This is a genomic window from Acinetobacter sp. FDAARGOS_724 (genome assembly GCF_013364475.1).
Lineage (GTDB): Bacteria > Pseudomonadota > Gammaproteobacteria > Pseudomonadales > Moraxellaceae > Acinetobacter > Acinetobacter variabilis.
In genome coordinates this window covers 57,672-115,342 of record NZ_CP054908.1, presented here as the reverse complement: position 1 = coordinate 115,342, position 57,671 = coordinate 57,672, and the positions used below count along the sequence as shown (strand labels likewise).

The window sequence follows — 57,671 nt, the reverse complement described above, 5'->3', positions numbered from 1 at the left end:
CTTTTAAAACTTCATGCATTAAATCACTTTGGAAGAAGGCAATACGGTTTGGCTTAGGCTGGATAATATGCCATTGATCATTTTTATCCTGCAAATGTAGTTCGCCGCCCCAGTTATCTTGCCAATCATCATGTAAATAATAAACCGCAGAAATCATCCGACCATTCTTGCCTTGAGGATTATCGCGATGCAGGGCATAGAACTCACCTGCGTTATAGCAGGCAAAATGGGCTTCCACATCTTTAATGCCGAGGAAGAAAGCGCGGTTCAGCTCATGACCTAAGGCCTGTAAGGTTTGCACATGCTGGTTAGAAATTTCCAGATCTTCATTGAGCCAGAGAATGTGATCACTGCGGATATTGCTAACTACGCCATTCTGAATGGCTGCATCACGAAAGCGTTCCAGATTGCTGGTACATTCAGCAATCAGCTGTTCAACATAGGATGGGGTATAAGCATTGTCGATCATGCTAAAACCATACTGATCTAGATCATCAAGAATCTGATCAACTGGCCAGGTTGCCGGGAGTTGAACTGCTTCCATAGAAACTCACCTAGAAGGGTAAATTGGGGTCGCGCTATTCTATGTAAGAATCGGGTCTGAACGAAACTATTTTTCATGTTAAAATAGCGGTTGATATTAGGAATTAATGAAACATGAATTACCGTCACCATTACCATGCTGGCAACTTTGCCGATGTCATGAAGCATGTATTGCTGCTTCAATTATTGACTCGACTCAATGCAAAAGATAAACCATATCGCTATGTGGATACACATGGTGGTGCAGGTAAATATGATTTATCCACCTCTGAAGCACAAAAGTCAGGGGAATTCCTGAACGGTATTCATCGTCTGATCAAGCTGGATGATTCGGTCAAGCGTAATGCACCAGAAGGCGTACAACAATATTTAAAAATTGTTGAGAAAATGCGTGAAAACTTTGGTAAAGGTGCATATCCGGGTTCACCCTGGTTTGCGCTGGAAGGCATGCGTGAAATTGACAAGGCCACTATTTTTGAAATGCAGCGTGATGTGTTTCAGCAGCTACGTCATAACATTTTCGATAAACGTGCCGGTCTGCATGAGCGTGATGCGTATGAAGGCTTGCTCGCAGTCATTCCACCGAAAGAAAAACGTGGTCTGGTCATGATCGATCCGCCTTATGAGCTGGAGCGTAAAGACTTCCCTCAATTGGTTGAATTACTGGTTGCTGCTTATAAAAAATGGCCGACAGGCGTATTTGCAGTTTGGTACCCAATTAAAGACCGTGCCATGATTGAGCGTTTCGAGAAGAAAATGTTCAAGACCGGGATTCGCCGTCAGTTGGTATGTGAAATCTGTGTATGGCCAGATGATACGCCGGTGGGTTTAAATGGTTGTGGTTTACTGGTGATTAACCCACCTTGGAAGTTCTCTGAAGATGCAGACGAAGCGTTGCAATGGTTATTCCCGCATTTGCGTATGCAGGAAAATGGCGGTCATGCTGCAGTTCGTTGGTTAGTAGGCGAATAATATTTTAAAGATCGGGTCATAGTTAGGATCGACAAGAATGACAAGTACAAATAAGCCGGAACATGAATCTTCTAAAGATTTGCCATTTGATGGCATCACCTTCGAGGTGGAAGAGGTTGAGCATACCCAGGAAGGGCAAAGAGTTAAGCGTCGAGGTATCTATCTGTGGCCTAACCTGATTACAACCGCTGCGTTGTTATCAGGCTTTTACTCGATTATTGCCAGTATGAATGGCGAGTTTCAGCAAGCCATTTATGCGATTTTCCTGGCGGCCTTGTTTGATGGTCTCGATGGCCGTGTGGCACGTGCAATTGGGGCACAAAGTCCATTCGGTGAACAGTTTGACTCACTATCCGATATGCTGGCCTTCGGTGTAGCGCCAGCCATTCTCATGTATAGCTGGGGATTAAGTGGTTTAGGTCGTATCGGGCTGGCGGCATGTTTTGTCTATACCGCTTGTGCGGCTTTCCGTCTGGCACGCTTTAACGTTCAGATTGGCGTAGTGGACAAACGTTATTTTATTGGCGTTGCGAGTCCATTAGCAGCCGTCATTATTATTTCACTGGTTTGGGTGGGATTGGATTTCCCGGCTGTGTTTGATATTCGTGACTTTACTGTACAAATCATTAATGCTGCGATTATCGTAATCGTTGGCTTGTTGATGATTTCTAATATCAAATACTATTCATTTAAAACTGTAGAGCGTAGACGAGTACCGTTTTTCGTGTTGCCAATCGCAGTGTTTATCTTTGCAGCGATGACTTATAATATTCCGGTAGGGATTCTCGTGATCTCCGTCATCTATGCCTTGTCTGGTTTCCTTACAACCTTTATGGCAAAAAGACAGAGTACCTTATAACAATATAAAAATAAGGAGTTTGAGATGCAGTTTCTTCAAGATTTTCTAGATCGTTCGAAACAGCTGAATCAGACTCCTGCTGTTTCCCAGCATAATCTTGCCTATCATGGGCCAAACCAGAAATATAAAATTATTCATCAGGGCCTGACGCTTCCTGATCTGCCTGCACCCCTTCATTATCTTAACTTTTTGAGTATCATCGGTCAGCCTAATGCACCGATGTTGGCAAACCCGAGTGCTATTCAAACCAATGCACTGGATACAGTTACAGTAATCTGTAGTACCAGTCCGCATATGGCAGGACAATTAAATTGCTATTCAATCAAAAAGGATTGCAAGTTTCAGTATGGCCTGTTTCAGTTTCTGGATCGTGAAAAACTGACAGGCGACTTTCCGCATTTTCGTTTACAGCGTTTTGATTCTGAACTGAGCTTTGATCTCAGCATCCATACGACCAATCTGATTTCACACTTCACCCAAATGCGCTTTGCACTGGCTGATCATTGGTCTTTGCTCTGTTATTGTCAGGGTACCTTACATTATAAAGATCAGAAATATATTATTGAGAGCTTAGGTAGTTTTGAATTTGCACGCAGCTTTAATTTTCCCTATTTGCCTTTAGCCTTTCTGACTTATCAGATTATTAACCTGAGTGAAGGACGACAATTATTGCTGGCACAAATTCGGGATAGTCTGAACAGTATTGTGCAGTCACGAATTTATCTGCGTGACCTGAAAAATATGACCAGTCAAATGTTCGATCAAAAAGTCTATTTCAAGGTGCATCGGGTTTATCCGAGTGTGACTACCCCAAATGGGCAAAAGATGTATCTGCCGCGTGAGTTTGAGTGGTGCTATGAAGACGGCAAAGGAATGCAGATCTTGCTGCAGGGGCAAAGTCGGGGAGATTTCAAATTTGGTCTGGCTGCGGGTTATGTTGGAAGCTTTAATTACGAAGTCAGAATTAATGGCGAGACTGAGCATGGGGATGGGGGCTATTGTGAATATATAGATTGCCGCTCCTTGCGCTTTCAGGAACACAATAAAAAAGAGAAATTATTAAGTACATTGGCCAATCCTGTACCTTTAATGCTCAAGAAATAGGGAAAGTCGGCATTTTTGTAGAAATAATAATCAACTGAAGTATTTTCTTAAAAATAGGGGTTGCGCTTGTTTGGGATTGGTCTATAATGCACATCCATCGGCGGTGATGAAGATTAAAACTTCTGATAAAACAGTAACTTAGCATGAAATGGTTAAGTTGGGTTTTAGAAAGGAAGTTTAAAAATAATTTTCATTACTGGTTGACTTTCTAGAGATAGAGAGTAGTATAGCCGACCTAGCTTGCTACTGACGAAGTAGTAAGAAGATCATTAAGAGATTATGAAGAACAACTTGTGTGGATTTTTACTGGTTGATTGATCGAAATTATTTTCATTGATTGATTGGTTTGAATTACTCGAAGTTTATTTGAGCGAAATTTAAGTCAGGAAATTGATGAGCCAAGTTTAAGAGTTTTACTTATAAAACTCGAAATGATTTTAACTGAAGAGTTTGATCATGGCTCAGATTGAACGCTGGCGGCAGGCTTAACACATGCAAGTCGAGCGGGGATAGGGTGCTTGCACCTGATTCCTAGCGGCGGACGGGTGAGTAATGCTTAGGAATCTGCCTATTAGTGGGGGACAACGTTCCGAAAGGGACGCTAATACCGCATACGTCCTACGGGAGAAAGCAGGGGATCTTCGGACCTTGCGCTAATAGATGAGCCTAAGTCGGATTAGCTAGTTGGTGGGGTAAAGGCCTACCAAGGCGACGATCTGTAGCGGGTCTGAGAGGATGATCCGCCACACTGGGACTGAGACACGGCCCAGACTCCTACGGGAGGCAGCAGTGGGGAATATTGGACAATGGGGGGAACCCTGATCCAGCCATGCCGCGTGTGTGAAGAAGGCCTTTTGGTTGTAAAGCACTTTAAGCGAGGAGGAGGCTTACCTGGTTAATACCCGGGATAAGTGGACGTTACTCGCAGAATAAGCACCGGCTAACTCTGTGCCAGCAGCCGCGGTAATACAGAGGGTGCAAGCGTTAATCGGATTTACTGGGCGTAAAGCGCGCGTAGGTGGCTAATTAAGTCAAATGTGAAATCCCCGAGCTTAACTTGGGAATTGCATTCGATACTGGTTAGCTAGAGTATGGGAGAGGATGGTAGAATTCCAGGTGTAGCGGTGAAATGCGTAGAGATCTGGAGGAATACCGATGGCGAAGGCAGCCATCTGGCCTAATACTGACACTGAGGTGCGAAAGCATGGGGAGCAAACAGGATTAGATACCCTGGTAGTCCATGCCGTAAACGATGTCTACTAGCCGTTGGGGCCCTTGAGGCTTTAGTGGCGCAGCTAACGCGATAAGTAGACCGCCTGGGGAGTACGGTCGCAAGACTAAAACTCAAATGAATTGACGGGGGCCCGCACAAGCGGTGGAGCATGTGGTTTAATTCGATGCAACGCGAAGAACCTTACCTGGCCTTGACATACAGAGAACTTTCCAGAGATGGATTGGTGCCTTCGGGAACTCTGATACAGGTGCTGCATGGCTGTCGTCAGCTCGTGTCGTGAGATGTTGGGTTAAGTCCCGCAACGAGCGCAACCCTTTTCCTTATTTGCCAGCACTTTGGGTGGGAACTTTAAGGATACTGCCAGTGACAAACTGGAGGAAGGCGGGGACGACGTCAAGTCATCATGGCCCTTACGGCCAGGGCTACACACGTGCTACAATGGTCGGTACAAAGGGTTGCTACTGCGCGAGCAGATGCTAATCTCAAAAAGCCGATCGTAGTCCGGATCGCAGTCTGCAACTCGACTGCGTGAAGTCGGAATCGCTAGTAATCGCGGATCAGAATGCCGCGGTGAATACGTTCCCGGGCCTTGTACACACCGCCCGTCACACCATGGGAGTTTGTTGCACCAGAAGTAGGTAGTCTAACCGCAAGGAGGACGCTTACCACGGTGTGGCCGATGACTGGGGTGAAGTCGTAACAAGGTAGCCGTAGGGGAACCTGCGGCTGGATCACCTCCTTAACGAAAGATTGACGATTGGTAAGAATCCACAACAAGTTGTTCTTCATGACGATGTATCTGAGGGTCTGTAGCTCAGTTGGTTAGAGCACACGCTTGATAAGCGTGGGGTCACAAGTTCAAGTCTTGTCAGACCCACCACTCCTGACGAAGCAAGTAATTGCAGAGTAAAGCAGAAAATCAGAACATTGAATCCTATATGATAAGCTGGGGACTTAGCTTAGTTGGTAGAGCGCCTGCTTTGCACGCAGGAGGTCAGGAGTTCGACTCTCCTAGTCTCCACCACTCATTGCGATGCAATGAGTTAAACATTAAGCAAACGGTTTGATAGCTTATAGAGCTTAGTAAGAAAGCGGCGTATAATACGCGGCATTGTTATTAATCTCTGTGATTTATCACAGTAATGCAGTCCGACGAGGATGCATTAAATCATTAACAGAATATATTTGAGTTGAAATAATTTGTTCATACTCATACAAGAGCGGAAACAAGAGATCGCAAGATTGATTGTTGAAGTGATTGAATGAGAACTAGCGAAATTAACTGAATCAAGCGTTTTGGTATATGAATCTAATTGAAGCTGTACAGTGATTAAGTTCACAAGATCGCAAACAACTACGTTGCTACACTGACTTGTAGGTGTAACGACTGTTTGGGGTTGTATAGTCAAGTAATTAAGTGCATGTGGTGGATGCCTTGGCAGTCAGAGGCGAAGAAAGACGTGATAGCCTGCGAAAAGCTCCGGGGAGGCGGCAAATATCCTGTGATCCGGAGATGTCTGAATGGGGGAACCCACCGGCTATAAGGTCGGTATCATAAACTGAATACATAGGTTTATGAGGCGAACGCGGAGAAGTGAAACATCTCAGTATCCGTAGGAAAAGAAATCAATTGAGATTCCCTCAGTAGCGGCGAGCGAAAGGGGAACAGCCCATTAAGTCATATCAGTTTTAGTGGAATGCTCTGGGAAGTGCAACCATAGTGGGTGATAGTCCTGTACACGAAAGGGCTGATATGATGATGTCGAGTAGGGCGAGGCACGTGAAACCTTGTCTGAATATAGGGGGACCATCCTCTAAGGCTAAATACTCCTGACTGACCGATAGTGAACCAGTACCGTGAGGGAAAGGCGAAAAGAACCCCTGTGAGGGGAGTGAAATAGATCCTGAAACCGCATGCATACAAGCAGTGGGAGCCACTTCGTGTGGTGACTGCGTACCTTTTGTATAATGGGTCAGCGACTTATATTCAGTAGCGAGGTTAACCGCATAGGGGAGCCGTAGAGAAATCGAGTCTTAATAGGGCGTATAGTTGCTGGGTATAGACCCGAAACCGGGTGATCTATCCATGAGCAGGTTGAAGGTTGGGTAACACTAACTGGAGGACCGAACCCACTGTCGTTGAAAAGCCAGGGGATGACTTGTGGATAGGGGTGAAAGGCTAATCAAACTCGGTGATAGCTGGTTCTCCCCGAAAGCTATTTAGGTAGCGCCTCGGACGAATACCATTGGGGGTAGAGCACTGTTTCGGCTAGGGGGTCATCCCGACTTACCAAACCGATGCAAACTCCGAATACCAATGAGTACTATCCGGGAGACAGACTGCGGGTGCTAACGTCCGTAGTCAAGAGGAAAACAATCCAGACCGCCAGCTAAGGTCCCTAAATCATAGTTAAGTGGGAAACGATGTGGGAAGGCATAGACAGCTAGGAGGTTGGCTTAGAAGCAGCCACCCTTTAAAGAAAGCGTAATAGCTCACTAGTCGAGTCGGCCTGCGCGGAAGATGTAACGGGGCTAAAACTATGTACCGAAGCTGCGGATTTGCAATTTATTGCAAGTGGTAGGGGAGCGTTCTGTAAGCCGATGAAGGTGGATTGAGAAGTCTGCTGGAGGTATCAGAAGTGCGAATGCTGACGTGAGTAACGACAAAACGGGTGAAAAACCCGTTCGCTGAAAGACCAAGGGTTCCAGTCCAACGTTAATCGGGGCTGGGTGAGTCGACCCCTAAGGCGAGGCCGAGAGGCGTAGTCGATGGGAAATTGGTTAATATTCCAATACTTCAGTGTAATGCGATGAGAGGACGGAGAAGGTTAAGTCAGCCTGGCGTTGGTTGTCCAGGTGGAAGACAGTAGGCATGCATCTTAGGCAAATCCGGGGTGCTCTATGCTGAGAGTTGATAGCAAGCCAGTTTACTGGTGAAGTGGCTGATACCATACTTCCAGGAAAAGTCTCTAAGCTTCAGTTACACTGGAATCGTACCCGAAACCGACACAGGTGGTCAGGTCGAGTAGACCAAAGCGCTTGAGAGAACTCTGCTGAAGGAACTAGGCAAAATGGTACCGTAACTTCGGGAGAAGGTACGCTGCCGGCGGTGATAGGACTTGCTCCTTGAGCTGTTGGCAGCCTCAGAAACCAGGCCGCTGCAACTGTTTATTAAAAACATAGCACTCTGCAAACACGAAAGTGGACGTATAGGGTGTGATGCCTGCCCGGTGCTGGAAGGTTAATTGATGGGGTTAGCGTAAGCGAAGCTCTTGATCGAAGCCCCAGTAAACGGCGGCCGTAACTATAACGGTCCTAAGGTAGCGAAATTCCTTGTCGGGTAAGTTCCGACCTGCACGAATGGCATAATGATGGCGGCGCTGTCTCCAGCAGAGGCTCAGTGAAATCGAATTCGCCGTGAAGATGCGGTGTACCCGCGGCTAGACGGAAAGACCCCGTGAACCTTTACTGCAGCTTGACATTGAACTTTGATCTTACTTGTGTAGGATAGGTGGGAGGCTTTGAAGTGGTGACGCTAGTTGCCATGGAGCCGTCCTTGAAATACCACCCTGGTAATATTGAGGTTCTAACTCTGCTCCCTGATCGGGAGCGAGGACCATGTCTGGTGGGTAGTTTGACTGGGGCGGTCTCCTCCTAAAGAGTAACGGAGGAGTACGAAGGTGCGCTCAGCGTGGTCGGAAATCACGCGTAGAGTATAAAGGCAAAAGCGCGCTTAACTGCGAGACCCACAAGTCGAGCAGGTACGAAAGTAGGTCTTAGTGATCCGGTGGTTCTGTATGGAAGGGCCATCGCTCAACGGATAAAAGGTACTCTGGGGATAACAGGCTGATACCGCCCAAGAGTTCATATCGACGGCGGTGTTTGGCACCTCGATGTCGGCTCATCTCATCCTGGGGCTGAAGCAGGTCCCAAGGGTATGGCTGTTCGCCATTTAAAGAGGTACGCGAGCTGGGTTTAGAACGTCGTGAGACAGTTCGGTCCCTATCTACCGTGGGCGCTGGAAATTTGAGAGGATCTGCTCCTAGTACGAGAGGACCAGAGTGGACGAACCTCTGGTGTACCGGTTGTGACGCCAGTCGCATCGCCGGGTAGCTATGTTCGGAAGGGATAACCGCTGAAAGCATCTAAGCGGGAAGCCTACCTCAAGATAAGATTTCCCCGAGACTTTATGTCTCCTAAAGAGCCGTTGAAGACTACGACGTTGATAGGTTGGATGTGGAAGCATAGCGATATGTGAAGCTGACCAATACTAATTGCTCGTGAGGCTTGACTATACAACACCCAAGCAGTTGTATATAAAGCATCAATTGATTTCATATTGATCTAACGATCAGACGAAGCCTTGATTTAGTTAAGCTAATCGAACAAACTACTGCGACTCAGATACATCTGTTAATGCATTCTATTTGAAGAAAGCTAGGCAAACGAAGCGCAAGCAACGTAGATAAGACCATAGCGAGTAATCATACCAGTTGTGCTGGCGACCATAGCAAGAGTGAACCACCTGATCCCTTCCCGAACTCAGAAGTGAAACCTCTTAGCGCTGATGGTAGTGTGGGGTCTCCCATGTGAGAGTAAGTCATCGCCAGCTCATTATTCCAAAAGCCCTCTGCTCACGCAGGGGGCTTTTTTTATGCGTGGGGTTTAAATAGTTACAACTTTTTCTATTGATATTTTCTGATCTAAAAAATGAGTTAAGGAGTAATAAGGAGCAGCCAAAACTTCAGAGCTATTAGCTGCACCATATTGTTTGAAGTAATTAAATTTTATCTATCAATACTTCTTTAATATATTTAAGAATTTTCAATTATTTCCTGTTGATCAAGCTGACGACGAGCATGTTTAAATGCTGTTCTTAGTCCTTCTTCTAAAGTCGGATGATAGTAAGGCTTTGCCAGAATCTGATGAATATCTTGCTCTGCATCAATCATCCAGGCTAGCATGTGTGCTAGATGTTCGGCTTGAGGACAGAATAGTTCGGCGCCTAATAATTTTCCTGACTTTTTATCTATATATACTTCAGCTCCACCTTTATTTTCAGCAAGGATTAATGCGCGTCCCTGTCTTTCATAAGATACAAAGCCTCTAATATATTCTGCATTTTTTTCCTCTAACTGTTTGTAACTTTGTCCAATAATCGCCATTTCTGGTTGGCTAAATACGATTGCCAAAGGAGTTAGGGTAGAAATAGGTTGAACATCTGGAAAATTTAAGCAGTTTTGGACTACTTCTTTACCATTATGGGCAGCTTCATGTTGAATTGGGACATCAGGGGCTGCATCTCCAACAATAAAAATGGGTAAGTTTTCTAATTGTTTGGTTTTTTTATTGATAGGTAGCTTTTTAACATCATGGAATTCAGGATTAATTTTCTCTAAATCTAATCGATCCAAATTAGAGCTACGACCAGTGGCTGAGAGTACATAATCTACTTCAATACTTTGCTTTTGATCATTCTCTATATAGTCAATTTTTACCTGATCATTAAGGAGTTTGACTTGATCAGGTAAAGTTTTAAATTTGATAGTCAGTTCGTTATTTAACTGCTCTCTAACCAAAGCTTGTAGAGTTGGACTAGTGAGTACACCTATTTTCTGACTACGAGCAAACATAGTAGTACGCACTCCTAAACGTTGCATGGCTTGAGCCAATTCAATTGCAATAACGCCACTACCAATCACTGCTAAGGATTTGGGTAAATATGAAAGCTCAAAGATTTCATCAGAAGTCAGGAGTTTATCGCCTAGTTCATTTTTTAAGGTGTCATCAAAATTTGGTCGAGAGCCTACTGCAATAATAAAACTTTTAGCTTTATAAGATTTTCCGTCTACTTGGACTGTTTGAGCATTAGTAAATTTTGCGTGCCCAGATACTTTATGGACTGAATCCCATTGTTCTACTTCTTTTAAAGTGGCCCGAATATAATGATCGCGAAGCTTATGCAGGCGATCCATAACGATGGAGGTATTTATTACTGCATCATGCTCTAATCCGAGATTTTCTGCAGTTTTAATCTCATGCATACGATTAGCAGAAGAAATTAGAAGCTTGCTCGGCATACAGCCTACACGAGCACATGTAGTCTCCCATGAACCAGCATTAATAATTAAAATATTTTGGGTATATTTAATAGCTTCTTTATAAGCACTGATTCCTGCTGTGCCTGCACCGATAATAATAATGTCATACATAAATTGCTTACCAATTCTCAGAACATGAATATTTATATGCATGATTTACAATGTTTCTGATGTAAATTATGTAACTAGATTGCTTATTTTTGATATTTTGAGTAAATTTTGTGTAAAAGCCAGACGATTAACTTTTATGGCAGCTTAACTATTATATGCAGTGGGAAAAAACATGAGTTTGTTTATAAATTTAAAAAAATTAGGGGTTAACACGACTGTTTTAGCAACATCGATTTCTTTAGTTGCATGTGGCGGGGGGGGGAGTGACGGTTACTATAATAATGACAATAATAGTCAACCAAATACAGGAGGAAATAATGGAGGTGGCAATGAATCTACAGATAATACAGCTCAAGTTCCAGAAAGCTTGAATATTAGTTTGCAAGATTCGAGTGGCCAAAATATTGTTCAGGTTGTAGATAATTCAACTGTACAAATTGCTGTTCAGGTCTTAAATGCAGATAAAGGTGGAATTTCTAGCAAAAATGTACGATTAGCGATTAATGATTCAGATAAATTAGGTGTAACAAGCAAAAGTTCCTTAGTTGCTACAGCTGAAGATGGTATTGCTATTTTTGAGCTTAAAATTCCTTCAATTAATATTGAATCTGGTAAAGTACAATTAACTGCAACTGTAGATGGTACACAAGTTAAACAGGTATATACCCTTAATATTAAAAAATCTAGTGTAATTGTTAGTGATTATACTCTAGATGTGCCACAAGGCCTTACGATTGATTTACCAAATGGGGCAGTTGAATTTTTTGTCCAAGTGACTGATCCAAAAGGTGGTTCTAAGTCAGGACAAACCGTTGAATTGTCTTTACCTGCTGAGTTACAAGGATTGTTTGTAATTAGCAATGGATCATCTGTACAGACAGATAGTGAAGGTAAAGCAAATTTTAAACTTGTAGCAAATAAAAATTTAACTCCGGCACAAATTCAACAGCTTGTAGATACATCTAAAACACTAAACTTTAAACTCATTGATGAGCATCGTGCAGAAAAGCAAGCAACTACGTCTCTAACATTTAAAGATATTGCAACAATTGTCGATAAACTTGAAATTATTAAGCCTGATGCACCGATTGCTGCAAAAAATGGCGAAGCACGTATTCGTGTATATGCCAAGAATTCCAATAAACAAGATTTAGCAGGTAAAAAAGTTCGCCTGGAGACCAATCAATCTGGTCGTGGTGTGACCTTGGATAAAACTGAAGCCATTACAAATGCACAAGGTTATGCGGAATTTATCCTAAAAAGTAATTCTGATACACCACTTGCTTTGAAGGATGAAGGGATTGAACTTAAAGCAACTTTCCTAGAGAACCCTGAGAAATTCGCGACCATTACTGTTGATGTCATTACTGCAGATGATAGTGCAACCGATCAAGAAGCTATTCAACGTCTAGAAATCGCTTCATCTTATAAAATCAATGCAATGTCTGACAGTGTTGAAATTAAGGTAAAAGCGATTGCGAACAATGGACATGCTGCGAAAAAAGGTAAAATCAAACTTACCTTGAATAGCGAAGCTGTAGCAAATGCTGTTAAGTTAGAAGGCAGTAGTGATGGTGTTAACTTTGATTTAAATGAAAGTCAGTCTGTCGGCGCAGAGGGTTATGTCACTTTCAGAATTAAAACACCAGCATCGCAAACAGCAGCAGCTGTAGAAGCATTAAAGGCTTCAGGGATCACAGCGACGTTTACAACAGATAACGGTATTAGCAATAATATTAAAATTGTTGTTGAAGATAAGGCTGTTGCAACTGAAGCAGTTAAGTATCTCTTAATTGACCCAATTAATGAAAACTTTGATCCTACCAACAACCAAGACATTACAATTAAAGTAAAAGCAATTGGTGAAAAAGGTGGCCCTCTTAAAAATGAAAAAGTATCAATTAAATCTTTACTTTCAGATGATCAGCTGAATAAGTTGAGTTTAAGTTTAAGTACAGCTGCTGAAGTTTTAACAGATGCAGATGGTTATGCAGAGTTTGTTTATAAGTATCAATATAATAAATCTGCAGAACAGCAAGCGTTGGCTAAGCAAGGGATTACTTTTACATCCACGGCATTATCTAATCAAAAGACTCAAACGATTAAAGTTAACTTCAATACAAAGAGTGTCAGTGACAAAGTCAGCCTTGATTACTTTACTTTAGATACTGATGGTTTAGCTCAAATTGCACTTAATCAACAAACTGAAATTGTAGTACGTACGCAAGCCTTTGGTGTTGATGGTGCAGTTCTTGCAAATCAAGAATTAGCTATTGGTATTGATGAAACTGCGATTTCAAATGGTGTTTCATATGCCACGGCAACTAAGCTTGTATCGGATGCACAAGGTAAAGTTGAATTTAAATTAAAAGTTGCAGCACGTAATTTGACTGAATTAAATACCTTGATTGAAAAAGGCCTAACTGTTGCAGTAGTGTCTTATCGTAATGATGGTTCTAAGCATTCAGTTACTCGTAAAATTGATTTAGTTTCAAACTCGATTATTGACACTGGAACGAGTCAAGTGGATTACCTCATGGTAGATCCAATCTTAACCCGTTTTGACTATACGCAAAATCAAGAAATTACCGTTCGTGTAAAAGCATTAGATGTCAATGGAAGCCCATTAGCAAAAGAAAAAATTCAATTAAAATCTGCCTTAACTAATCAGCAGATGCAGCAGTTAGGCTTAAGTTTTACGACCCAAGCAGAACAAATCACTGATGCATTAGGTTATGCAACGTTTAAACTTAGTTACCAGTATAACGAAACGCCTGAACAAGAAGAACTTGCGAAAAAAGGTCTTACTTTCAATGCTTTGGCAAATGGTAAGGTTAGTAATATTCGCATTAACTTTAAGGCTCCGAGCGATAGTATCGACTTAAGTTTCTTTACTGTCGATACAGATGGACAAGCCTTAATTTCGACCACTACAGATACACCGATCAAGATCCGTGTCAAGGCAATGGGTACAGATGGTAAGGTTTTAGCTAACCAACGTATCAGTATTGGTATTGATAATACTGCAGTTTCAAATGGCGTAACGTATGCGACCTCTAATAACCTAGTTACAGATGTATTAGGTAATGCTGAGTTCGTTTTAAATGCGAAACCAAAGAATAAAGATGAACTGAATGCATTGCTTGCGAGTGGTGTAACAGTCGCTGTTAAAGCAACTGCAAAAGATGGTTCTGAATATACAACGCTAAGAACGATTAAGCTTATTGAGCAAGAGCAAGCATCGCAAGTATCTTCACTACTAATCGATCCGTTACAAGCAGCATATGACTATACAAAAGACCAAACAATTCAAGTACGCGTGAAAGCGATTGGTCAAGCTGGTCAGTCTTTACGTAATGAAAAAGTAAGCTTAACGACAGCCCTTAGTGCACAAGAGTTAGCTGATCTGAATTTAAGTCTTGTTGGCGATGCGACGAAACTGACTGATGATTATGGTTACGTGACATTCACATTTGACTATAAATACAATGCACAGTCTTCTGCACAAAAGAAACTGCTGAATGGTTTTGAAATTAAAGCAACTGCTAATGGAAAGACGAATAATACGATTATTAACTTTAAAGCACCTGCAAATGAACAAGAAATCAATCTTGATTATTTAGTGGTATCTACAGGTGGTCGTGCAGTTATCTCAACCGATAAACCAACAGAAGTGACGATTACAGCAACTGCATTGGCAACAAATGGTCAGGCATTAAAAGACCAGACTGTGAAAATTGAATTGAATGAAACAGAAACCAATAGTGGTATTTCATTTAATTCTGCGACAGAAGTTGTGACCAATGCACAAGGACAAGCCACATTTAAAGTCAACATTGCACCAGAAAATGCATCTGAATTAGAGGCATTGCTTGCATCTGGTTTGAATGTTCGTTTATCTGCACAGCGTGTAGATGGTTCTGCATACAAAGTATCAAGAAAAGTTGAACTTTATAAGTCAGAAGCAGAAGCACCAAGTGAAGTTGATTATCTGATCATTGATCCGATTAGTGTTTATGATTACAGTAAAAATTCTACCATTGCGGTACGAGTGAAGGCGATTGGTGAAGATGGTAGCGCATTACGTAATGAAAAAATTACATTGCGTCCTGAAAACATCTCAAGTGCAGAATTAGCGAAACTCAATTTGAGTTTAAATGGTGCTGCTGAGCAATATACCGATGATCAAGGCTATGCTGTCTTCGAATTTAGCTATAACTACGATGCAAAATCTACAGAGCAAAAAAACCTTGCATTGAAAGGTGTAGCGTTATTGGCGACTGCAAATGGTAAAGAGCAGCGCACAGTTATTAACTTTGCGGAAACTCAAACTAATACGCTTGATTATCTTGTCATTGATATGATTGGTAAAGCTGTCATTGATAAGGATGTAGAAACTAAAGTTGTATTATCAGTGCTTGCAAAAGGTACTGATGGTTCAGTTTTGGCAAATCAAAATGTTCAGATTGAATTGACCAATGAAAATGGTATTAATCTTCTTACAGCTTCATCAGTAGCAACTGATGCAAAAGGTTATGCAAAATTTGAATTCAGTGTGCATCCAAAGAACCAACAGGAATTAGAAGCATTATTGGCAAATGGCGTAACAGTGAAAGTCTTATCTGCAGTTGCTGATGGATCTGTTCGTCAAGCTCAACGTAAAGTTGAATTAGTGCAAGCCGAAGAGCAAGTTGAATCTAAAGTTGAGACTTTAGTTATTGATCCAATCTTAAATTCATTTGACTATACTCAAAATCATACGATTCAAGTACGCGTTAAAGCATTAGATGCTGCTGGCAGTACGCTGAAAAATGAAAAAGTTGCAATCACAACTGATATTCAAGCGAAATTAGCACAACTCAACTTTAGTTTAAATGGAGCAGCTGAACAGTTTACTGGTGATGACGGCTATGCGACATTTGTATTTGAATATAAATATGCAGAATCTACAGTACAGCGTGAGATCTTAAATGGTGTGATTGTTACCGCAACTGCAAATGGAAAAACACAGACAACAAAATTGAACTTTAGAGAGTCTTTAACTTCAGAAGCATTAGATTATATTTCTATTGATACAAATGGTTATGCTGCGATTGAAGAAAACGTACAAACTGATATTACTGTTAAGGTACGTGCAATCAATGTGGGTGGTAAAGCACTTGCTAATCAAGATGTAACGATCAGTTATAATGAACAAGCACATAATAATGGTGTTTATTTACTTGATCCAACAGGTGCGAATGTTGGTGCACAAACCTTTACGCAAAAAACGGATGCTGATGGATATGTAACCTTTACCTTTAAGGCATTGCCACGTAATAAAGCGGAAGTGCAAAAGCTGATTGATGATGTGACTGGTGATTTACAGGTTACATTAACAGCTAAACGTGCTGATGGTTCGAATTATGAAGCTTCTCGCCGTATTGATTTAAGAGCTCCTGATGTTGAGTCTACACCTGCAGAAGTTTTAATTGATCCAATTCTGCAAGCATTTGATTATTCAAAAGATCAAAAAATCATTATTCCAGTAAAAGCGTTATCTGCTGATAAGGGTGCTTTACAGGGTGCAAAAGTTACGATTGATACACCGGATTTAACTCTAGAGCAGTTAAAAACAGCACAATTCACTTTAACAGGTGAAGCAACTAAGTTTACTGATGCCAATGGTTACGCTTATTTTGAGTTTGAATATAAAGCAGCAAGTACTCAAGAGCAGATTAAGTTGGTAAGTCCAGGTGTTCGTATCACGGCGACCACCAGCAATGGTAAAGCTGCTGTTCAAACCTTGAACTTTAAATCACCAAATGCCGGGCAGATTCTAGATTACTTTACCTTAGATGCATCTGATTATGTAGTTGCATTGGATGTGAATACACCTAAGACAATCCAAGTGACGATTAATGCAAAAGATACTGAAGGTAAGGCATTTGCAAACCAAGTTGTTTCACTTGGTCTAAATGAAGCTGCTTTAAGTAATGGTGTAAGTTTCAACACGCCATCTCAAGTCATGACAGATGACAAAGGTCTTGCAACATTTAGAGTGACACTCAATCCTCAAAGTGATACAGAAATTGAAAACTTAGCTGCAAATGATCTTGAATTTACAGCAACTGCACGACGTGCGGATGGTTCTGAATATACGCTGGTTCGTAAAATTGAGTTAGATAAAGCTAAGGTTATTTTACCTGAATTAGCGAATCTTATTTTTACGACAGTAGATGATAAGCCATTAGATACAATTTCTGTTCTTGGTGGTGAAACACGCGTCAAAATTAAAGCAGTTGATAAAGCTGGTAATACAATTCCAAACACGCCTATCGCAGTTGCACTATCTAGTTTAACTTCTAGTCGTGTGACATTAAGCAATGTACCAACTCAAACTAACAGTAAGGGTGAAGCTGAATTTACGGTTACCGTTTCTGAGGGCGCATATGATGCTAGTTTGATCAAAAATGGTATTGTCTTTGCAGTAGTTGGTACGAACTTAAATAATGGCGATCGTTTACAGCAAACAAGTGTAATTGGTATCACCGCTCCAGCAAATGCTTTAAATCCACGTTTAACATCAGATGTAAAAACAGTGATAGCTGGGCAAACAGTTAAAGTGTATGCAGCTGTTAAAGATGAAATGGGGATTAATACTGCTAATGGTACACCAATGCAATTAACTTTGAATCCAGAAGCGATAGCTGCAGGTATTAAGCTGAGTGCTGAAGGAGTAGTGATACAAGGAAACGGTTCAGTTCCTATTGACTTGATTGTGCCAAAAGGTATTACAAAAACAGTATTAAGCTCTATTATGGTTACGGGTACTATTCGTGATCCACGTGGTAATAAACTTCAGACGGATCTAACTTTTACTGTTCAAGATATTAGTAATCCTTATCACTTGACGATAGATAGCAGTCGAGTATCTTTGTCATCATCTGGTGATAGTGCATTTGTAACAGTTAAACTTCTTGATGCGAATCAAGGTGGGGTTGCCAATGAAACTGTAACTTTAGCGATTAATGACCCACGTAATGCTACGAGTATTAATGGTTCTTCACAAATTACAACAAATGAGTTTGGTGAAGCTGTATTTGAAGTATCAATGAAATCATTACAGGGAATATTATCAACTCCTGTTCTACCAATTGAATTAACAGCAACACATACCACTGCAACAGGTGCTATAGTAACTCAACCTGGTAGTATTCAAGTCCATTCACCAACAGTTCTAGCACCAACATTAGATTTAAAAATCAAGTCATCTAAAGATAAATTGAATCTAAGAGGTGATAGTGTTGAAGTGTCTGTATTAGTCGTTGACTTAGAAGGATCAAGTCAAGTTGGTAAAGCTGTAACTTTAACAATCCCGGCATATAGTCAAAATGGTGCTTATATTCGTGGTGCATCAACTGTAGAAAGTGATGAGAATGGTTGGGCAAAATTTACGATTGTTATTGATGAAAGCTTACGTGATCCAGCCTATGACTTCTCTGCTGCAGATTTACGTGTGGAAGCTATAGTTAAAGATGCACAGAATACAGAGCGACGTGTACCACATCATATTGATGTTGTAAATTCAGAAGTGCCAGTAACTGTTGGTTCTATTGCTGTTAACTTTAATCCAACAGAGATTACATCAACAGCTAATGGAATTTATTATCAAAAAGAAGGTTCTGTTCAATTAGTTGATGTTGATGGTAAACCTGTTGCAAATCAGGATGTTGTTCTGGATGTTCGTCCAACTTCTTATGTCATCGGTGAATGGGTGTTTGGTATTCAAAAAGATCCATGGAAAATCGTGACTAAACCTGTTTTAGATGCAAATGGTAATCCTGAAAATAATTCAGATGGAACACCAAAGACAAAAGAGGTGAAAGAATTAGATGCAGTTTATCCATTCATAAGTTTAAAAGAGTGGATTAAACCAAATGACTATTACTATCCACTGTTGAATTTTACACCGTCACAGACATTAATGCAGAATTTGACAACTACATGTCCAATTAATGCAAATACTTCAACTTGGGTAGCTAATGGTCAGGCATTACGCGTGGTTCGCTTCTTAGGTGGGACAGCAAATAATAGTACAACTCATCCATATACTGCGACCTATCGTACAGATAGCACGGGTAGATTTGATTTCATTATTGAATATCCGAAAGCTAATGCACAATGGGTATCTGTAGAAGTTGGTGCGAAAACAACACTTGCACAGACACCAACGAGAGGCTATACAACATTAACATTACCAAGTTTAGCTAGTGATTATGCGACTGATGGAAGTTATGCTCCGAACCGTGTAAGTCCATATACGACTTGTACTAACTAATTTGATAAAAAACAGCGCTTCGGCGCTGTTTTTTTATGGGGATTTCAATTTAAAAATTAAAGTGAAGTTCCCACACTCACACCCACAGTAGGCTTAAAATTCATTGAACTACAACCCATCAATGCAAGACTGCAACATATAACCAGTAAGAATTTATACATACGTCGATCTCTGAAACTAAAAGGAGATGTTGACTAAAAGTACATTTCCCCAAATACCTTAGTCATCCAGCAGATCCATCTGTTTCGCTAACTGATATAAATTATTGGAGCGATTTCCTGTACGGCAGAACATCAAGATTGGCTTTGGTAATTCGTTATAATGGTTAGCAAAAGTACGCACATCAAGCTCGGTAATCTGGCCAGCAACTACTGGCTGGAAGACATAATCCAGACCTGCACTACGAGCAGCCTCCTCAATTTGTACGCTGGTTGGCTGTTCAGGGCCACCTTCCATATCCGGACGGTTATTGATAATTGATTTAAAACCTTTTTCAACTACTTGAGAGATATGTTCAGGACCAATTTGGCCAGCAAAGCCTACATTTTCGCTCATGATGTCACTCCATTATGTCATTTATCTTGATATGCTTTATGATAGCATTAAGCTGAAAACATGATGGCCTAGTTCTGAAAAATTTATAAACGATTACAACTATAAAATAACGCAATGGAGCGCGTATGTACGCCTATACAGTCGAACCACTGTATGTCAAAAGCGGTCAGGAAGTGATTGCTGCGGATTTCTATCGTCCTCAACAGATTGACAAACCAGCTGTGATCCTGATGGCTCATGGCCTAGCGGCTTTACGTCATTTTAAACTGGTGCAATATGCCCAACGTTTTGCCAGTGCAGGTTATGCGGTGGTTCTGTTTGATTATCGCTATTGGGGAGGCAGTACTGGGCGTCCGCGTGAATTGGTGTCGATCGGTGCTCAGCTTGAAGACTGGCGTACCATGATCCAGCATTTGCAGGCACGTAAATCCATTGATGCTAAACGGATTGTGTTATGGGGAACAGCATTGGGTGGCGGGCATGTACTGACATTGGCCGCAGAACTAAAAAATATTCAGGCGGTAATGGTACAGGTACCCTTTGTTGATGGTGCAGAAAGTGCCAAACTTTATCCTTTGCAGCAATTGCCTAAAGCCCTGAAGATTTCCAGTCAGGATTATATGGGGGCAAAGGTAGGAATGGCTCCCAAGACCTTGCCGGTGGTTGATCGTTATGAACTTTGTTTTATGCCGACGCAAGATAGCTACGAAGGATATTTATCCATTGTGAATCCAGATTATTACTGGAGTGGTCATATCCCAGCCCGGGTATTCTTTAAATTAATGCGTTATCGTCCTATTCAGCAAGTCCGCAAAATCACTATTCCTGTCCTGTTTATCGCAGCACAACAAGACAGCTTGATTCCCATTGAAGCTAGCCGGGAAACCGCAACCAATATTGCACCATTTGTACAATATCATGAGTGGAATATGCGGCATTTTGATATTTATCATGGTGAATGGTTTGAAAAAGCAGTCTCGACCCAATTAGAATTCTTACATCAACATATTGGAGTGCGCTAGATGATCATTGTATGCCCGAATTGCCAGGCTAAAAATCGTGTGCCTGAAGAAAAATTAACGGCCGATCCAGCATGTGGTCAGTGTCATCAGGCTTTGGTTCCACTGGCGCCGATTGAGCTAAATGAACAGAACTTTAGTCAGTTTGTCACCCATAGTGATCTTCCCATCCTGATTGATCTATGGGCAGACTGGTGTGGTCCATGTAAAATGATGGCACCGTATTTTGCTGCTGTAGCAAAAGAAAATCCACGGGTGGTATTTGCTAAAATTGATACCGAAGCCAATCCGCGATTAAGCTCAGCATTTAATGTGCGTAGTATTCCGACGCTGGTTTTGATGAATAAAACCAATGAAATTGCTAGAATAAGCGGTGCATTACGTTCAAGCGAACTACAAAAGTGGCTTGATCAGCAGTTAAATAATGCTCAATCCTAATTTAAAAAGCCTGGAGTTCAAGTGACAGATTCTCATATTAAACCAGAGGGAGTACTTTCCCTGCAGACGATTGCAATGCCTGCGGATACCAACTGGAGTGGAGATGTATTTGGTGGCTGGATTGTTTCACAAATGGACTTGGCGGGAGCAATTCATGCAGAGCGCTTTAGTAAAGGACGCTGTGCAACGATTTCGATTAACCAGATGACCTTCCTGGTTCCTGTGAAAGTCGGCGATGTCATTAGCTGCTATACCAAAATTCTAAAAGTCGGAAATACCTCGATCCAGATGCAAATCGAAGTATGGGACAGTCATGATAACTCACGTGCACCTGTACGCGTGACCGAAGGGGTATTTACCTTTGTCGCAGTGGATGTCAAAGGCAATAAACGTCCAATTCCGGATGAAGCAAAACAGAAATTTGCAGAATCTCAGCAGAACTCATAATTCATTAAATAAAAAATCCCAGATCATTGATCTGGGATTTTTTTGTCTGTATTGAAATTAGGCTGGCTTCAACTGATTCTTGGCAATCCAAGCCCAGAGCATCTCGCATTGAATCGGTGCTTCACCAGATTCATCAGTTATGATTACTTGTACCAGTGTTTCACCTTTTTCTGAACTCTGCATGAGTTCTTGCTGTTCAGGAGTTAAGGTAGCTACTGCAGTCATGCCACCTTTGGTTGGGCGCTTAAAGTCCACTTTTAGGCTTTTAATCAAAACCACTGCGCTGTCAGGTACATTCATTGCAGTCACAAAGCCGGTTGCTGTTTCTGCCAATAGTGCCATGGCACAGGCATGAATCTGACCGATATGGTTCTGCATGGCTTTATGATTAACCATACTCACCACAACTTTGGATGCACTGATTTCCTGATAGCGAATCTTGGCAGAGCCAACCATTGGAACCACTCGGCCAAAGGTCTTACTTAATAAAGCAGTACGCATACCTTGCGGTAATCTTGATGTCGCTTTGACCAGTTTGGTCAGTCGGTTGCTCTTTGTCATAATTCTATCTACAGACGTTGAGATATCTTAGTCTTTAAAGTTGTTGAACTGTAAAGGCAGACCGAATTGTTGTTCTTTCAGGAATGCCATCACTTGTTGCAAGGTATCGCGTTTTTTATCAGTCACACGAATCTTGTCGCCCTGAATAGAAGATTGCACTTTAATACCGCTTTCTTTAATGGCCTTATTAATTTTTTTTGCTGTATCTGAGTCAAGGCCATCTTTAAGCTTGATCACTTGAACTACATTTTTGCCTGAAGCGGTCATTTTTTGTGGATCTAGTGCCTGAATATCCACTTTACGCTTGAAGAAATGGTTTTCCAGCATGGTATACACTTGCTCACATTGGAAATCACTTTCTGTGCTAATTTTGATTTCCTTGTTTTTTTCATTCAGTTCAATGGAAACATCCTGTCCACGGAAATCGAAGCGGGTTGCAATCTCTTTTTGGGTATTTTGAACTGCATGATTTACTTCAAAAATTTCTAATTCAGAAACAATATCGAAAGAAGGCATAGTTTAGACCTTTACAAAGGGAAAGAATATCTGAGATGCTAGGGATGTTTTCTTCATTTGCCAAGTGTTGTTTACATCAAAGGAGTGCGCAATGATCCGTAAACAAGAAATTACAACATTTGAGTTCCCAGAAAATGCCGTAATCTGGGATGTACGAGATGCAAGTGCTTATGCTGAAGCACACGTGAAAGGGGCGGTCAATCAGCCCATTAACGATCTTTCAGCAGATAGCCTGACTCAGGTGTCAGCGGATCAACCGATTTACATTTTATGTGGTGGTGGGAGTAAAGCTCCACGTGCAGCTGAAAAATTAGAAGGTTTTGACAGCTCACGTGAATATGTCATCCTGATGGGTGGTACTCGTGCTGCTCGTGATGCAGGTATGCCACTGGAACAAGGCGCATAATTGACCTTGTGAAAAAAAGCGCCTAAGGGCGCTTTTTTGTTGTTTAGATTTCTTCAAAGCCCCTTTTTTTAAAGAGGGGGTTAAACTCTTTCTAAAATCTCTCCCTTGCGGAACAGTGTTCCTCCCCCTTTATTAAAGGGAAGGCTCTTTAATCTTGAGGCTCAAAATAAGGCTTCTTGGCTTTTACCTTCTTTTGAAAGCGTGTCACGTCGAGTTTCTTTACCAAGTTCGAAGGTGCGGGGCAGGCTTCCCCTAAAATTTGGGCTGCCAGAATTTCACTACACAGTGGTGCAAATAGAAAACCTTTGGAGCCGAGACCTGCAAAACTGTAAATTTCTTCATCTGCTTTCATTTTTCCGAGTAAAGGAAAATAATCCTGACTCTGGGCACGTACTGCTGCTCGACCTTGCCAGGTTTCGGTAGGTGGTAATGACTGTGCATATTCAGGAAAGACACTGTGGATAAGTTTATAATTATACACATGATCTTCTATTAAGACTTCTGCATCATCCCGACCCGGATAGAATGAAGCACCCAAAATCAGTTGTTCGGGATTGAGCTGTATACAGTAACCGCCATAACTATAGGCTGTATCTTGATTTAAGGGCTGATCTTGATTATTGACCCAGCTAACCTGTCCACGAATCGGTTTCAGGAGTGGATAATTTTTAAAGAATTGCTGGGTATCACGTGCGGTACATACAATGATGTGATCAAACTTGCCTAAGGATTGTTGATCTGCAAATAACTCAGGTTGAGTAGTAGTTTCAATATGGTTAATTTTAGCCTGTACATATTGAATAAGAGGATGCTGCAAAATTTCATCACGCAGTTGATGAGGTGAAACTGTGCCCGCTGCTAACAACTTTAAAGCTGGAAATTCAGTTTGAATCTCTTGGTCTGTTGCACTTTGAGCAGCAAGAATGTCTGCGGGATATTCATCTACCAATCCTAAAAGCTGTTCAGAATTTTTTAAGGCAAGCTGATTGACCTGAATTGAGCGAAAAGCTTTAAATTTCTGATAATGATTTAAGGCATGCTGCCAGGCCACCGTCATCAGATGTTCAGCACTTTCCTCAACTGAACATAGTTTAGGATTAAGCAGGGCAAGGGGATTGCCGGAACCGCCTGAAAGAGGCGCTGACTGGTCATAAATCGTGATTTGATGACCACGCTGAGCGAATGCCCATGCTGCGCTTAAACCTGCGATTCCAGCGCCAATCACAGCGATTTGACGAGGTTTAGTACCCCTCTCTAGATTTGGTTCAGTTTTTTTCTGAGCACTTTCCTGTTCTAAAACCGTTTCACTGTCTTTATTTTCTTCAACAGGATTCCAGATCGCTTTCAACATCTCACGTTTATGGCCAAATCCACGTGGACGGGAAATGGAGATTCCATGTCGTTTTAAACCACGCTTTAAGACACCCGCAACACTGAAAGAAGCAAAAGTTGTTCCGATCTCGGATAAACGCACAATGTTATTTAAAACATTTTCTTCCCACATGTCTGGATTACATGATGGTGCGAAGCCATCCAGAAACCAGGCATTAACTGGTGCAGTTTTTTCAATAACAGGAAAGACATCATGTGCATCTCCCAGCCACAGATCCAGACTGAAACGCTCTTCAGGAAAGCTGAGACGATGACAACCGGCAATCGGCATTGGATATTGGGAGATGAGTTGATCTGCTAGTGGCTTCAATTCTGGCCAGGCATTTAAGGCGCGAATTAAATCTGCTTTAGAAAGCGGAAATTTTTCTACTGAAATCGCATGCAGATGACTTTGATTATTCGGACGAACCTGTTGCCACAGCTGCCATAACGCCAGAATATTTAAACCCGTACCAAAACCCGTTTCACCGACACAGAAATATGCAAAAGGTTTTAAATCGGCCAGGCGGGTACTAAGGTCATTACCATTTAAAAAGACATGCCGGGTTTCCAGCAATCCATTGTCTTTGGAAAAATACACATCACCAAATTGCTTGGACACAGGCACATCAATGCCATCCACTAATTGCCAATCCAGATCGGCAGTTTGAATTGCATACGACAAAACGGGTACAACCTTAAAGATATTTGGAAAGCTTATAGATTACCACTGACGGCGACGTTTAGTATAAACATAGCTTGCAATCAGAAAGCCAAGTAATACACCGACCGCCAAAGTTGCAGCACCGTAGAGAAACATCTGGGCACTACGTTCACTTTGCAGGACCTGTACCTGCACCCCGAGATTGTCGTTCTTGAGCTGCAATTCCTGATTTTGTGACAGGGCTTCCAGATTGGCTTTTTCCAGTTGCTGTAGACGCGTTGCCTGATCTTTGACTAAAGCTTTGACTTTGGCATCTTGCTGGGCTTTCTGCTTGGCAATTTCTTCTGCAGTGAGCGGCTTTTTCTCAGTCAGCTGAACAGTCTGAGCAGTTGTCGCAACTGCTGGAATAATTCCAGCCTGCTGTGCAGAAGTGCCCTGAGCAGGTGCTTGCGTGGTAACAGCTTGAACAAGAGTAGCTGCTGGCTGTGTAGCCGGGGCAGCTGGAGCAGAAACTTCAACAGCCCAGGCAGAAGGAATCATGAAACAAAAGCCAATGAAACTGGCGGTAACAGCGCGCATGAACCTTATCCTTTAGGAAATGCTTTGTTAAATGGTTTCACATCAATATGCGCGTATACACCTTCTTTCAGGAATGGCTCATCCTGTAACCATGCATCCAGTGCTTCACGACTGTCAAAATCAACGATGAGGGTACTGCCATAGAAACCGGCTTGAGGATTGGCTGGATCTTTAGGCATGGCACCTGCAACAATCAGACGACCTTCAGTATCTAACTGTTCCAGACGTGCAAGATGTTGTGGACGAATCGCAAGGCGTTTTTCAACTGTACCTTCCTGGTCGGTACAGCTAACGACGAATAATGACATGATGACTCTCTATCGTTTGTAGTTGGACTTATTCAGCTGTTCTAAAGTATTTGCGCAATACAATAAACTGAATAATGATAAAGGAAAACATCACAATCATGTCACCGAATGCAGTAAATTCGCCCCAATATTTTCCATCCATCCATAAATAAGCAAAGAATGTATGCAGAAATGACATAAGGGTAAACATACCGACCCAGGCATAGTTCAATTTAAGCCAGCCTTTGGCGCTCAAATTAAATACCGGGCCAAACAGGCGCTGGATGAGAGGCTTCTTATCTTTGCTAAACCATGGCGATAATAGGAAGACGCCGGCAAAGACCAGATTCAGTAATACAGCTTTAAGACGGATATAGAAATCGTCGCTGAGCATCAGGGTAATACCACCGAAGATCACCGTCATAAACAGAACGATCCATTGCTGTTTGTCCAGGCGGAATTTTTGCATGACAAATAACGCACCATAAACCACTAGCATGGAAATGATCAGACCCGTAGTTGCAACGAGAATATTGTTATTGTCGACACCCCCCGCAGAACCGATCAATTGCAAAAGTTGATGGTCAGTGTCTTTTGGATCTACAGTTTTATATAAATAAAAGAAAATAATGAGTGGCACAAAGTCTAAAAGTGCTTTCATGTTAGAGTATCTAAATCTGATCAAATAAATGTCATAGTATAGAGATGCACGGCGTAGATTTACATACACATAGTAATATTTCTGATGGAACTTTGAGTCCTCAGCAATTGGTCGAAGCGGCTGTGGACAAACTTATCCATACTTTGGCCCTCACTGATCATGACACCATGGACGGTTTGGTGCTGGCTGAAGAAGCTGCCAAAAATCATGAGATTAAGATAATTTCTGGAGTCGAGATTTCCAGCCAGTGGTCACGTCCAGCGACCAAGAAAAATTATGGCGTACATATTGTGGCACTCAATGTTCAGAATCCTGAGCCGTTACAAAAAGCCCTCAATCAGCAGAAGATCATTCGTGCCGAACGCTCTAAACAGATCTGTGATCTTCTGGTTCCTTTAATAGGCCAGGATATTTATGCTGACGTGATTGCCAAAGTTGACAATATTCCTGATCGGGTTACCCGAACGCATATTGCCAAAACGCTGGTAGAAAAAGGTATTGTGACCCGTCCACAGCAGGCCTTTGATAAGTACATCAAGGAAGGTAAAAAGGCTTATGTCAAATTTGATGGTCTGGGTCTGGAAGAAACCATTCAGGTGATTCATGACAGCGGTGGCTTTGCCGTGCTGGCACATCCGACCCGTTATGACTTATCAGCGACCAATATTCGCTATCTGATCGAGATCTTCGCCAAGTTTGGCGGAGATGCGGTGGAGTTACCACCCGCCATTGATCCAAGTTCAACCCGTCAGATGGTTGACCGGATGATTGCAGAGCAAGGACTTAAAGTTTCAATTGGCAGTGATTTTCATGGCGACAATATGCCTTGGGTTAAACTGGGCCAAGTCCCAAGCCTAAAACCAGGGCAGATCGGGATCTGGGAGAGTTTTGTTTAATGCGTTAAGCAGTAGTCGCAATACTGCTACCCATTCCAACGTGAAGGAATTCTCTCTTTGAATAGGAGAGGTAACCTATTAAAGCAAATTATTATCTTGAGCCTGAATCGGTGGTGGTGTCGGTTTACCTAAAGTTCCCAAGAGTTCAATTTCAATAGTACGAACCATAGAATCAAGTGGTAAGTCATTGCTTTGTGTACCAAAAGGCTCTTCAATTTCTGAGCTTAAAGCATCCAGTCCTAGGAAGGTATAAGCGAGAATGCCGACCAGAAAAGGGGTGAATAAACCTAAGGTTGCACCAAGGCTAAACGGGAGAATAAAACAGAAGAAATAAACAGTACGATTCAACAGAACTGAATAAGCAAAAGGTAAAGGAGTCGTCGCAATCCGGTCACAACCCGTCTGCACAATACTGAGTTCTGCGACATGATTATTCATCTGCATATAAATGATGTCAGAGATTTCACCTTCTTTGAGAGCCTGCATCAGCTCCCACTGGATCAGACTTAAAGTATATTGCGGGGCATTGGCCTGTTGATAAAGCTGGGTAATCGCCTGCTGGCTCATTCCACTGGTTTCCACCAGCTCAGTCGGATTGGCTGTCTGATGGCGTAAACGGTCACGCAGGACATTTGCGAAAACGATGACATGCTGAATCACACGTTCACGACGACCTTGGGACAACATCCGGCAGTCACGGTCAAAATGACGTGCATTGGCAATCAGAATACCCCAGAGTTTACGTGCTTCCCACCAACGGTCGTAACAGGCAGTATTTTTAAATCCGAGAAAGATAGACAGTACTACGCCGATGAGGGTAAAGCCAACGAGAGGGAGTTCTGGAAAATGAAAGTAACCTACACGTGAAAAACCACCAATAATAGCTGAAATCAGCATGACCACGCCTAAAGGAGGTAAAACCTTAGGTAAAATCGTTCCTCGCCAGGAAAATAATAATTTAAAAACGTTCTGCTGGTCACGTACGATCATTTATTGGAATCATCACAATTTTTTTTCATGATCTTCTTGAGTTGTAGCTGCTTTGTCAAGTGCTATTCCCCCTTAGGCTTCAGGTTTGATGAGTTGCTGCTCAGCAAAGGAAAAACTGCCTTCCAGAGCAATAATACAATGATCAATTAAACGGATATCGACCAGTCGACATGCCTGTTGAATCTGGCGGGTCAGATACAGGTCAGCCTTAGAAGGAGTGGCTTGACCCAAGGGGTGATTATGCGCAATCACAATTGAAGTTGCCTGTTGGGTAATGGCATATCTGAGCAACTGATTAATTGAAATATCACATGCATTCACAGAGCCATAAAACAGCTTTTTAAATGCAATTTTCCTTAAACTGGCGTCCAGGCACAGGACCGCGAACACTTCCTGATTTTCACCCAATAATTCGAAACGTAAGTAATCCCGCAGTCTTTTTGAATTACTTAGTTCTAAGGCATCCTGTTTAAGATGCTCGGCAATATAACGCCGTCCTAATTCTTTAACCGCCATCAGTTGAGTATATTTGCTAATACCCATGCCATGAAACTGGCTGACTTCCTGTAAGGGTGCATCGAGTAAAGCAGTTAAATGGCCAAAATGTTGAATCAGTAGCCGGGCTAATTCTACGGCTGAATGCTGTTGTGAACCAGATCGGAGAAAAATGGCCAGCAGTTCCGCATCAGATAAACTTTCTGCCCCAAATTGAATTAAACGTTCCCGCGGCCGTTCCAGTTCAGGCCAGTTTTTGATTGAAAATTGCATAGTTATTAGACTTATTTATTATGAATTATGAGTTTTCCCTGAAGCTGATCTCTTGGGAATGCAATTATTTAATGCTATTGTGAGCCCCACTGCAACAGAAAGGTAAGCTGTTCGTGAGCTTTGATCTAAGTGTAATTCCTCATAAAAATATCATTTTAGCAGTCACTGGCGGTATTGCTGCCTATAAAAGTGCCATTTTGGTTAGACGTCTGAAAGATGCCGGGTTTAATGTGCGAGTTGTCATGACTCAAGGCGCACAGGCTTTCATTACTCCTTTGACCTTTCAAGCTTTGTCAGGCAATCCGGTACATACCGAGTTGCTGGATCCTGAAGCAGAAGCGGGCATGGGGCATATCGAGCTGGCACGTTGGGCTGATCTGTTGTTGGTAGCGCCAGCCAGTTGCGACACGCTGGCAAAATTTGCTGCAGGTCTTGCAGATGATTTGCTCAGCACTTTGTATCTGGCTACCAATGCACCGGTCTGGGTAGCACCAGCGATGAACCAGCAGATGTGGGCTGCCAAAGCGACACAGCGTAATCTGGCGACTTTGATTGAAGATGGCGTACATGTGATTATGCCGGATGCCGGTTCGCAAGCCTGTGGTGATGTAGGCTTGGGACGTATGCCGGAACCGGAAGATCTGGCACGTCAGGTCACAGAGTATTTCCATAAAGCTCAGCGCGCGATTGCAGAAAAATTTGGCATGCTGGCGGGTAAGCAAGTCACGATTACAGCTGGTCCGACCCGTGAAGCGATTGACCCGGTGCGTTATATTTCCAACCATAGTACCGGGAAAATGGGTTTTGCATTGGCAGCAGCCTGTTATGCAGCTGGAGCGAATGTGACCCTGATCGCTGGTCCAGTGAGCCTAGATACACCGAATGGCGTCAAACGTAAAAATGTTTCTTCTGCCGTACAAATGCTGAATGAAAGCATGCAAATGCTGGAGCAGGGCTGTGACATCTTCATTGCGACCGCTGCAGTAGCTGATTATCGGGTCGCACAGGTAGCCGAGCATAAGATCAAGAAAGCAGGCGATGAACTGAATGTCGCTTTAATAAAGAATCCGGATATTGTGGCGACTATTGCAGAGCAGGAAAAACGTCCATTTATGGTGGGCTTTGCTGCAGAAACCCGAAATATTGAAGAATATGCAGCGGGCAAACTGGTGGCTAAAAAACTGGATATGATTGCCTGCAATGATGTTTCGCGTGCGGATATTGGCTTTGCATCCGATGAAAATGCCATGACGGTATTCTTTGCCGAACACTATCATCTGGATAAGCGTGATCTGGACAAGGCCTCTAAACAGGAAATTGCCCAGCAGTTGGTTGAAGCGATCCATGATGCCTTGCACCATGATCCTGCTGCAGAAGATGATTTTTAAGTTTTCAATGACGGTTAAAGCCCTGACTGATTCAGGGCTTTTTTATAGAATTTTTTACAATGAAGTTAAAAAACCAGTACAACATAAAAATAAAAACGACTTTATATACTAAGGATTTATTTATTCATTTATTTAAAAAAAGTATAAAATGGATCACAGAATAATCCAAAGATGAAAAGTTTTACACATCTGTAAAGCAGTGAGAGAACACAAGGGGGCGGGATGAAAAAAATCATAATGATATTGATGATCGCCTGTCTGGCTGGATGCAGCTATTTTGTATCGATTGATGAACTGGCCAAAAATATTCAAGGACAAATGCAGCAAGAATTTAATGCCAATCCGAATTATCAGCATTATCGTTTGACTGTGGTAAATGTAAAAATCCGCCATCGCAAAGGCAATGAGTTTGAAGCAGTTTCACATCTGAATTATCAGGGCAATGAATATCCCATTAATGTCAAAATTTCAAAGGTGAATGGTGGTTATAGCTGGGCCATTGAAGATGATGCTTTTGCCTTTATCGATGAAATCGAGATTGAGAAATATCGTCAGCAACTGGATCGTGAACTTGAACAGCTAGCTTCATCACTCGATGATCTGGAACCTGTGAATGAACCTACCAGCATTGAGTTAGGGCCAGATGTCCGCCCAGTTACAGAACCTGCCCTACAAGCGGCTTCCTATGATGAAGAACCGATTCCGGTCGGAAATATTACGGCCTATACCCATTAATTTTTATTTTAGGTCATCAAAAAGCACCGGATCTCGGTGCTTTTTGATTTTAAGGCTGAACTTGATGTTCACGCAGATAATCTTCAGTACGCTGCATGGCTTCCTGAATATTCGATAATGCTGTTTCTACATCTTTTAGCGTTTTGGCATTGCCGCCACTTAAAGCCTGGCGCCATTTACGTGCACCTGGCAAGTTCTGAAATAAACCTAAAATATGACGGGTAATAATCGACAATGGTGCATCTTCAGCCATACGTTGGGCAATGTAAGGCAGCATTTGTTGCATGATTTCAAAACGGTCTGGTGCTTCGAGATTCCATAGTTGACCCAGCTCAGCTAACAGGTATGGGTTGTGATAGGCTTCGCGGCCAATCATCACGCCATCGACATGCTTGAGATGTTCAAGCGTTTCTGCGTAGGTTTTAATCCCGCCATTAATTTCAATGGTCAGTTTTGGACGGTCCTGCTTCAGACGGTAAACATCTTCATAGCGCAGTGGCGGGATTTCACGGTTTTCTTTAGGTGAAAGACCTTGGAGTAAAGCAATTCGCGCGTGCACGATAAAATTATCGCAACCGGTTTTGGCGACCGTATCCACAAAATGCAGCATTTCTTCATAAGAATGCATGTCATCAATACCAATGCGGTGTTTCACACTCACCGGAATATCAACGGCATTACGCATTGCATCAATACATTCCGCGACCAGATCAGGTTCGGCCATCAGGCAGGCACCGATTTTATTATTTTGTACCCGGTCACTCGGACAGCCGACATTCAGGTTAACTTCATTGTAACCCCAGTCCTGAGCCATTTTAGTACAAGTTGCCAGATCTTGAGGATTGGAACCGCCGAGCTGTAACACAATCGGATGTTCTTCTTGATTGAAGTCCAGATGACGTTTGGCATCGCCATGAATGATGGCGCCCGTAGTCACCATTTCGGTATATAAAATGACATTTGGATTAAACAGGCGCGCAAAGAAACGATAGTCTTTGGTGGTCCAGTCCATCATCGGCGCAACACTGATGCGAGGTTGAAGTTTGTTTTCAATGGTGCTGAGATCAGTCATTCAAAATCACGCCTTAAATGAAATGGAAGAGTAATAGTAGTACAAGAATGAGCAGGAATTGCTGGAAATCTGCTCAAAAAAAGCAGTACTGTAAAAAGAGGGCGTAATACTAGCATAAAATTTGCATGATCAAAGGCTGAACTGCATGAGGATCTATAACTGTCATTCCAATAAAGATATTTAACAAGAGAAATTATGGAAATTGAAAAAATAAACTCCCAGTCATTCGGCAATGCTATATTTTGAGATATTTAAGATTAAGATAAAGAAAACGAAATAAATAAGGAGAATAACGATGCTCATGTTGGAGGAGATTTATAAAAGCAAAAAACCTCAGCATTCAGACTATTTTAATTTACGGATTCAACGGGGACTTAGCTGGTTTAAAAAAGCATTAGAGCTGGATGAGGAATTAGAGTTTAAATTTATTAGCCTGTGGATTAGTTTTAATTCCATTTATGCACAAGAAACACAGGTTCGTCAGGATCAACAAAGCCTGCATCAATTTCTGGAAACCCTCTGTCAAAAAGATGTGGAACGAAAACTTCAGCATATTGTCTGGGAAAAATACAGCCAGCCAATTTCTGCACTGCTGGATAGCCCTTATACCGATCAAGGTTTCTGGGATTATCGCCATCATAAAGTCAGTCTGGAAAGCTGCCGTGAAGCATTAGACCAGCAAAAGCAGAAAATACAAAAGGCTGTACAGGAACGAAATTTAAGTGAAATTTTATTGGTGATTTTTAACCGTTTTTCCACCTTGCATTATCAGCTTATGCAGGGCGGTGTGACTTATCAGAGCTCGTTTAACGTCAAGCAACTTCAAGACAGCTGTCGGGTTCTGGCCGGGTTACTGCCCACTTTTATCTGCATCCTTTTGGAAAATGCAGCGACTTGGGATTCGGGTAAACCTTATTACCCAGTCGTACAAGTCAGCTAAATTTGTTTAAGCTTTTGCTCGATGCTGCTGCCATTGATCAATTAGTGCAAACAGGGTGGCGCATAGTGCCAAGCCAAGTCCAAACAGACAGGTCATGCTCCAGCCACCATGATGCCAGGCATAAACCCCCAAGGCAGAACCACAGGCACCACCAATAAAATACAGCGTCATGTAAATAGAGTTCAGGCGTGATTTGGCATCCGGGCGCAAGCGGAAAATCACGTTCTGATTACAGCTATGAGTAATCGCCAGGCCTAAGTTAATCAGGGCATAGCCTAGAATATAACTGAGCAGGGACACGCCACCAAAATATAAAAATAGCCAGCTTCCTGCCAAAATTGAACAGCCAATCCAGGTCAGGATCTTGATATAGCCACGATCCGCCCATTTGCCAATAACCTGAGTCGATAGCGCACCAAAAACACCAACTAGTGTTACTAGGCCCACCATCACATCAGAAAGATGAAAAGGTTTCTGGGTCAGCAGCAGGGCAATGGTTGAAAACAGCATGCTCATGGCTGCAAATGCACATGCACCAATCAGGGAGCGTAAGCCCAGTCGCGGTTCCTCACGCAGTAGCATACCCATGGATTTAAAAATTGCTGCATAGCTGATACGCATACGCGGCATGCTAGGCAATTGTCCTTTTAAGTAAAAGCCCAAAACCAGCAGTGCCATACTGCTGAGCGCATAAATTGTTTTCCAGTGAAACAGGTCTGAAAGAAGTCCGGCAATACTGGTCGACAATAAGATACCGACTAATAAGCCACTCATAAGAAAACCGACCACTTCTCCGGTTTTTTCAGGTCGGACAGCCATCGTAGCTAATGGAATCAGAATCTGGGCAGCAACAGAAAATAGCCCGGCAATAATAGTGCCCACCCAGAGCATCGGCAGGTTGACTGCTGTGGCACAGATCAGCAAGCCTAATGCGGCACCAAACATCAAAAAAGGAATGAGTCTGGACTTATTCAGCATGTCTCCCAAAGGCACAATAAACAGCAGGCCCAAGGCATAAGACACCTGCGCAAAGGTCACGGTCAGCGCCACTTGGGATTCTTGTACCTGGTAATATTGCTGAATCGAGGAGATAAGCGGTTGGCAATAATAGTTTGCACCTGCACATAAACCACATGCGATCGCCATCAGCCATAACAGGGATTTATTTTGACTGATATCGAGAGGAGGAGTCATGGCAAGTACCTTAAGCTCAGGGAGAATTTTTATAAAGCACATCAAAGATGATGCATAAGTTGCAGGCACTATAGGCGAAAACCCGTCAGGATAAAAGTAGAAAAATAGTGCAAAGTGCTCGAACTCATAGAAGAGAAATGCCACAAAAAAGTACTTTTCTGGATTGATAAGAGATGAAAATTCGCTAGAAATTTAACTTTTTCACTTGAGAAAATGGACTTGGAAGCGCTTTGTATTAAGTCATCTTATTTAAGACCAAGTGACAGAGATCAATCTGAATCAATGATTGCCCAAAATTGGTGCAAAATGAAGAATTTGTAAATCTGACAGTGAACTGAGTATTAATATAATAAATGTTGCAGAATATTTTTTTCTCTTATTTCAGGTAAGTCTTAAGACTTGAGCTGAATAAGTCAAATAAGGGAATCCCCAATCAATTTTTTCATCATCAATTCATATTTTTTATGAGTGAAAAATGAAAAAGTTATAGGAAAACAGTATTTTTAGGTCTTAAAAATGAATAGTTCAAAGTGGATTAAATTTGTCAAAAAGGTCAAAAACAGAAAACTGACCTAGAAAAGTGCCTTAATTTAGGCTTTATCAGTTCATTTGAAATAAAGATTTGCTGAGTAGAAAAAATGAAATATCTGTCAGAATGATCAATGTAACAAAATAAAACAAAAAGTAATCTAATAAAAAATAACCAGGAAAACAGTCATCGTTCAAGAGAATGAATATCGTTTATAAATTCAGCAAATCAAAATAATCAGGCTGAACTAATAAATGGTATATGACAGCATCATTTTTATGAATCATCAGTTCAAAATATGGGTATTTATTAAATAAATAATAGGTAGTAATTTCTAGAAGTTTAATTAGAATCCAAAAATTCAACAAAAACACATCCTGAGGGGAAGCACTGTAAATCACGGTGTTTACTTAAGAAAAAATTAGCTTGAGGGACGCTCATGCAGATTGGAATTCCAGCCGAAACTGTCGTCGGTGAAAATCGCGTCGCTGCGACGCCTGAGACAGTAAAGAAATTGATCAGCGCTGGTCATAGTGTGGTGATCGAACGTGGAGCAGGTGTTAAAGCTGCTTACATCGACAGTGCCTATGAGCAAGTTGGTGCCAAAATTACGGATGATGCCTACACCGGTAGCCAGATAGTTTTGAAAGTTCGTGCACCGAAAGGTGAGGAAATTCAAAAGCTGTCAGCCAACACCACGGTTGTAGCGATGTTTGACCCATACCGCAATACCGAGCTTGACCAGTTCGCGGCACAGAATGTGTCTGCATTTGCTCTTGAGCTTTTGCCACGTACGCTGTCACGTGCGCAAAACATGGACGTATTGTCTTCTCAAGCGAACCTTGCAGGTTATAAATCAGTGCTTTTAGCTGCTGCTGAATATCAGCGCATGTTCCCAATGCTGATGACAGCGGCAGGTACGGTGAAACCGGCTCGTGTCGTGATCATGGGGGTCGGGGTAGCAGGCCTTCAAGCAATTGCAACAGCGAAACGCCTAGGTGCAGTCGTAGAAGCAACTGACCTTCGTCCGACTGCCAAAGATCAGGTTGAGTCTTTAGGCGGTAAATGGCTAGACGTGCCAATGTCTCCTGAAGAGCGGGCACGTGCTGATGAAGCAGCTAAAAACGGTTATGGCTGGATGCCAGGTGAACAGTACATCAAGGATCAGGCAGCGATTGTCGATAAAGCGGTATCGAATGCCGATATCGTGATTACCACTGCATTGTTACCAGGTCGTGATGCACCGCGTTTAATCCGCGCTGAAACTGTAGCCAAGATGAAGCCAGGCTCAGTCATTCTGGATATGGCAGTGGAATCAGGCGGTAACGTGGAAGGTTCTAAGTGCGGCGAAACTGTTGTGACTGAAAATGGTGTGAAGATTCTGGGTGTTCCGAATATTCCATCAACGGTGTCGACTGAAGCGTCAGCGCTATATGCACGTAACGTCTATAACTTTGTTGAAACACTTTTTGATGCAGACAAGAACTTTGTCCTGAATCAGGAAGATGAAATTCAAAAAGCCCTACTTGTCACTCACGGCGGCCAAGTGCTGTTAAAACGTGGTTAAGGAGCAGACTCATGGTTGAAACAATTACGATTTTCGTCCTGGCCATCTTCGTGGGTTACTACGTGGTTTGGGGGGTAACACCAGCACTACATACGCCATTGATGGCGGTGACCAATGCCTTGTCTTCGATCATTATCGTGGGCGCAATGATTCAAACTGTTGGCTTGCCAATGGTGGGCGTTGAAGGCAGCGTGGATTTCCAGACCATTAACGTGGTGAGTGTACTGGGGGCAATCGCAGTATTTCTGGCGAGCATTAATATTTTCGGTGGCTTTGCCGTGACTGCACGTATGCTGGAAATGTTCAAACCTAAGCAAAAGAAAAAAGAGGGTTAAACCATGGAATTTATTCGAGAGTATGCGGATTGGTTCTACCTGATTGGCGCCGTTCTTTTTATCTTAACGCTACGTGGTTTGTCTGGTCCTAAAACTGCAATTGCAGGTAACCGCTACGGTATGATTGCCATGGCGATTGCTGTAGTCACCACATTCTTTGTCGCTGAAAATCCAGTAGTCTGGATGATTCTTGCAGCCATGGCGGCGGGTGCAGTGGTGGGTATTGCGCGTGCACGTACTGTACCAATGACCCAGATGCCAGAAACTGTGGCACTTATGCACTCACTGGTGGGTCTGGCTGCAGTATTGATTGCAGTTGCAGCAATTATCCATAACAACAAGCTGGTTGAATTGGGTCCGGACCTGTTAGCTGCAAATGGTGTGACTTTCCATGAAATGAGCAAGGTTCACCTGTTTGAACTGTTTGTGGGCTGTTTTGTGGGGGCGATTACCTTTACTGCTTCTGTATTTGCATACGGTAAGCTGGCTGCAAAGAAATGGGCAAAAACCATTTCAGGTGGCTGGGTAAAACCGGTTCAGGCATTGATCTTTGTCGCAATGCTGGCAGCAGGGATTCACTTCTTCCTGACAGGTAGCATGACATCTTTCTGGGCGATGACTGGTCTTGCACTGGCATTTGGCTGGGTATGGATTGCACCAGTAGGCGGTGGCGATATGCCGGTTGTGGTTTCGCTATTGAACTCATTCTCAGGCTGGGCAGCAGCAGGGATTGGTTTCACACTCGAAAACAACATGCTGATTGTTGCAGGTTCGCTGGTTGGTTCTTCAGGTGCGATTCTGTCTTACATCATGTGTAAAGCGATGAACCGTTCAATCATCAACGTATTGTTTGGTGGTGCAATGGGGGGTGCAGCTGCGCCGACAGCAGCTGCGGGTGCACAAGTGCAACGTAATTACCGTTCAGGTTCTGCGGATGATGCTGGCTTCTTAATGTCAAATGCAGACAGCGTTGTAATTGTACCGGGTTATGGTATGGCACAAGGCCGTGCACAAAACGCAGTAAAAGAGCTGGCAAACTTGCTGAAAGAGCAGGGCGTGACTGTACGTTTTGCGATTCACCCGGTTGCTGGTCGTATGCCAGGTCATATGAACGTATTGCTTGCAGAAGCTGACGTTCCTTATGAAGACATTCTGGAAATGGACGAGATCAACTCGGACTTCCCGGCAACTGACGTAGTACTGGTCATTGGTGCAAACGACGTGGTAAACCCGGCTGCAAAAGACGATCCGAACTCACCGATCTACGGCATGCCAATTCTGGAAGCTCATAAGGCGCGTACCATTATGGTCATCAAGCGTTCTATGGCGACCGGTTATGCAGGTCTGGACAATGACCTATTCTATAACGACAAGACCATGATGATTTTCGGTGATGCGAAGAAAGTTGTGGAAGATATGACCAAAGCGATTAATGGTACAGGTCACTAAGACTTTCCATTCACTGGATCATCTAAAATCCCCCTTTCAAAAGGGGGATTTTTCCATTTAAATTATAGATAAATTCTCCCTCCTATATAAAAACTGAATCGGAAAGAGTTACAAAATAAAATTAGCTACGGTGTTTTATTTTTAGAAAAGTGGTCTGGATAAAAATTGCAACAAAACGTTTAAAAATTAGACTGACTGATTAAAACCTCAAAAAAGCGAATTTATTAAAGTTACTGCTCTATAAATTTCTTTTTCGATTCAAGTTAAACAATATAAAAAAAGCGACCTACCTAGGTCGCTTTTTTTGAATATTCGATATTTATGCTACAGAATCTGCAGGATTGCGCCATAGGCTTTCTAGGTCATAGAATTTACGCGCTGTAGGCAGCATGCAGTGCACTACAACAAAACCTAGATCAATCAGGATCCATTCTGCATCACGTTCGCCTTCGATACCAAGCGGACGGAAACCTGCTTTACGTGCTTCTTCAGCAACATTATCCGCAAGTGATTTGATATGACGGGTTGATGTACCGCTTGCAATCACCATGGCATCTGCCACGTTACTGATGCTAGCAACATCAAGCTGAACAACTTCTTTAGCCTTTACATCTTCAAGGGCTGCATGTACAACTTTCAAGCATGCGTTTACTGCTTGTGCATGAGAATTCATAGTGTGATCGTGAGAATTAGAAGCGCTGGGCGATGGTTCTAAATTCATAGGGAGTATAATTTCCTAACAATTATGCATGATCTAATATAGCGGTTTTAGCCCAAAATTTCAAATGCACCTTCCGTCGCTTTAGTCATACTCCGGGAAGAACTGTTCTTTCCAGCCAAAGGATTCTTCCGAAGTCCCCAGAGGTTTATATTCTGCTGCGACATAACCATTGTATTGGCTATTCTCTAGCCATTGAAAAATCTCATAATATGGAATGGAAGCCGTATTTGGTTGATGACGCCCCGGGCAGTCTGCAAACTGGATATGACCAATCTCAGCAATATTTTCTTTTAAAGCTTCAAGCACATCTTCACCCATCATGGCCATGTGATAACAGTCATATTGCATTTTCAAGGCAGAATGATTGACAGCTTCCAGCATCTCCTGAGCTTGAGCCACATTCTGAATCAGGAAACGTGGCATGTCTTGACCGTTGATCATTTCAAAGACTGGCTGAATCTGATAATCAGAGAGCATGGAGCAGGCAATTTTCAGATTACTCGCCAAGGTGTTCAGGCAAGGAAGCAGGTCACAATCCAGTGGCTGTTTGCCGGCCAGAATATTGACACTCGGCACATTCAGAGCAGTCGCATATTGAATGGCTTGCTCTACGGCATGACGAAACTCGATTTCCTGTCCAGGGATACCGGCCAGACCGTGTCCACCTTGCATCAGATCGCCGGCAGGCGCATTAATCAGGCAGATATCCAGATCATGCAACTGAAGCTGCTGCTGAATCTGTTCAATACTCAGTTCATAGGGGAACTGGATTTCCACATGTTTAAAACCGTGCGCATGAGCCAAGGCAAAACGTTCTATCAGCGGTACTTCCGTAAAAATCATGGAGAGGTTAACGGCGAGTTTGGTCATGGGCTTTTCCTTGCTCAAGGCAGAATATTGAAATGTAATATTAGCGGTCTACGTGCTTGATAACAGTGGCTAGATCGGCTTCAGCAAATCCGTCTTGCTGATGGGTTTTGAGTTGAGACAGGGCTTGGCTGGCCACAGGAATATCCAAAGATAAAGTAGCTGCCAGTTGCACAGCATTGTTCAGGTCTTTAGACAATGTCTGCACTTTCCATTGCACGGGTTCAAACGTCTGGCTGGCCATACGCGGGGCCAGAATCTGAAAAGGCTTGGAGTCAGCAAAACCACCGGCTAATGCTGGTGCAAGCAGGGCAGTATCTACACCGGCACGATCGGCCAAAGCCACTGCTTCAGCAGTCAAGGTGCTGTTGGCTGCCACAATCAGCTGGTTACAGATTTTAGTCGCCTGACCGGTTCCAGTATCACCCATGCGAGTAACACGTTGTGAAAGCACCTTATAGATGGGATCAAGTGCGGTAATGATTTCTGCATCACCGCCAGCGAAGATCACTAGCTTGCCTTGTTCTGCACCTGCAGTACCGCCAGACACAGGAGAGTCAATCCAGATGGCTTGTTTAGCTTGGGCCTGTTCAGCCAGAGTTTTAGTTTGATGTACGGAAAGACTGGAAAAATCGACAATGATCTGACCAGCCACCAGATAGGGCTGAATCTGCTTAAAGACCGATTGCACCGCAGCATCATCTGCCAGACAAGTCAGAATAACCGGATAATTTGCAATTTGATCTAGAGATAGCGGAGTGGCTCCCAGTGCAAGCAAAGGATCGCAGGCACTGGCCGTGCGGTTCCAGACTGCAACTTGGCAACCAGCTTTCAGCAAGCGGGTTGCCATACGACTGCCCATGAGTCCCATACCTAAAAAGGCAATTTTGCTATCACGATCGAATTGCATTTTATCTCTCATCTTTTGATTTTGCTTCAGCCATAATTATCGATATTGACGTGGCACAAACTGCACGTCCGGATCTTTATCCTTTTTACGTGCCAGTTGGCTGTTTTTACCGAGTAACAGTTTAAGCTGCCAGATTTTTTCCATACGCAGTGACTTGTTGGGTTTGTGTTCCATCGCATCCAGCACAAATTTAGAGGCCATCAAGGCATCTGGAGAGCGTTGTAACATTTCTTCAGCCAAAGCCTGTGCTTTTGCTAATGGCTGCTCATCGACATGGGTGATCAGACCAATTTCTTTGGCATAGGCACCTTCAAAAATACGTGCGGTTAAAGTCAGCTCTTTGGCCAAATCAATCCCGATCAGACCTTTGAGAGAACGCGTTAGCCCCATATCTGGTACTAGACCCCAACGAGTTTCCATAATTGACATTTTGGTCGCAGGATGGGCGATTCGGATATCCGCGGCCAACGCAAGTTGCATACCTGCACCAAAGCAGAAACCTTCAATGGCTGCAATGACGGGTACAGGCAGTTCCTGCCAGACCAGAAAAGCTTTCTGAAATAAGCTCTGTCCAGGACGAATCAGTTCCCAGGCCGCATAGGCCCGATTTTTAGGATTATTTAAATCGGCCAAGTCAATGCCGGCACTAAAGACCTGCGCTTCACCGGTTAAAATGACACACCGCACCGACTTGTCTTTTTTAATCCGGTTCGCAATCTGCACCAGTTCACGCAGCAGGGCAAAGCTCATGGCATTACGTTTATCTGGACGGCTGAGAGTAACCGTGGCAATTCCATTATTTTTTTCAAAGCGTACAAATGACATGATATTCATCCTTAATTTTTCTGTAAGCGAGCATAGCATGAGCAATCTGTGCTTGCATGACAGTGCAGTCATACAGATATGAGTAAGTAAAACAGTAATTTTTTAACCACTATGCTTGTTTAAAATTTGCTGAGCTGCCTGTTCTACCTGCTCAATCACTGCTTTCAGTTCATCCAGATATTTCAGTACTTCCTGAACAAAACTGTCATCGGCCTTACGGCGTTCCTTACGCAAGGTCGAGACAAACTGCTCAAAACTTCCGGTAACTTTTTGCAGAGTCGGTGTGCCGACATAACGGGTAGCCCCATAGAGACGGTGCAAAACATGTTCCAGCTGCGGAAAATCTTCCAGCTCAATTAATTGCTCAATTTCATCCAGCTCTTTTTCAAAACTGTCGACCAGCATGCTAAGCAGATCGACTGCCAGATCTTCTTTATTGGCTGCCAGTTGCAAGCTTTGTTGCCAATCCAGAATATTCGGATCCAGCGCATCAATAACATTGGCACGTTCCAGCACCGGAATCTTTTTAAAACTTTCAGTCGTCCAATGCGTCAGGATCTGCACGATCTGATCAATCTGAATAGGCTTGGTGACATAATCATCCATACCATTTTGTAACAGTTTTTGCTTCTCGTCGGAAAGGGCATGTGCTGTCAGGGCAATAATCGGCAGACGCTGATGATTTTCAAAAGTTGATTCCAGTGAACGGATTGCACGGGTGGTATCGATACCGGACATCACTGGCATCTGGATATCCATAAACACCAGATCAAAAGATGGCAGGCCCTGTTCATAACGGCTCTGAATGATATCAATCGCTTCCTGTCCGCTAATGGCTTTGGTCGTGGTGACATTCAGTTCGGCCAACAAGGCTTCCAGAACAATCAGGTTCGGCATATGGTCATCAACGGCAAGGATATGCAGTCCCTGACCATTAAAGTCTTCATGCTGTTCCTGATCAAAGACGGGTTGATTGGCGAGTAGCTGAATCAGGGCACTACGACTGAGTGGCTGATGCAGAGCACGGGCACGATGATCATTCAGCATGTTCGGATCAAGCTGCATTTGATAACCATACACAGCCAGATGTCCCTGATAGCGAGAACGAATTTCTGTCAGTAAGGCTTGACTATCACCACTATGGTCAACAATCAGCCAGGTATTCTCGATATTTTGTAAATGATTTAGACGACTGAACAGATCCAGAATGGACGTCGATTCAATATGTTTAACGTGATAATTCTCCAGATAATGTCTTAAGACATTCGCCGTTGCCGGATGGGCAAGATAAGATACAACCGTCAGATCACTGAAATCCGGGTGCTCATGGATAATATCTTCATCCACTGGGAATTGGGCGGTAAACCAGAAGGTTGAGCCTTTTTCTGTTGGAGCACGTTCCTGATTATCTTCAAAGCCGATCTGTCCATGCATCAGGTGGACCAGTTGCTTGGAAATGGCCAGGCCTAAACCTGTACCGCCGAATTGGCGGGTGACCGAGGTATCGCCTTGCGAGAAGGATTCAAACAGTTTTTTACGGTCAGTTCCGCTCAGGCCAATGCCGCTGTCCTGAACACTGAAATGCAGCAGACATTGCCCAATATCATCGTGCTCCATGCGTGCCCGAACAATGATTTCGCCGTCTGGAGTGAACTTGATCGCATTAGAAATCAGGTTGGTCAGAATCTGCTTAAAGCGTAGTACATCACCAATCACATGTTTCGGTACATTGTCTGCAAAATAGAACGCCATATCGATATGCTTCTGTGCAGCCAGTGGCGAGAGCATGTCCATCACATCAAAGATAGCTTCTTCCAGATCAAAAGGTGCAGTTTCCAGTTCCAGTTTGCCAGCATCAATCTTGGAGAAATCCAGTACATCATTGATCAGGGCCAGCAAATGTGCAGAAGATTTGCGGATGGTCTGCAAATACAGGCTTTGCTCATTGCTAAGATTGCCTTGACGCAGCAGCAGGTGAATAAAACCATCAATACTGTTTAAGGGTGTGCGTAATTCATGGGAAATATTGGCCAGAAATACCGACTTGGCTTGATTGGCCGAAATCGCTTGGTCACGTGCCTGACGGTAGGTAATATTTTGGACTTCTAAAGTATCCAGGGTACGGCGCAAATCGTCTTCAGTCTGTTCAGTATGCTCGCGCAATTCCAGAAAACTGAAATGCAGACGTTTCACCACATTGGCAATATCACGCTGCAATAGACGCAGTTCACCGGTACTGTTGATCACCATATGCTGATCTAGGGTGTCGGCATTCAGGCGTTGCAGCTGCATGCGAATTTCATACATCGGTGCAATCCAGCGGCGAGAATAGAAATTCAGACATAACAACAAGAGCAATAAGGTCAATAAGCCGGTCGCAATCAAAACGATCAGAACCCGGTAGCGGGCAATTTCTAAGGGCTGATTGTCCAGTTCGATCGCCAGCCAGCCTGCATTCATGCCATTTTCATTTACTTTGACTGCATAAATATGATTGTTTTTATCTAAGATCGGGCCAACGAAATTGCCATCTTTTTTAAAGTCTGGCCAAGGCGCTTGCTCCTGAAAACCAATGCCAAGTTTACTTTTACCATTTTCATCCAGAATAGCCGCACGAATCAGATGCTTTTCATTCAGCATATTCTGCATGGCGTCATGAGCCTGCTCATATTGCCATGGGTAAAGGCTCAAAATGTCCAGTGCATATTCAGAAGTGGCCTGAAAACGGGTTAGAATCGCAATGGCCATCTGCTTTTGCTGGGCACGAGCGGCATTGGAAGTCTCTGAAATGACCAGAGCAGCGCCGACACAGGCCAGAATAGTAATGGGTACAAAAATCAGTGCAATCAGCTGTCCATAAGCATGATTTAAGTGTAGGCGTTTAAACAGCTTTTTGTTGATATTTGACATGATTCAAGCAGTATTTTCCTTATGCTTTGCATATTAGCATGCTTTAAATCTACTGTTAAAATTTCAGCATTATTTTTATAAAGCTCCAGATTAAGGCAGAAAATAAGAACCATTATGCTGAACAGTCATTATGTGTGTTTGAGCAAACCTTTTCAGGGGGAGAGGTGAGCTAAGTCACTGTCATGATTAAGGAGTTTTATCAAGCTAAAACAGGACGAATTGGCCATGCCGATCGTGATTTATACAGTTTTATGCAAAAGCACTGCTATAAATGGGTGCAGGGAAATGCATTTTTTCATACAATAGCCGCACCTCGATATAGGTGCAAATAATGAGTAATACCACCCCTGATTTTCAAGCAGACGAATTTTTACTGGACCATTATGTAGGCAAAACGCCACTGGTGCGTTTGCAGCGTCTGGCTAGTCACACTCAAGCCAAAGTACTCGCAAAACTCGAAGGAAATAATCCGGCAGGCTCGGTCAAGGACCGTCCGGCGTATAACATGATCATGCAGGCGGAAAAGCGCGGACAGATCAAACCGGGTGATACCTTGATTGAGGCGACCAGCGGAAATACAGGGATTGCATTGGCGATGGTTGCGGCCATGCGCGGTTACAAAATGCAGCTGATTATGCCGAATAACATGAGTCAGGAACGTAAGGACGCTATGCGTGCTTATGGCGCTGAACTGATTGAAGTGACCAAAGAGCAGGGCATGGAAGGTGCGCGTGATCTGGCCTTGCAAATGCAGGCTGATGGTAAAGGTTTGGTGTTAAACCAGTTTGGTAACCCGGACAATGTCGAAGCACATTACCTGACCACAGGTCCTGAAATCTGGCAGCAAACCGGTGGCAAGATTACGCACTTTGTCAGCTCAATGGGTACTACAGGTACGATCATGGGCGTATCTAAATATCTGAAAGAAATGAATCCGGATATTCAGATTGTGGGCCTACAACCATCTGATGGTTCTAGCATTGCCGGTATCCGTCGCTGGCCACAAGAATATTTGCCAACGATTTTCGATCGTAGTCGTATCGACCATATTATCGATATTCCACAGATTGAAGCGGAACGTACTATGCGTAAACTGGCACAAAAAGAAGGTATCAGTGCCGGTACATCTTCTGGCGGTGCAGTTTGGGCATCCATCAAGCTCGCAGAAGAAAATCCGGATGCAGTAATTGTATGTATTATCTGTGACCGTGGTGACCGTTACCTGTCTACAGGCTTGTTCTCTGTACAAGACCCTGAATAATTTTTGAGAAATCTTTTATGCGCCTGCCTGTTTTAACTTTCGATATTGAAACCCAAACCGATCTTAAATCAGGCGCGCATCTGTTTGGTCTGGATCTGCCGGAGGCTGATCTGGATCAGGCCCTGACCAAATTACGCCGTCAGGAATCAGGCTCGGACTTTCAGCGTCTGCCACTGCATGAGATTGTCTGTATTTCCGGTTTATGGATGGATGAACAGGGCATGCGCCTGTTTTCTTTCAGCCGTGAACAGTACAGCGAAGCAGAGATTTTAAAAAAATTCTTATCCATTTTTGACAAGCGTCATCCGACGCTAGTCAGTTGGAATGGCTCACAATTTGACCTGCCGGTTATTCTTTATCGGGCCATGTATCATGGCTTATCTGCCCCAAGTCTGTTCGACCAGGGCGAAATTGATACGCAAAAGCGTTATAATAACTACCAGAATCGTTACCATCAGCGTCACGTCGATTTGATGGATGTCATGGCCATGTTTCATGCCCGTCATTTTCAGAAACTGGATGATGTTGCTCATTTACTGGGTTATCCAGGCAAGCGTGGCGATGGTGGCTATCATGTACCGGAATATGTACGTAACCAGCAATGGAGCGCACTCACCAGCTATTGTGAAGGTGATGTGCTTAATACCTGGTTAGTATATATTCGCTGGCTGTTGCTAAAAGGCCAGTTGATGTTGCCTGATTATCAGCATCTGGTGCAGAGTACGATTCAATACCTGCATACCCAGCCGCAACATGCAGATTTTTTATCAGTCTGGCGTGAAACCTCACAAAGAACTGAATTTACCCGTTTTGATTTTCCCATCTCCACATCCTAGGTTTTCATGAAACGTCGAGCACAACCACGTCCAGCACCGCAATCCGAGTATATTTTTCAGGTTGAATCACTCTCACATGAAGGACGTGGCATCGCTCACTATGGTTCATATCCGGACCATCCGCTTGAAAAGCATGGCAAGAAAGTCTTTATCCGTTATGCCTTGCCAGGTGAAACCGTTCGTGCCCGCATTACCCGTGAAGTCAAAAAACTGGAAGAGGCGGATAGCCTTGAGTTAATCAGTGAGGCTTCCGAGATCAGGGTCAAACCTGTGTGTCCACATTTTGGCGTATGCGGTGGCTGTAATATGCAGCATATCCATCCCGATGCGCAGATTGAACTTAAGCAGAATGTTCTGAAATCACATTTGCAGCATTTTGCCGGGATCCAGCCTGAAGAATGGCTGTCACCGCTACGTTCAAAACGTGAAGACTACCGTCGTAAAGCCCGGATTGGGGTACGTTATCTGCCTCAAAAAGACAAGCTGGTGGTTGGTTTTCGTGAAAACCAGTCCAATAAGCTGACCTCGATTGACCGCTGCATGATTCTAGATCGCGAGTTTGGATCGGTTACACGTCTTAAACAATTGCTCCAAAGTCTCGATGGTCAGGCAGATATTGGTCATATAGAATTGGCTATGGGTGATCATGACATTGCCTTGCTCATTCGTGAAACCGCAGAATTATCGATAACAGATGTCAACCGATTGCGCCAATTTACGTTAGAGAAAGGTTGGCAGCTTTATTTGCAACCTGCAGGCCAAGATTATTTGAAGCGGATTGATGAGCCTGAACAGGCAGCACGCTTACACTATGGTCTTGATGACTTTGATGTGGAATTCGGTTTTAATCCATTGGACTTCACTCAGGTCAATTCAACGATCAATCCGCAGATGGTTCGCTTGGCATGTGATTTGCTTCAATTACAGCAAGGCGAACGCGTTCTGGATCTGTTTTGTGGATTAGGAAACTTTTCTTTGCCACTGGCGCGTTGTGTTGGTGCATCTGGTCGGGTGGTTGCGGTTGAGGGGAGTGAGGAAATGGTGCAACGCGGTGCAGAAAATGCTAACCATAATGGTATTGCACAAGTTTCGTTCTATTCACAAGATTTAACCAAAGATTTTTCGCACCAGTCTTGGGCAAATCAGGGATTTGATGCATTATTAATCGACCCGCCACGTGCTGGAGCAGAAGAAGTTATGCATTATATCCCTCAGTTTGGTGCCAAAAGAATCGTTTATGTGTCATGTAATCCCGCTACGCTTGCAAGAGATGCAGGGCTACTGGTACAACAGGGTTATCAGCTAACGAAAGCCGGTGTGATGGATATGTTTACGCATACCGGACATGTCGAGTCGATTGCCTTGTTTGAAAAAGAAAATTAAATAAACGATCAAAGAGATGATGTATCTAAAAGTAGGAGAAGGGTATGGTCACAGTACGTGAGCAACTGCCTGGGCGGCTCAATGAGTTGTCACAGGAGGCGACTGTAGAACATGCCGAACAAGCACAGCAGGATCTGACTGAATGGTTAGATCGGGTTCGTGGCATATTAGACGGGGCTCCCCTGAAGCAGCTCGAAGAAGTTGCCCGTTTAACCTTAGAAAAAGAGCTACAAAGTACGGTTCAGCATCGCTCTAATACCTTCTATACCGGTATTGAAATGGCGGATATTCTCGCGCATCTCTATGTCGATGAAGATACCTTGTCTGCTGCCATGCTTTACCGCGCAGTACGTGAAGGCGTCATGCCACTGGCAGAAGTGCAGGAAAAATTCGGTGAACAGGTCTATAGCCTGGTCAAAGGCACGTTGTCGATGGGTAAGCTGTCTGAGCTGATTGAAAAAAATAAACGCCTGGAAGACCACTTCAATAATAACCAGCGTGAACATCTGTCTGGTATTTACAAGATGCTGATTTCGGTAACGGAAGATGTTCGCGTCGTGTTAATCAAGCTGGCAGAACGTACCTATGCACTGCGTGAGCTGGCTAATTCTTCACGTGAACGGCAAGAACGGGTCGCACGAGAAATTCTCACCATTTATTCTCCTTTAGCGCATCGTCTCGGGATTGCCCAGCTGAAATGGGAACTCGAAGATCTAGCCTTCCGCTATCTGGCGCCGGAACGCTATAAAGAAATCGCCTCTTTGCTGAATGAAAAGCGTCTGGAACGCGAACAATATATTCAGTTCGTGATTGATAAATTGCGTGAAGAGCTGGCAGAACACGGCATTGAAGCTGAAATTAACGGCCGGGTGAAGCACATTTATTCGATCTATCGAAAAATGAAAAGCAAGAGCCTGAGCTTCGACCAGCTGTATGATATCCGTGCACTACGTGTACTGGTGAAAAGTGTGCCTGAATGCTATCACACGCTCGGGATCGTACATCAATTGTGGCGACATATTCCGCATCAATTTGATGACTATATTACCAATCCGAAAGCCAATGGTTATCGCTCTTTACACACAGCTGTGATTGCGGAAAACAAGTCACTTGAAGTGCAGATTCGTACTTATACGATGCATGAAGAGGCCGAGCTTGGCGTATGCTCGCACTTCAACTATAAGGAAGGTTCGAAAAATACCGATACTTCCTTTAATCATCGTCTGCATTCCCTGCGTGCAGTGATTGAGCATTATCAAGAACGCAATGAAGCCAGTGCACATAAGGATGAAGAAGAGGAAGTTGAAAATTTTGAACACATTCAAGATTTTGAAGGCTTCGAAAAAATCTATGTGTTTAGCCGTGATGGTGATATTAAAGAGTTACCACGGGGCTCAACCGTACTCGACTTTGCCTATCATGTGCATACGGAAGTCGGCAACAAATGCTATGCGGCTCGGGTCAACCAGCGCTATGTGCCTTTAACCTATGCCTTGAAAACCGGGGAACAGGTCGAGATTCTGACCAAGAAAGACCGTGAACCAAATCGGGACTGGTTGGTCAATTCGCTGGGTTATATCAAGACTGCACGCGCCCGTGACAAGTTACGTCATTGGTTCCGTCAGCAGGATCGCAGTAAGAATCTGGAAGTGGGTCGTGAAATTCTGAATAAAGAATTGGCACGTCTGGCAATTCATCCAAAATCAATCGACCTGGGTGATTATTGCAACCATTTTAATGTGAAGAGTGGTGAAGACATTCTGATTAGTCTGGTGAATGGTGATATCAGCCTGCATGCCCTGATCAATCAGGTCAATCGCCATATGCATCTGGATCAGGATGAGCCTGAACTGGTACTGAAACCAGCCTTGAATCCGCGTGCCAGTCATACCTTGTCTGCACATGGTATTCTAATTGATGGTCTGGATAACGTTGAACTGCATGTAGCCCAGTGCTGTCAGCCGGTGCATGGTGAATCGATTGCGGGATATATTACCTTGAATCGCGGTGTAAGCATCCACAAGGTGGCTTGTCCGGATTATGTACGTATGATCAGCCAAGAACCGGAACGTGCAGTAGAAGCCGACTGGGAAATGCAGCCGACTCGTGGCCAAAGTGTACAGATCGTGGTGGAAGCCTATGACCGTCGTGGCTTGCTGAAAGATCTGACTCAGGTGATTTTCTCAGATCAGATCAATATCCGTCAAGTAAATACCATTTCTGAAGCAGATGGTATTGCCAATATGAAATTATTGATCGAAGTTAAAGGCTTGGCTCAACTTTCCAAATTATTGGCCCGGCTTGAACAGCAGCCGGGAATTATCAGTGCCCGCCGTCTGGTTCAAGGTAACTGATTCTTTTTAGGCATGATTAGAAAAGCCCGCAATTCAATTGCGGGCTTTTTTGTTATAAGGTGTGCTTAAGAGGGAAAAGAGCAAATAATAAACATGAGTGCCACGGAAATATTTGAACTGAGACGAAATAATCTGGCCAAAGTGATTGATCAGTTGATTGATAGCCAGCAGTTTCAAAATGGCAAAGAGATTTGCGAGCATTTTGGTCTGTCTGCAGCCTATATTACCCAGCTATTGAACAGTAAGCGCCAGATTGGAGAAAAGGCTGCACGCGAGCTGGAACAGCAACTGAGTTTAGAAAGTTTAATATTGGATCGTGCTCAAGCACCTGTCATTGAAATGGCATCTAATCCTGTAAAAATGACTTTGTTCCAGATGCAGGTTGTTGAACAGCAAGTCTTTAAAATGAAAGTCATAGACGCAGTAGAAAATCTTGTATCTTGGTTGAAATTGGAACCTCAGCATTATGCCATTCAGGTCACAGGACAGTATTATTTTCCGAGCCTAAAAGCAGGCTGGTGGTTGGTCTGTGATGAGCAAGCTGATTTACAGCCATCTGGCTTGATGTGTCTTTATTTAATTAATGGACTGCAACTCATTGTGGAGCTGATTTCGGAAAGCCAAGACAGCTATCAGATCCAAAGTCTGGATGAAAGCCGCAAGGTCAGTTTCCAGAAATCTGATGTAGCTAAAATCCATCCTGTGATTGCCATCATGCCTCCGCAGCAATTTTCTTAGACCAGAAATAATTCAGCCCATCATAAGATGGGCTGAATAGTGAAATTGAAAACGGGTAGCTTATGGAAGCTGATTTTCGTCTTCAAACTCTGGTTTCACCTGAACAATAAAGTCCTGACGATTCAGACCGCGCCACAGGGCGAAGGCTGTACCGATATAGATCGAAGAATAGGTACCGACAAAGACACCTACAAACATCGCGATCGAGAACCATTTCAGGCCAGCACCGCCCATGATCATCATGGCCACTACAACCAGTAATAAAGTCATAGAAGTATGAATGGTACGGCGTAAGGTTTCAGTCAAGGCAATATTGATAATTTCAACAGGTTCGGCACCCCGGATCTTACGGAAGTTCTCACGAATACGGTCAGAGACCACGATGTTATCGTTGAGTGAGAAACCGATGATCGCCAGTACGGCTGCCAAAACAGTAAGGTCAAACGGCCACTGCATCATGGCAAAGATACCAATCGTCACTACGATATCGTGGAACAATGACAGTACCGCACCCATCGCCAGTTTGAACTCAAAGCGGATGGTGACATAGACCAGCATCAACAAGAGGGCAAGGGCAACTGCACCCGCAGAACGCACATACAGCTCGTTACCGACCTGTCCACCGACTACATCGACCTTAGGTACCTGAGCCGCATTGCCTGGCAGCTGAACTGCTGCAGTAACGGCTTTGGTAAGGTCTTCTGCTTCAATATCTTCCTGAACCGGCATACGTACCATCAGGTCACGTTCCGAGCCCAGCGTTTGCACGACCGCATCATCAAAGCCAGCTTTGCTGAGTGCCTGAGTCACATCATCTGGTTTTACTGGATTGGTATAGTTCAGCTCTGCTGATACACCACCGGTAAAGTCCAGACCGAGGTTCAAGCCTTTGGTCGCAATAAAGAAGATGCTGGCAACTGTCAGGATGATAGAGAACACTGCTGCAGGCAATGCAATCTTCATAAACGGAATGATACGTTCATCTTCAGGGCGACCGTACTGTTTATGATTCAGTTGAGTATTTTCAGTCATCGTCGATCTCCTAAATGCTCAACTTTTTCAAGTTACGTTTTTTGCCATAGATGATCTGTACGATCGCACGGGTTACGGTAATCGCTGTAAACATTGAGCAGACAATACCAATCATCAGGGTGACAGCAAAGCCTTTGATCGGACCGGTACCAATTGCGAACAGAATGAACGCTACCAAGAAGGTAGTTAAGTTCGAATCGAAAATGGTGTTATAGGCCCGATCATAACCGGCCACAATTGCCTGTTTCGGCGAGGCGCCCCATTTCATTTCTTCCCGTATCCGCTCACAGATCAATACGTTGGCATCGACCGCCATACCGATGGTAATTACGATACCGGCAATACCCGGCAGGGTGAGGGAAGCACCAATCCATGACATGACAGTCAGAATCATTGCCAGGTTAATGACCAGTGCGAAGTTGGCAATGACACCGAATAGACGGAAGAATACTACCATCCATATTGCAACTAAGATGAAACCGATTTGAGTCGACAATACGCCTTTATCAATATTTTCCTGACCCAGACTTGGACCAATCACACGTTCTTCAACAAAGTACATTGGCGCAGCCAGAGCACCGGCACGTAACATCAAGGCAAGCTCAGAAGCTTCCTGAGGTGAGTCCAGACCGGTAATACGGAATTGAGAACCCAATACTGCCTGAATAGTTGCAGCGTTAATGACCACAGATTCGGTATATGGTGTACGCACTTCAGTTTGTGCACCTGTTGCCGGGTCTTCTACGTAGCTGATCTTTTGCTTGTTCTCGATGAACAGTACCGCCATACGTTTGCCTACGGCATTACGTGTGGCATCTGCCATCAATTTACCGCCAGCGCTGTCCAAAGTAATATTAACTTCAGCACCGCCAGTATCCTGACTAAAGCCAGAAGATGCATTTTGTACACGTTCACCGGTCAAAATACGGTTACGGTTCAGCAATAACTGACGACCACTGTCCAGAGATTTATAAGCAAATGCCTGAGTACCTGCTGGAGCTGTACCACTTAATTGACCAGTATAAGGATCGATGTATTGATCATTCAGATCAGACACTAGACGGAATTCCAGGTTCGCCGTACGACCCAAGACACGTTTTGCTTCAGCAGTATCCTGTACACCCGGTAGTTCAACCACAATACGGTTGCTGCCTTGGGTTTGTACCAGTGCTTCAGCCACACCTAACTCGTTAATACGGTTACGTAAAGTGGTTAAGTTCTGGTTCACCGCATAAGATTCGATTTCCTGCTTACGCGTATCGGTATAGTTGAGGCGTAAAGTCGAACCGGTTTCAGTCGCCACTGCCTGCTGATTGAATTCATTGCCATTACGGCGCAAGAAATCCATGACAGCAGCACGATCATCATTATTGGCAAACTGCACAACAATGGTGTTATTGCTTAAATTCAGACTGTTGAATTTCAGGTTGTTATCACGCAGCTGACGGCGCAGGTCAGTTGCAGAGGTGTCCATGCGCTGTGCAATCGCCTTGTCCATATCCACTTCGAGCAGGAAGTGAACACCACCACGTAAGTCCAGACCCAGTTTCATTGGTTTGGCACCAATTTTCTGTAGCCATTCTGGGGTGGTTGGAGCAAGGTTAAGTGCTACGACGTATTCATCACCTAAACCACGGCGTAAAGCTTCTTTGGCTTTCAGCTGTGCTTCACTTGAATTTACACGTAATAAAGCAGCGTTATTACTAAAGCTATTGTCGTGAGTTGCAATATTTTCAGTTGTTAAAATCTGCTCTGCTTTTTGTACGATGCCTGCGTCAATCTGAGTACCGGCTTTGGCACCCGAAATCTGTACAGCAGGTTCATCTGGATACAAACTTGGCAGGGCATATAAAGTACTGACCACCAGGACAACCAGGATCAGCACATATTTCCATGCTGGGTAACGCATTCGTTTTCTTCTTAAAATGAAAAAGTCGTGCGGGGAGCACGACTAATTTTGATTAAATGTTATTTAAAGTGCCTTCAGGCAGAACTGAGATCACACTCGCACGTTGAACTTTGACTTCTACACCACGGCTCAGCTCAACGACTGCGAAATCACCCTCAATTTTAGTGATTTTGCCCATTAAGCCGCCTGCAAAAACGACTTCGCTGCCTACGCCAAGGCTGTCAACCAGAGCACGGTGCTCTTTGGCACGTTTTGATTGAGGGCGCCAGATCAAGAAATAGAAGATTGCAACAAAAACCGCAATCATCAAAAGGTTAGCCATCAAGCTCGGTTGTTGTGCAGCTTCACCTGCAGCGTGAGCAGTCGAAATAAATAGGCTCATTTCATTTTCCTAAAATAAAAAACTGGTGATCAACTTGATAATAAATTGACATATTCTTGCAATTTACCCTGTCTTTTTCCTCAGCGCAAATGCTGAAAGATTAATCTTGTGGACAAGGTGGAACTTCCAGGCCACGACGAGCGTAAAAGTCCTGAACAAATTCATCAAAAGTTCCGTTATCCAGCGCGTTGCGGATATCTTCGGTAAAACGCTGGTAATAACGCAGGTTATGGATGGTACCGAGCATAGAACCCAGCATTTCTCCACATTTCTCTAAATGGAACAGGTAAGCACGGCTAAAGTTCTGACAGGTATAACAATCGCAATGTGGATCAAGCGGACTTTGATCATGACGATATTGGCTGTTACGGATACGCACCAGACCATCGGTCACGAAATAATGACCGTTACGTGCATTTCGGGTTGGCATGACGCAGTCGAACATGTCTACACCACGGCGGATACCTTCAACGATATCTTCCGGTTTGCCGACACCCATCAGGTAGCGCGGTTTATTTTCCGGCATTTTGTTCGGAAGATAATCCAGCACCTTGATCATTTCTTCTTTCGGTTCACCGACAGACAGACCGCCAATCGCATAACCGTCGAAGTCAATCTCAAGCAGGCCTTTTAAGGATTCATCACGCAGGTCTTCATACATCCCGCCCTGAATAATCCCGAACAGGGCATTTTTATTTTTGAGTTCATCATGATGATGCTTCTTGCAGCGCTCAGCCCAACGTAAAGACAGCTGCAAAGATTTTTGCGCTTCTTCATGGGTCGCTGGATAAGGCGTACATTCATCAAAAATCATCACGATATCGGAGTTCAGCGTATGCTGAATTTCCATCGAAATTTCAGGTGAAAGGAAAACTTTTGAACCATCGATCGGGGAGCGGAAGGTCACGCCTTTTTCTTCAATCTTGCGCATTGCACCCAGACTGAAGACCTGGAAGCCGCCTGAGTCAGTCAGAATCGGTTTGTCCCATTTCATGAAACCGTGCAGGCCACCATGCTGCTTGATGACTTCAAGACCCGGGCGCAGGTACAAGTGGAAGGTATTACCGAGGATAATCTGCGCTTTAATGCCTTCAACATCACGTGGCAACATGCCTTTGACGGTGCCATAAGTACCAACTGGCATAAAGACGGGTGTCTCTACTACGCCATGTTCAAGCGTTAAACGACCACGACGGGCACGACCCGACTGACCTAATTTTTCAAACTTCATAAGAGTTCCAAATCAAGGCGAAAAAACAGTTCGCTGATTACTAATGCGAATTAAAGGGCGCTATTTTCCTTGATTCTGACCTTAAACGCCAGCATTGTAGAGAATTCACTCTGTAATTTTATTTATCGATGAATAGGGGAAATATCAGGTGAAAGAGGTGAATTTGCAGAAAATTGCTGTAAACGCTGCATGATTTCTTCCCGGCTCAAGGCACAGCTACCATCGGGTTCAGCCGCCATGGCAGCAATATGCTGGATCAGTTTTTGGATATAGATATTGCTGTCGATAAAATAAGATTCCAGCGTCAGTAAATAGGCATCCTGCGCTACTTGCAAATAGTCATAAGGCTCTATCGTGAGCATTTGTTCCAGGTCGATCAAGATGTCTTTGTCACTTTGCGAGAGTTTTAAACGCTTATTGACTGTCGATTGAGACAGGGTCTGTCTGGAAGCTAAAAAGTCCTGCAATAAGCGACTGTCAGAATTGAGTTCAAGTGCAGATTGGCATTCACATTCGGGTTGGGCCGGAACGCTGAGGAAAAAAATAATCGAATCTAGATCCAGACCATAAGCTTCAGATAATTTGCGTTTGGCTTATTTAAAGGTTTCTAGCAATAAATCCAAGTGAGTAGCAGGAAGCTGTTTTTGCTGGGTTAAGACAGGATGGCCAAAACTATGCTGGGTTTTAAAATACTCTGCCAGTAAAGTTTTAAAAGGCATGAGTTCAGATTGTGAAGAGCTGTGGCTTTTATAGCGCCATTTTTGTAGATTCCAGCGATCCCGTTCGGCCAGATATTGCTGTGGATCTTCAGGGTCCTGAAAAAAGCTACGTTCTGTGGAAATCGCCAGATCATCCAGCAGCAAAAATTCATCAAAGACCAGACTACAGGCATAGATGTGGTCATCCTGATAGCGGTCATACAGCTGATAAAAGTCCTTGACCAGCATCTGTTGCAAGTGTTCTAAATAATCCAGCATGATTTTTTATTCTTTTTATTGGGTTTTATAAGTGTATTGCTTTATCTCTCACTCTTTCATCATAAGACAATGGATTGCAAATCAAAAACTATAAAATGTAATGATTTTTCTCAGTGGAAGTTCGGACGATAGTCAAAGTTTTGACTCACGGTCTGGTCACGGAAAGGGCGTACTGCTTTCTTTTTGAGAAACATGTTATTGATAATATTATGCGGGAAAATCTGGATCTGGTTATTGAAGAGTTCGACATTGCGGTTGTAGATGGTAATCGCAGCACCGACATTTTCATTCTGTTCTTCAATTTCATTCATCATTTTCAGGTAAATTTCATTTGCTTTTAGTTCAGGGTAGTTTTCAATCACCACATTCAGGCTGCGCATCAGTTCTTTATTCAGGTTTTCAACCCGTTGTAACTGGGCAATATCGGCATCCTGAATATTCAGGTTCATAATGTTCTGGCGCAGTTCAGTAACTTTCTCTAAAGTCCCTTTTTCAAAACTGGAATATTGCTCAACCAGAGGTTGCAGACCATCCAGGATTTTTAGTTTTTGCCGCTCATAGCTGGCGACATCGGACCATGCACGAATAGTGGAGTTATGATGACGCACAATGCTGTTACGAATCATGATAATGGTAATAATGACCAGAAGCGGGATAATGACAAAAACAAAAAATCCCATAAAAGTAATCCCCAGAAAAAAATAATTATTTTAAAAATTGTGTC

The 57,671-nt window shown here is 43.4% G+C and carries 44 protein-coding genes, 2 tRNA genes, 3 rRNA genes and 1 pseudogene (2 of these 50 cut by a window edge); 25 read left to right on the top strand and 25 right to left on the bottom strand.

Annotation, left to right across the window (positions count from 1 at the left end):
* A protein-coding gene (locus FOC32_RS01770; protein WP_175966084.1) for a 2OG-Fe(II) oxygenase crosses the window boundary here: on the bottom strand, positions 1 to 544 show its 5' portion. It extends 59 nt beyond the left edge of the window; the window shows 544 of its 603 coding nt (coding positions 1–544); the start codon lies at positions 542 to 544; its stop codon lies beyond the left edge, outside the window.
* A gap of 113 nt (positions 545 to 657) precedes the next feature.
* Between FOC32_RS01770 and FOC32_RS01765 the strand changes: the two genes are divergently transcribed.
* From FOC32_RS01765 to rrf, 8 genes are all read left to right on the top strand, one after another.
* The gene (locus FOC32_RS01765) at positions 658 to 1,515 is read left to right on the top strand and encodes a 23S rRNA (adenine(2030)-N(6))-methyltransferase RlmJ (RefSeq protein ID WP_004786802.1); all 858 of its coding nucleotides are present in this window, start codon (positions 658 to 660) and stop codon (positions 1,513 to 1,515) included.
* A gap of 37 nt (positions 1,516 to 1,552) precedes the next feature.
* The gene (gene pssA / locus FOC32_RS01760; protein ID WP_175966082.1) at positions 1,553 to 2,374 is read left to right on the top strand and encodes a CDP-diacylglycerol--serine O-phosphatidyltransferase; all 822 of its coding nucleotides are present in this window, start codon (positions 1,553 to 1,555) and stop codon (positions 2,372 to 2,374) included.
* A gap of 24 nt (positions 2,375 to 2,398) precedes the next feature.
* On the top strand, positions 2,399 to 3,478 hold the full coding sequence (locus tag FOC32_RS01755) for a DUF6670 family protein (protein WP_175966080.1): 1,080 nt from the start codon (positions 2,399 to 2,401) through the stop codon (positions 3,476 to 3,478).
* A 438-nt stretch (positions 3,479 to 3,916) separates the two neighbouring features.
* A 16S ribosomal RNA gene (locus tag FOC32_RS01750) occupies positions 3,917 to 5,454 on the top strand.
* A gap of 61 nt (positions 5,455 to 5,515) precedes the next feature.
* A tRNA-Ile gene (locus FOC32_RS01745) sits at positions 5,516 to 5,592 on the top strand.
* Positions 5,593 to 5,660: 68 nt separating this feature from the next.
* A tRNA-Ala gene (locus FOC32_RS01740) sits at positions 5,661 to 5,736 on the top strand.
* 379 nt (positions 5,737 to 6,115) lie between these two features.
* A 23S ribosomal RNA gene (locus FOC32_RS01735) occupies positions 6,116 to 9,007 on the top strand.
* 202 nt (positions 9,008 to 9,209) lie between these two features.
* Positions 9,210 to 9,324, top strand: a 5S ribosomal RNA gene (gene rrf, locus FOC32_RS01730).
* Together the 16S, 23S and 5S rRNA genes with 2 tRNA genes alongside form the textbook arrangement of a ribosomal RNA operon.
* A 202-nt stretch (positions 9,325 to 9,526) precedes the next feature.
* On the opposite strand, the gene FOC32_RS01725 is transcribed toward rrf, so the two are convergent.
* Positions 9,527 to 10,924 (bottom strand): dihydrolipoyl dehydrogenase, encoded by a 1,398-nt coding sequence (locus FOC32_RS01725; RefSeq protein WP_175968131.1) that lies wholly within the window; start codon positions 10,922 to 10,924, stop codon positions 9,527 to 9,529.
* A gap of 172 nt (positions 10,925 to 11,096) precedes the next feature.
* Here FOC32_RS01725 and FOC32_RS01720 point away from each other — a divergent pair, with 172 nt between their 5' ends.
* Positions 11,097 to 19,244 carry a hypothetical protein gene (locus tag FOC32_RS01720; protein ID WP_175966078.1) on the top strand — a complete coding sequence of 2,716 codons (8,148 nt, stop codon included), beginning with the start codon at positions 11,097 to 11,099 and terminating at the stop codon, positions 19,242 to 19,244.
* 219 nt (positions 19,245 to 19,463) lie between these two features.
* Here the strand turns inward: FOC32_RS01720 and FOC32_RS01715 are convergent, their stop codons facing one another.
* Entirely contained in the window at positions 19,464 to 19,799 is a 336-nt protein-coding gene (locus FOC32_RS01715; RefSeq protein WP_004783676.1) for a TIGR01244 family sulfur transferase, read from the bottom strand.
* A 125-nt stretch (positions 19,800 to 19,924) separates the two neighbouring features.
* On the opposite strand from FOC32_RS01715, the gene FOC32_RS01710 reads away from it, so the two are divergent.
* From FOC32_RS01710 to FOC32_RS01700, 3 genes are all read left to right on the top strand, one after another.
* Positions 19,925 to 20,821, top strand: coding sequence for an alpha/beta hydrolase (locus FOC32_RS01710; protein ID WP_175966076.1), 897 nt, complete (start codon positions 19,925 to 19,927; stop codon positions 20,819 to 20,821).
* Positions 20,822 to 21,256, top strand: a complete 435-nt coding sequence (trxC, locus tag FOC32_RS01705; protein WP_175966075.1) for a thioredoxin TrxC — start codon at positions 20,822 to 20,824, stop codon at positions 21,254 to 21,256.
* A 75-nt stretch (positions 21,257 to 21,331) separates the two neighbouring features.
* On the top strand, positions 21,332 to 21,703 hold the full coding sequence (locus FOC32_RS01700) for an acyl-CoA thioesterase (protein WP_171523022.1): 372 nt from the start codon (positions 21,332 to 21,334) through the stop codon (positions 21,701 to 21,703).
* A gap of 57 nt (positions 21,704 to 21,760) precedes the next feature.
* Here the strand turns inward: FOC32_RS01700 and FOC32_RS01695 are convergent, their stop codons facing one another.
* On the bottom strand, positions 21,761 to 22,264 hold the full coding sequence (locus FOC32_RS01695; RefSeq protein ID WP_175966073.1) for a DUF4442 domain-containing protein: 504 nt from the start codon (positions 22,262 to 22,264) through the stop codon (positions 21,761 to 21,763).
* 27 nt (positions 22,265 to 22,291) lie between these two features.
* A complete protein-coding gene (locus tag FOC32_RS01690) occupies positions 22,292 to 22,780 on the bottom strand; it encodes a YajQ family cyclic di-GMP-binding protein (protein WP_004783667.1) in 489 nt (162 codons plus the stop codon).
* 91 nt (positions 22,781 to 22,871) lie between these two features.
* Between FOC32_RS01690 and FOC32_RS01685 the strand changes: the two genes are divergently transcribed.
* On the top strand, positions 22,872 to 23,186 hold the full coding sequence (locus tag FOC32_RS01685; protein WP_005233835.1) for a rhodanese-like domain-containing protein: 315 nt from the start codon (positions 22,872 to 22,874) through the stop codon (positions 23,184 to 23,186).
* Between the two features lie 148 nt (positions 23,187 to 23,334).
* Here FOC32_RS01685 and mnmC read toward each other — a convergent pair whose 3' ends face one another.
* From mnmC to FOC32_RS01665, 4 genes are read right to left on the bottom strand one after another with little or no spacing between them, the layout of a single operon-like run.
* Positions 23,335 to 25,242 (bottom strand): FAD-dependent 5-carboxymethylaminomethyl-2-thiouridine(34) oxidoreductase MnmC, encoded by a 1,908-nt coding sequence (gene mnmC, locus FOC32_RS01680; RefSeq protein WP_175966071.1) that lies wholly within the window; start codon positions 25,240 to 25,242, stop codon positions 23,335 to 23,337.
* Positions 25,243 to 25,281: 39 nt separating this feature from the next.
* On the bottom strand, positions 25,282 to 25,800 hold the full coding sequence (locus FOC32_RS01675; protein WP_175966069.1) for a hypothetical protein: 519 nt from the start codon (positions 25,798 to 25,800) through the stop codon (positions 25,282 to 25,284).
* A 5-nt stretch (positions 25,801 to 25,805) separates the two neighbouring features.
* Positions 25,806 to 26,108 carry a YciI family protein gene (locus FOC32_RS01670; protein ID WP_175966067.1) on the bottom strand — a complete coding sequence of 101 codons (303 nt, stop codon included), beginning with the start codon at positions 26,106 to 26,108 and terminating at the stop codon, positions 25,806 to 25,808.
* Positions 26,109 to 26,136: 28 nt separating this feature from the next.
* Positions 26,137 to 26,748 (bottom strand): septation protein IspZ, encoded by a 612-nt coding sequence (locus FOC32_RS01665; RefSeq protein ID WP_005233839.1) that lies wholly within the window; start codon positions 26,746 to 26,748, stop codon positions 26,137 to 26,139.
* Positions 26,749 to 26,792: 44 nt separating this feature from the next.
* Between FOC32_RS01665 and FOC32_RS01660 the strand changes: the two genes are divergently transcribed.
* Positions 26,793 to 27,644 carry a PHP domain-containing protein gene (locus FOC32_RS01660; protein ID WP_175966065.1) on the top strand — a complete coding sequence of 284 codons (852 nt, stop codon included), beginning with the start codon at positions 26,793 to 26,795 and terminating at the stop codon, positions 27,642 to 27,644.
* Positions 27,645 to 27,722: 78 nt separating this feature from the next.
* Here FOC32_RS01660 and FOC32_RS01655 read toward each other — a convergent pair whose 3' ends face one another.
* Together FOC32_RS01655 and radC are read right to left on the bottom strand one after the other, a co-directional pair.
* On the bottom strand, positions 27,723 to 28,634 hold the full coding sequence (locus tag FOC32_RS01655) for a bestrophin family protein (RefSeq protein ID WP_004783652.1): 912 nt from the start codon (positions 28,632 to 28,634) through the stop codon (positions 27,723 to 27,725).
* Between the two features lie 72 nt (positions 28,635 to 28,706).
* Positions 28,707 to 29,402 carry a RadC family protein gene (gene radC, locus FOC32_RS01650; RefSeq protein WP_175966063.1) on the bottom strand — a complete coding sequence of 232 codons (696 nt, stop codon included), beginning with the start codon at positions 29,400 to 29,402 and terminating at the stop codon, positions 28,707 to 28,709.
* A 113-nt stretch (positions 29,403 to 29,515) separates the two neighbouring features.
* On the opposite strand from radC, the gene coaBC reads away from it, so the two are divergent.
* Both coaBC and FOC32_RS01640 read left to right on the top strand, forming a co-directional pair.
* Positions 29,516 to 30,790 carry a bifunctional phosphopantothenoylcysteine decarboxylase/phosphopantothenate--cysteine ligase CoaBC gene (gene coaBC / locus FOC32_RS01645; protein ID WP_175966061.1) on the top strand — a complete coding sequence of 425 codons (1,275 nt, stop codon included), beginning with the start codon at positions 29,516 to 29,518 and terminating at the stop codon, positions 30,788 to 30,790.
* A gap of 222 nt (positions 30,791 to 31,012) precedes the next feature.
* Entirely contained in the window at positions 31,013 to 31,525 is a 513-nt protein-coding gene (locus FOC32_RS01640; protein ID WP_175966059.1) for a hypothetical protein, read from the top strand.
* A 49-nt stretch (positions 31,526 to 31,574) separates the two neighbouring features.
* Here the strand turns inward: FOC32_RS01640 and dusA are convergent, their stop codons facing one another.
* The gene (dusA, locus tag FOC32_RS01635) at positions 31,575 to 32,597 is read right to left on the bottom strand and encodes a tRNA dihydrouridine(20/20a) synthase DusA (protein WP_175966057.1); all 1,023 of its coding nucleotides are present in this window, start codon (positions 32,595 to 32,597) and stop codon (positions 31,575 to 31,577) included.
* 295 nt (positions 32,598 to 32,892) lie between these two features.
* Between dusA and FOC32_RS01630 the strand changes: the two genes are divergently transcribed.
* A complete protein-coding gene (locus FOC32_RS01630) occupies positions 32,893 to 33,537 on the top strand; it encodes a HEPN domain-containing protein (protein ID WP_175966055.1) in 645 nt (214 codons plus the stop codon).
* 6 nt (positions 33,538 to 33,543) lie between these two features.
* On the opposite strand, the gene FOC32_RS01625 is transcribed toward FOC32_RS01630, so the two are convergent.
* A complete protein-coding gene (locus FOC32_RS01625; protein ID WP_104425734.1) occupies positions 33,544 to 34,731 on the bottom strand; it encodes an MFS transporter in 1,188 nt (395 codons plus the stop codon).
* A 968-nt stretch (positions 34,732 to 35,699) separates the two neighbouring features.
* Here FOC32_RS01625 and FOC32_RS01620 point away from each other — a divergent pair.
* From FOC32_RS01620 to FOC32_RS01610, 3 genes are read left to right on the top strand one after another with little or no spacing between them, the layout of a single operon-like run.
* The gene (locus tag FOC32_RS01620; protein WP_175966053.1) at positions 35,700 to 36,827 is read left to right on the top strand and encodes a Re/Si-specific NAD(P)(+) transhydrogenase subunit alpha; all 1,128 of its coding nucleotides are present in this window, start codon (positions 35,700 to 35,702) and stop codon (positions 36,825 to 36,827) included.
* An 11-nt stretch (positions 36,828 to 36,838) separates the two neighbouring features.
* A complete protein-coding gene (locus tag FOC32_RS01615) occupies positions 36,839 to 37,162 on the top strand; it encodes a proton-translocating transhydrogenase family protein (protein WP_004783638.1) in 324 nt (107 codons plus the stop codon).
* 3 nt (positions 37,163 to 37,165) lie between these two features.
* Complete coding sequence (locus FOC32_RS01610) at positions 37,166 to 38,611, top strand: NAD(P)(+) transhydrogenase (Re/Si-specific) subunit beta (RefSeq protein ID WP_005233873.1); 1,446 nt, start codon at positions 37,166 to 37,168, stop codon at positions 38,609 to 38,611.
* A gap of 319 nt (positions 38,612 to 38,930) precedes the next feature.
* Here FOC32_RS01610 and rsfS read toward each other — a convergent pair whose 3' ends face one another.
* The 5 genes from rsfS to FOC32_RS01585 form a co-directional block, all read right to left on the bottom strand.
* Positions 38,931 to 39,332, bottom strand: coding sequence for a ribosome silencing factor (gene rsfS / locus FOC32_RS01605; protein WP_004783634.1), 402 nt, complete (start codon positions 39,330 to 39,332; stop codon positions 38,931 to 38,933).
* Positions 39,333 to 39,413: 81 nt separating this feature from the next.
* Positions 39,414 to 40,202: a hydroxypyruvate isomerase family protein gene (locus tag FOC32_RS01600; protein WP_175966051.1), complete on the bottom strand. Its 789-nt coding sequence runs from the start codon at positions 40,200 to 40,202 to the stop codon at positions 39,414 to 39,416.
* Positions 40,203 to 40,242: 40 nt separating this feature from the next.
* Entirely contained in the window at positions 40,243 to 41,109 is an 867-nt protein-coding gene (locus tag FOC32_RS01595; RefSeq protein WP_175966049.1) for an NAD(P)-dependent oxidoreductase, read from the bottom strand.
* A gap of 36 nt (positions 41,110 to 41,145) precedes the next feature.
* Positions 41,146 to 41,934, bottom strand: a complete 789-nt coding sequence (locus FOC32_RS01590) for a crotonase/enoyl-CoA hydratase family protein (RefSeq protein WP_175966047.1) — start codon at positions 41,932 to 41,934, stop codon at positions 41,146 to 41,148.
* 102 nt (positions 41,935 to 42,036) lie between these two features.
* Positions 42,037 to 44,844 carry an ATP-binding protein gene (locus FOC32_RS01585; RefSeq protein ID WP_175966046.1) on the bottom strand — a complete coding sequence of 936 codons (2,808 nt, stop codon included), beginning with the start codon at positions 44,842 to 44,844 and terminating at the stop codon, positions 42,037 to 42,039.
* A 331-nt stretch (positions 44,845 to 45,175) separates the two neighbouring features.
* Between FOC32_RS01585 and cysM the strand changes: the two genes are divergently transcribed.
* The 5 genes from cysM to FOC32_RS01560 all read left to right on the top strand — a co-directional run bounded on the left by cysM (position 45,176) and on the right by FOC32_RS01560 (position 51,416).
* Entirely contained in the window at positions 45,176 to 46,105 is a 930-nt protein-coding gene (gene cysM, locus FOC32_RS01580; RefSeq protein WP_175966044.1) for a cysteine synthase CysM, read from the top strand.
* Positions 46,106 to 46,122: 17 nt separating this feature from the next.
* The gene (locus FOC32_RS01575) at positions 46,123 to 46,941 is read left to right on the top strand and encodes a 3'-5' exonuclease (RefSeq protein ID WP_175966042.1); all 819 of its coding nucleotides are present in this window, start codon (positions 46,123 to 46,125) and stop codon (positions 46,939 to 46,941) included.
* Between the two features lie 6 nt (positions 46,942 to 46,947).
* Positions 46,948 to 48,324 carry a 23S rRNA (uracil(1939)-C(5))-methyltransferase RlmD gene (gene rlmD / locus FOC32_RS01570; protein WP_175966040.1) on the top strand — a complete coding sequence of 459 codons (1,377 nt, stop codon included), beginning with the start codon at positions 46,948 to 46,950 and terminating at the stop codon, positions 48,322 to 48,324.
* A 44-nt stretch (positions 48,325 to 48,368) separates the two neighbouring features.
* Positions 48,369 to 50,678 carry a RelA/SpoT family protein gene (locus tag FOC32_RS01565; protein ID WP_175966038.1) on the top strand — a complete coding sequence of 770 codons (2,310 nt, stop codon included), beginning with the start codon at positions 48,369 to 48,371 and terminating at the stop codon, positions 50,676 to 50,678.
* 93 nt (positions 50,679 to 50,771) lie between these two features.
* A complete protein-coding gene (locus FOC32_RS01560) occupies positions 50,772 to 51,416 on the top strand; it encodes a hypothetical protein (RefSeq protein WP_175966036.1) in 645 nt (214 codons plus the stop codon).
* 60 nt (positions 51,417 to 51,476) lie between these two features.
* Here the strand turns inward: FOC32_RS01560 and secF are convergent, their stop codons facing one another.
* From secF to FOC32_RS01525, 7 genes and pseudogenes are all read right to left on the bottom strand, one after another.
* On the bottom strand, positions 51,477 to 52,448 hold the full coding sequence (gene secF / locus FOC32_RS01555; protein WP_175966034.1) for a protein translocase subunit SecF: 972 nt from the start codon (positions 52,446 to 52,448) through the stop codon (positions 51,477 to 51,479).
* A gap of 10 nt (positions 52,449 to 52,458) precedes the next feature.
* Positions 52,459 to 54,357, bottom strand: a complete 1,899-nt coding sequence (secD, locus tag FOC32_RS01550; protein ID WP_175966032.1) for a protein translocase subunit SecD — start codon at positions 54,355 to 54,357, stop codon at positions 52,459 to 52,461.
* A gap of 52 nt (positions 54,358 to 54,409) precedes the next feature.
* Positions 54,410 to 54,739: a preprotein translocase subunit YajC gene (gene yajC, locus FOC32_RS01545; RefSeq protein ID WP_004783613.1), complete on the bottom strand. Its 330-nt coding sequence runs from the start codon at positions 54,737 to 54,739 to the stop codon at positions 54,410 to 54,412.
* 100 nt (positions 54,740 to 54,839) lie between these two features.
* A complete protein-coding gene (tgt, locus tag FOC32_RS01540) occupies positions 54,840 to 55,970 on the bottom strand; it encodes a tRNA guanosine(34) transglycosylase Tgt (RefSeq protein WP_175966030.1) in 1,131 nt (376 codons plus the stop codon).
* A 122-nt stretch (positions 55,971 to 56,092) separates the two neighbouring features.
* Positions 56,093 to 56,947: pseudogene (locus tag FOC32_RS01535) on the bottom strand (DUF4303 domain-containing protein).
* 110 nt (positions 56,948 to 57,057) lie between these two features.
* Complete coding sequence (locus FOC32_RS01530; protein ID WP_175966028.1) at positions 57,058 to 57,627, bottom strand: LemA family protein; 570 nt, start codon at positions 57,625 to 57,627, stop codon at positions 57,058 to 57,060.
* A 25-nt stretch (positions 57,628 to 57,652) separates the two neighbouring features.
* Positions 57,653 to 57,671, bottom strand: partial view of a hypothetical protein gene (locus FOC32_RS01525; RefSeq protein ID WP_175966026.1) — the 3' portion only. It continues 1,010 nt past the right edge of the window; only the last 19 of its 1,029 coding nucleotides appear in the window; the start codon falls outside the window, past its right edge; its stop codon occupies positions 57,653 to 57,655.

What these genes read in the sequence shown, in the direction of transcription:
- FOC32_RS01765 (WP_004786802.1), top strand. Translation starts at nt 658, where the DNA reads ATGAATTACCGTCACCATTACCATGCTGGCAACTTTGCCGATGTCATG.
- pssA (WP_175966082.1), top strand. Translation starts at nt 1,553, where the DNA reads ATGACAAGTACAAATAAGCCGGAACATGAATCTTCTAAAGATTTGCCA.
- FOC32_RS01755 (WP_175966080.1), top strand. Translation starts at nt 2,399, where the DNA reads ATGCAGTTTCTTCAAGATTTTCTAGATCGTTCGAAACAGCTGAATCAG.
- FOC32_RS01725 (WP_175968131.1), bottom strand. Translation starts at nt 10,924, where the DNA reads ATGTATGACATTATTATTATCGGTGCAGGCACAGCAGGAATCAGTGCT.
- FOC32_RS01720 (WP_175966078.1), top strand. Translation starts at nt 11,097, where the DNA reads ATGAGTTTGTTTATAAATTTAAAAAAATTAGGGGTTAACACGACTGTT.
- FOC32_RS01715 (WP_004783676.1), bottom strand. Translation starts at nt 19,799, where the DNA reads ATGAGCGAAAATGTAGGCTTTGCTGGCCAAATTGGTCCTGAACATATC.
- FOC32_RS01710 (WP_175966076.1), top strand. Translation starts at nt 19,925, where the DNA reads ATGTACGCCTATACAGTCGAACCACTGTATGTCAAAAGCGGTCAGGAA.
- trxC (WP_175966075.1), top strand. Translation starts at nt 20,822, where the DNA reads ATGATCATTGTATGCCCGAATTGCCAGGCTAAAAATCGTGTGCCTGAA.
- FOC32_RS01700 (WP_171523022.1), top strand. Translation starts at nt 21,332, where the DNA reads ATGCCTGCGGATACCAACTGGAGTGGAGATGTATTTGGTGGCTGGATT.
- FOC32_RS01695 (WP_175966073.1), bottom strand. Translation starts at nt 22,264, where the DNA reads ATGACAAAGAGCAACCGACTGACCAAACTGGTCAAAGCGACATCAAGA.
- FOC32_RS01690 (WP_004783667.1), bottom strand. Translation starts at nt 22,780, where the DNA reads ATGCCTTCTTTCGATATTGTTTCTGAATTAGAAATTTTTGAAGTAAAT.
- FOC32_RS01685 (WP_005233835.1), top strand. Translation starts at nt 22,872, where the DNA reads ATGATCCGTAAACAAGAAATTACAACATTTGAGTTCCCAGAAAATGCC.
- FOC32_RS01675 (WP_175966069.1), bottom strand. Translation starts at nt 25,800, where the DNA reads ATGCGCGCTGTTACCGCCAGTTTCATTGGCTTTTGTTTCATGATTCCT.
- FOC32_RS01670 (WP_175966067.1), bottom strand. Translation starts at nt 26,108, where the DNA reads ATGTCATTATTCGTCGTTAGCTGTACCGACCAGGAAGGTACAGTTGAA.
- FOC32_RS01665 (WP_005233839.1), bottom strand. Translation starts at nt 26,748, where the DNA reads ATGAAAGCACTTTTAGACTTTGTGCCACTCATTATTTTCTTTTATTTA.
- FOC32_RS01660 (WP_175966065.1), top strand. Translation starts at nt 26,793, where the DNA reads ATGCACGGCGTAGATTTACATACACATAGTAATATTTCTGATGGAACT.
- FOC32_RS01655 (WP_004783652.1), bottom strand. Translation starts at nt 28,634, where the DNA reads ATGATCGTACGTGACCAGCAGAACGTTTTTAAATTATTATTTTCCTGG.
- radC (WP_175966063.1), bottom strand. Translation starts at nt 29,402, where the DNA reads ATGCAATTTTCAATCAAAAACTGGCCTGAACTGGAACGGCCGCGGGAA.
- FOC32_RS01640 (WP_175966059.1), top strand. Translation starts at nt 31,013, where the DNA reads ATGAAAAAAATCATAATGATATTGATGATCGCCTGTCTGGCTGGATGC.
- dusA (WP_175966057.1), bottom strand. Translation starts at nt 32,597, where the DNA reads ATGACTGATCTCAGCACCATTGAAAACAAACTTCAACCTCGCATCAGT.
- FOC32_RS01630 (WP_175966055.1), top strand. Translation starts at nt 32,893, where the DNA reads ATGCTCATGTTGGAGGAGATTTATAAAAGCAAAAAACCTCAGCATTCA.
- FOC32_RS01625 (WP_104425734.1), bottom strand. Translation starts at nt 34,731, where the DNA reads ATGACTCCTCCTCTCGATATCAGTCAAAATAAATCCCTGTTATGGCTG.
- FOC32_RS01620 (WP_175966053.1), top strand. Translation starts at nt 35,700, where the DNA reads ATGCAGATTGGAATTCCAGCCGAAACTGTCGTCGGTGAAAATCGCGTC.
- FOC32_RS01615 (WP_004783638.1), top strand. Translation starts at nt 36,839, where the DNA reads ATGGTTGAAACAATTACGATTTTCGTCCTGGCCATCTTCGTGGGTTAC.
- FOC32_RS01610 (WP_005233873.1), top strand. Translation starts at nt 37,166, where the DNA reads ATGGAATTTATTCGAGAGTATGCGGATTGGTTCTACCTGATTGGCGCC.
- rsfS (WP_004783634.1), bottom strand. Translation starts at nt 39,332, where the DNA reads ATGAATTTAGAACCATCGCCCAGCGCTTCTAATTCTCACGATCACACT.
- FOC32_RS01600 (WP_175966051.1), bottom strand. Translation starts at nt 40,202, where the DNA reads ATGACCAAACTCGCCGTTAACCTCTCCATGATTTTTACGGAAGTACCG.
- FOC32_RS01595 (WP_175966049.1), bottom strand. Translation starts at nt 41,109, where the DNA reads ATGCAATTCGATCGTGATAGCAAAATTGCCTTTTTAGGTATGGGACTC.
- FOC32_RS01590 (WP_175966047.1), bottom strand. Translation starts at nt 41,934, where the DNA reads ATGTCATTTGTACGCTTTGAAAAAAATAATGGAATTGCCACGGTTACT.
- FOC32_RS01585 (WP_175966046.1), bottom strand. Translation starts at nt 44,844, where the DNA reads ATGTCAAATATCAACAAAAAGCTGTTTAAACGCCTACACTTAAATCAT.
- cysM (WP_175966044.1), top strand. Translation starts at nt 45,176, where the DNA reads ATGAGTAATACCACCCCTGATTTTCAAGCAGACGAATTTTTACTGGAC.
- FOC32_RS01575 (WP_175966042.1), top strand. Translation starts at nt 46,123, where the DNA reads ATGCGCCTGCCTGTTTTAACTTTCGATATTGAAACCCAAACCGATCTT.
- rlmD (WP_175966040.1), top strand. Translation starts at nt 46,948, where the DNA reads ATGAAACGTCGAGCACAACCACGTCCAGCACCGCAATCCGAGTATATT.
- FOC32_RS01565 (WP_175966038.1), top strand. Translation starts at nt 48,369, where the DNA reads ATGGTCACAGTACGTGAGCAACTGCCTGGGCGGCTCAATGAGTTGTCA.
- FOC32_RS01560 (WP_175966036.1), top strand. Translation starts at nt 50,772, where the DNA reads ATGAGTGCCACGGAAATATTTGAACTGAGACGAAATAATCTGGCCAAA.
- secF (WP_175966034.1), bottom strand. Translation starts at nt 52,448, where the DNA reads ATGACTGAAAATACTCAACTGAATCATAAACAGTACGGTCGCCCTGAA.
- secD (WP_175966032.1), bottom strand. Translation starts at nt 54,357, where the DNA reads ATGCGTTACCCAGCATGGAAATATGTGCTGATCCTGGTTGTCCTGGTG.
- yajC (WP_004783613.1), bottom strand. Translation starts at nt 54,739, where the DNA reads ATGAGCCTATTTATTTCGACTGCTCACGCTGCAGGTGAAGCTGCACAA.
- tgt (WP_175966030.1), bottom strand. Translation starts at nt 55,970, where the DNA reads ATGAAGTTTGAAAAATTAGGTCAGTCGGGTCGTGCCCGTCGTGGTCGT.
- FOC32_RS01530 (WP_175966028.1), bottom strand. Translation starts at nt 57,627, where the DNA reads ATGGGATTTTTTGTTTTTGTCATTATCCCGCTTCTGGTCATTATTACC.